The sequence below is a fragment of the Saliniramus fredricksonii genome (assembly GCF_900094735.1).
GTDB lineage: Bacteria > Pseudomonadota > Alphaproteobacteria > Rhizobiales > Beijerinckiaceae > Saliniramus > Saliniramus fredricksonii.
In genome coordinates, this window is sequence record NZ_FMBM01000001.1 from 57,672 (window position 1) to 114,712 (window position 57,041).

Sequence of the window (57,041 nt, forward strand, 5' to 3'; positions counted from 1 at the left end):
GTGAGCGCTCCGCTGCCGCCGCACATGCAGCAGACCTTCAACCTGCTCGGCCTCGATACCGAGCGCTATGATCCGATCATCGAGGCGCCGGAAGAGTAATGCGCCGCCCCGTCATGGCGCGCGCGAGGCGCGCACCATGTAATTCACCGCCGTGTCACGCGAGAGCGACCAGTTATCGGCAAGCGGGTTGTAGACGACGCCCGTCGTTTTTTCCGGCTGCAGGCCACCCGCCCGGATGGCGTCTTCCAGTTCGCGCGGCGTGACGAATTTCTGCCATTGATGGGTGCCCTTCGGCAGCCAGCCCAGAATGTATTCCGCGCCGACAATGGCCAGCGCGTAGGAGCGCAGGGTGCGGTTGAGGGTCGCCATGAAGAGAAGACCGCCCGGCTTCACCGCGGTGCAGCAGGTTGCGACGAAGGCGCGCACGTCGCTGACGTGCTCGACCACTTCCATCGCCGTGACGATGTCGAAGCGCGCCCCGCCCGCAACCACATCCTCGATGCGCTCTTCGCGGTAATCGATGACGATTCCCGACTGCTGCGCATGCTGACGCGCCACGGCGATGTTGGTGGGAGCCGGGTCGAGCCCGGTAACCTGTGCGCCCAGCCGCGCCAGGGGCTCGGAGAGCACGCCCCCGCCGCAGCCGACATCGACCAGTGACAGGCCTTCGAGCGGCGCACCGGCCAGCGGATCACGCCCGAAATGCCGGGCGGCCTCGTCGCGGATATGGGAAAGCCGCACGGGGTTGAACTTGTGCAGCGTGCGCATCGGCCCGGTCGGATCCCACCAGGTGCGGGCGATCTTCTCGAATCGCGCCACCTCCGCCGGATCGACGCTGTCCGTTGCGCGTTCGCTTCTTCGCCCGGCGCTCGTCATGCTGGTTTCCTTCCGCTACTGCCAATTGACCATGCGTCGCCGCGTTGACATGGACCGACGCCCTCGTCATGTATACGCGCGGCTGCGGGTCGCGGTCACGTCCCTGCGGCGACGCGTCCCGGTTTTCTTGTCGAGGTTTTCTTGTCGAGGGTTCCTTGCGCGGCCCTCTTGCGCGATCCTTCCTGCGCGGTTCTTCCCGCGCCGGATTTCCCGCGTCCTTGCCGCCAACTTGTTACGAGGCTTTCGGTATGCCACGGCTGGTCATGAAATTCGGCGGCACCTCCGTTGCCGATCTGGAGCGGATTCGCAATGTCGCGCGCCATGTCAAGCGCGAGGTGGATGCCGGCTACCAGGTCGCCGTCGTGGTCTCCGCCATGGCGGGCAAGACCAACGAACTGGTCGGCTGGTGCCGCGAAGCCTCGACGATCCACGATGCGCGCGAATACGATGCCGTGGTCGCCTCCGGCGAACAGGTAACCTCGGGGCTGCTCGCCATCGTCCTGCAGGGCATGGGCTTGCCGGCGCGCTCCTGGCAGGGCTGGCAGATCCCGATCGAGACCTCCGGCGCCCATGGCGCGGCGCGGATCGAGGCGATCGACGGCGCGCGTATCGCGAAGCATTTCGACGAGCGCAACGAGGTCGCCGTCATCGCCGGTTTCCAGGGCGTGCATGCACCGACCGGGCGAATCGCGACTCTGGGGCGCGGTGGCTCGGATACCAGCGCGGTGGCGCTGGCCGGCGCGCTCGGCGCGGAACGCTGCGACATCTATACTGATGTGGACGGGGTCTATACGACCGATCCGCGCATCGTGGCGAAGGCCCGCCGACTCGACCGTGTCTCCTATGAGGAGATGCTTGAAATGGCGAGCCTTGGCGCCAAGGTGCTGCAGGTGCGCTCGGTCGAGGTGGCGATGGTCCACAACGTCCCGACCTATGTGCGTTCGAGTTTCGATGATCCCGCGGCCCCCAATCCCGGGACGCTGATTTGCGGCGAGGAGGAAATCGTGGAACAGCAGACCGTCACCGGCATCGCCTATTCCCGGGACGAAGCGCAGATCACCCTGCGCCGCGTCGCCGACAAGCCGGGCGTGGCCGCCTCGATCTTCGTGCCGCTGGCCGAAGCGAATATCAACGTGGACATGATCATCCAGGTGGTCTCGCGCGATTCATCGACGACCGACATCACCTTCACGGTCCCCGCCGGAGACTATGAGCGCGCGAAGGGCCTGCTCGAAGAACACCGCAGCGTCATCGAATACGAATCGCTTCAGGGCGAGACGGATGTCGTGAAAGTCTCGGCCATCGGTGTGGGCATGCGCTCCCATGCCGGCGTCGCGGCGAAGGCGTTCAAGGCCTTGTCGGACAAGGGGATCAACATCCGCGCCATCACCACATCCGAGATCAAGTTCTCGGTCCTGATCGAGGAAGCCTATACGGAGCTCGCCGTGCGCACACTTCATGCGCTCTACGGACTCGACAAAGCCTGACGGTTTCGGCCACCCTTGCAACCCGGACGCGGCATGGCGCCGTGGCAGTCGCCCCATGGCGGGCGGCACCAGTGAACAGGCACCGAGATGAGAAACCCATCCGGCGGTCCGCGCGTATTGCTTCGCCGTCTTCGCGAAATCATGGCGGAGCCGATCAGCGCGCAGGATCGTCTTGACAGGATCGTGGTCCTGATCGCGGCCAACATGGTCGCGGAGGTCTGCTCCGTCTACGTGCTGCGGGCTGACGGCACGCTCGAGCTCTATGCCACCGAGGGGCTCAACCGCGAAGCCGTGCATCTGACCACGATGCGCTCCGGAGAGGGGCTCGTCGGCCAGATTGCCGATGCGGCCCAGCCGCTCGCTCTGTCCGATGCACAGACCCATCCGGCCTTCGCCTACAAGCCGGAGACCGGCGAGGAGATCTATCACGGCTTCCTCGGCGTGCCGATCCTGCGTGCGGGCAATACGCTCGGCGTGCTGGTGGTGCAGAACCGTGCCCATCGCAGCTATAGCGAGGAGGAGATCGAGGCGGCCCAGACCACCGCCATGGTGGTCGCCGAGATGATCGCCTCCGGCGAATTGCAGGCGATCGCGCAGGAAGGCGCGGATATCGCGCTGAAGAAGCCACTCTATCTGCAGGGGGTCTCGCTCACCGAGGGTGTCGGGCTCGGCCATGTGGTGCTGCACGAGCCGCGCGTCGTGGTGAAGAACCTCATCGCCGAGAATCTCGACGAAGAAGTCGAGCGCCTCGAAGCAGCCATCAGGAAGGTGCGGGCATCGATCGACGAGCTGATCGAACGTGGCGACGTCGCCGATCACGGCGAGCATCGGGAGGTGCTCGAAACCTTCCGCATGTTCGCCCATGACCAAGGCTGGCTGCGGCGCATGCGCGAGGCGGTGATGACCGGCCTCACGGCGGAAGCCGCCGTCGAGCGCGTGCAATCGGACAACCGCGCCCGGATGATGCGCCAGACCGATCCCTATCTGCGCGAGCGGCTGCACGATCTCGACGATCTCGCCAACCGTCTGCTGCACCAGCTCGTCGGGCAGGATTTCGTCTCGGACGGGGCGGATCTGCCTGAAAACGCCATCATCGTGGCGCGCTCGATGGGCCCGGCCGCCCTGCTCGATTACGATCGCGGCAGATTGCGTGGTATCGTGCTCGAGGAAGGCGGGCCGGCCAGCCATGTCGCCATCGTCGCGCGCGCCCTCGGCATTCCCGCCGTCGGACGCGTGGAGAACGCCACGGCACTGGTCGAGCCCGGCGATGCCATCATCGCCGACGGCGTGGCCGGCGAGGTGCAGATCAGGCCGCGACCGGATGTCGAGGCGGCCTATGCGGAAAAGGCACGCCTGCGCGCCAAGCGGCAGGAGCAGTACCGCGCCCTGCGCGACGTCGCCCCCGTTACCAGGGACGGCATCGCCATCGATCTGCAGCTGAATGCCGGGCTGCTGGCCGATCTGCCGCATCTGGAAGAGACCGGGGCGCACGGGATCGGGCTGTTTCGCACCGAGATCCAGTTCATGGTCGCGCAACAGATGCCCTCGACCAGTGAGCAGCAGAAGCTCTACCGGGCCGTTCTCGATGCCGTGGACGGCGCCCCTGTCGTCTTCCGCACGCTCGATATCGGCGGCGACAAGATTCTGCCCTACATGTCGGCGATCGAAGAGGAGAATCCGGCGCTGGGCTGGCGCGCGATCCGCATCGGCCTCGATCGCCCCGGCCTTCTGCGCAGCCAGGTCCGTGCCCTGCTCAAGGCGGGATCGGGGCGCGATATCGCCATCATGCTGCCGATGGTCGCCACGGTGGAGGAATTCACCCGCGGCCGCGAGATCGTCGCACGTGAAATCGCCTATCTGCGCCGTCATGGCCATGCGATGCCCACCGATATCGCCATTGGCGTGATGATCGAGGTGCCCGCCCTGCTCTTCCAGATCCGGGAAATCTGCGCTTTGGCGGATTTCATCTCGGTGGGATCGAACGACCTCCTGCAATTCCTCTTCGCCGCCGATCGTGAGAACCGGCAGGTCGCACAACGCTATGATCCTTTGGGGGTGGCCTCCCTGCGCGCCCTTCGCCTGATTGCTGATACCGCACGCGAAAGCGATTGCCGGGTCTCCATCTGCGGCGAGATCGCCGGACGCCCGCTCGAGGCGATGGCGCTGCTCGGTCTCGGCTTTCGGACGCTGTCGATGGCCCCGTCATCAGTGGGCCCGGTCAAGGCCATGCTGCTCGCCCTCGACGCACAGGAAGTCGGCGCGGTGATCCGCGAGAAGCTCGACGATCCCGAGACCGGCCCGACCCTGCGCAGCACGCTGGCGCAATTCGCCGAGCGGCGGCGCATCCCGGTCTGAGGCCGCGAAAGGATCGCCTTACAGCCCCAGCGCGCGTGCCAGTGCGATACCGACCAGCCCTGCGGCGATGGCTGCGATCTCCATGCGGGTGGCGATCATCACGGCAATCGCCGCACCGATCCCGATGAAGGCCGGAGACCCGGCCTGGGCGGCGATCGGCAGGATCGTGGCGATCACGATGGAGCCCGGCAGGGCGCGCAGGGCGCGCGCGAGGCGCGGGCCGATCGTGATCCGGTTCATGAAGATCACGCCGGAAGCGCGGCAGAGATAGGTCACCCCGGCCATGGCGACGAGGGCGAGGAGCGTGCCGTAGGGCGTGGCGAGCGTGAATTCAGGCATCATCGATCATTGCCCCCGCGATCGCGCCGGCGAGCGCACCGATGATGATGAAGGCGTAACCGGGGATGAGCGCCTGCGCGATCAGCGCCGCGCCGCCCGCGACTGCCCAGGGAATCGCCGGGCGAAACCCCTTCCACATCGGCACCAGCATGGCGGCGAAGAAGATCGGCATGACGAGATCGAGACCGAATCGCTCGGGATCAGGCACCACGGCGCCGGCGAGGTAGCCCGGCAGGGTCGCCGCCAGCCAGCCGCACCAGAGCGCGATGCCGGCACCGAGCACCACCCCGATATCGCGCCCGCCTTCGCCATGATAACGCATGCCGATCAGCCAGTTGGCATCCGCGAGGACGAAGGTCACGGCGGCGACCTGGCCACGGCTGGCGCCGACCATGTAAGGCTGGATCGCCGCGCCCATCAGGATCATGCGGGCATTCACCGTCGCCACAAGTACCGTCACGACGAGGAGCCCGGTCAGCGTCCACGGATCCTGCCACACCTCCAGCGCCACCATCTGCGAGGCGCCGGCAAAGACCGTCGCGGAGAAGGCCATGGTCTGCCACAGTTCAAGCCCCTTCTGCGCCGCTGCGGCGCCGAAGGCCGAGGCGAAGACCATCGCACCTGGCAGGAGCGGCAGGGCGAGGCGGGCACCGAGACGGGCGCCGGCGAGGGTGAAGGCGGGGCGGGTCGGACGGGACATGATATGCGGGACGATCCGTGTTTCCGGGACGATCCACCTATCCTTGCGGCAGGTGTTATTCGCAGCCAGTATTCTTCGCGGCAGATGTTCTTCGTTGAGATGCTTGCACGCAATCGCTTGCCTGATCGGACGGGCCGGGGCAACCCCCCGGATGAGTGCGGCCCCCATCGCGTCTGCCCATGCGGGATCGGCGCGAGACCGCTCACAACGCGCTTTCCCGCCACCCGCCCACCGGCTAGACAGAGTTCATGACACCCACGACCCCGCCCACCAGATCACGCTTCCGGCTTTCTGCCGACACCCTCGCCATGACCGCGACGCTGGCAATGCTGACCTCGCTGGGGCCGCTTTCGACGGATATGTATCTGCCTGCCCTTCCCGCCATTGCCGAGGGGCTGGGCACCACCATTGCCGGGGCGCAACTCACGCTCTCGGCCTTCCTGCTGGGTTTCGCCCTGGGCCAATTCCTCTACGGCCCGCTCTCCGACCGGATCGGGCGCCGCCCCGTGCTCGGTTTCGGGCTGGGGCTTTTTCTCGTGGCGACGCTGGCCTGTATCATTGCGCCGAATATCGAGACGCTGACACTGGCGCGTTTCGTCCAGGCGCTCGGCGCCTCGGCTCCGATCGTGCTGGCCCGGGCCATCGTGCGCGATCTCTACGAGGGGCCACGCGCTGGGCGGGAATTGTCGCGGATGGGGACGATCATGGGGCTGGTGCCGGCGATCGCGCCGGTTCTGGGTGGGGTCATCCATGTCGCCTTCGGCTGGCGCGCGGTCTTCGCGGCGATCCTGATCGCGGGGCTCATGCTCACCATCGTGGTGCTGCGCCATCTCCCCGAGACCCTGCGCAGCCGCGAGACCACACCGCTCTCGCTGAAGGCCATCCTTGCCGGATTCGCGCTGCTTTTGCGTCACCCGACCTACCGGGTCTATGTCGGGCTCTCGGCGCTGACCTATTCCGGTCTGTTCGCCTTCATTTCCGGGTCGAGCTTCGTGCTTCAGGGGGTCTACGGCCTGTCGGAACTCGCCTACGGCTTCTCCTTCGGATTTGTGGTGATCGGCTTCATCGCCGGCACGCTGATCGCGCAGCGAATCGTCGGCAGCAGGGGGCTCGACGGCACGATCGGGCTCGGCGTGCTCTGCCTGGCTGGCGGGGGTGTCGGCATGCTGGCCTTGTCCGTGATCGGCACCGGCTCGGCGCTGGAAGTGGTCCTGCCGATGGCGCTCTACGGAATCGGCGTCGGGCTGACCATGCCGCAATGCATGGCGAGCGCACTCACGCCCTTCCCCGAACGCGCCGGCGCGGCCTCATCCCTGCTCGGCATCATCCAGATGGGCCTCGCCGCCTTTGTCGGGATCGGGCTGGGCGCGGCGCTCATCCATGCAGATATCGCCATGGCGGCGGTTCTGGCGGGGCTGGGTTTGCTGGCGCTGGCGCTGTTTGCGTCAACGCGCGGCGTGCGCCGCGCGGGGGCGGCCTGATCACGCGCGTTTATTTCTCGGTGAGATAACCGATCGGCTCGGCGGGTTTGCGGCCGAGCCAGAGCAGCAGCAGGCCGAGCACGAAGGCGACGAGCGCCGCCGGCCAGAGCAGGATAGTCAGGAGTACCGGGTCCCACAGGGCCGGATGGATATGGCGCGTGACCGCCGGTTCCAGCATGGGGAACAGGCCCGGCATCAGCTGAAACAGGATCTGCCCGAGCGGCGCGTAGGTGATTTCGCCGGCAGCGATGGAGCGCGATCCGTCGACGACGAAGCCGACGAAGCCGGCGGCGATCAGCAGGAACCCGATGAGACGCAGGATGAAACGGAACATGGCGACGTTATTTCGCGTCGGCCTCCCCGTGTCCAGCGCGGGAACGCGGAAACAGGCTCTCGATCCATAGAAAAACCGCCGCTCACGACATCGTGAGCGGCGGTCCGCGCAGAGGCAGGGGAATCCCCCGGTGTCAGTCTTCGTAACCGTAATGCTCGACGAGATAATCCATGACGGTGGCGCGCATGTCATCCGGCAGGGGTGCCATGCCCTGGCTGTCGACCATCCAGTCGAGAATCTCGTCCCAGACGCGCCGGGAGAAATTGGAGCTCTCGACGATGGCGAGCGAATGGCAGCCCTGGCAGGAATAGAATACCAGCTCCTGACCCTCACCCGGTGGCAGACCGCCAAAATCCTCATCCTGGGCCATGGCCGGGCCCGATGCGAAAGCGAAAATGAGCGCCGCCGCAGCGGCGCCCAGGATCCCGTAGCGGGTTTTCTTCATTGACGACTCCAATCAGACCGCAACGACGCCGATGCGGTGGCAGGAATTGTTGAGATAGCCACGCGGATTCCAACCCGGCACGACCATGGGCTGCATGCGACCCTTCTGATCGGTCGCCCGTGCCCAGACTTCGTAATAGCCCACGCTCGGCGCCTTCACATCGGCGCGCCAGCGCTGCCAGGAATACTTGTTCGGGGCGGGCATGACTTCGGCACGCTGCCAGGTGGCGCCGTAATCGATCGACACTTCCATGTCGGTCACCCAGTCGTCACCGGCCCAGGCATGGCCGCGCACCTCGAACGGACGTCCGGCCGGCACTTCCGTCATGGTCTCGGGGAAGCTGATGATCGACTTCACGGGCATCGAGCCCATCACGACCATATCCTCGTCCGGAACATCATCGCCCGGCGCAACCGGGGTTCGGGGCACACGGTAGGACATGCCGGTCATCTTGGAGCCGTCATGCTCCCGGTCGCGCACCCAGATCCGGGTCAGCCATTTCTGCGAGACCGAGCCGGCCCAGCCAGGGGCGACGATGCGTACCGGATAGCCATGAGCTGCCGGGATATCCTCACCATTCATCTTGAAGGCGACGATGGTGTGCGGGTCCATCATCTTGTCGATCGGGCCACCGCGTGAAATCGGATCGAGCTCGGGATTGCCCGAGAGGTGTTCGTCATACGAGTAATGCCCCGTATAGACGGCGCTCTGCGTCAGGCCCGCGCGCCGCAGGATGTCGGACAGGCGCACACCCGTCCATTCGGCATTGCCGATGGCGCCGACGGACCACTGGTTGCCACGCGGCGACGGGTTGAACGCCGAACGCCCGTTACCGCCGCACTCAAGCTGCAGCCTGAGCGTCACATGCTCGAAATCGTTGACGAGATCGTCATAGCTCAGTTCCAGCTCGTTCTCGACCTCGCCGTCGATCTTCAGGCTCCAGTCGGAGAGCGCGATCTTCTCCGGCAGCGTGCCGTTGTTGCGCACGAAGAAACGCTCGGCCGGGGTGACGTCGTCATCCAGCATATGCGCCGGGGTTTCCATATTGACCGGGCGATCGTTGAGCACGGTCATGTCGCCGTCCTTGCCCTCGAGGCGGAAATCCTCGACCGAATCGGCAAGCGCTGCGGGAATCATCCCGGCCGGCATGTTCTGGCTGAAGGGGATGCTCGAGCCGACGGCTGCGCCCATCGCGGCGAGACCGGCGCCCTTGAGAAAGCCGCGGCGATTCGAGTCGGGAACGCGTCCGAAGACGAGCGCATCCGCGCGTTCGGGATCCTGCTCGTAGAGCTCGCGAATTCCCCGTTCTTTTTTGTCCGTCATGAAGATTCCTCCGTTCACATAACTAGAGGTTGTTATACTCGTGATTTGGCATGCGACATATTCGCATCCGCGAATATACTGTAGCGGCGTGAATCGGCACTGCCTAGACAGATTTTCAGGTGTAGCGGATAAATTGTTGCTGCGCTGCGTCAAAGATCATTAAATTATTTCGCAATGCGGAACGAATACGCAGCATTCGCATAAAACGCGCCTATTCTGCCGGCGCGCGCGAAGGTTGCGAAAGCGTCCCGTCATGGGCCTCGTCATGGGCGTCGCGGTCAGCGAACTCCTCTTCCAGCGCCCGCGCATAGGCGAGTTCCCTGTCCAGTCGCTGCTGCTCTGCGGCGCGGGGTCTGGAGAAGCGCGCGAGCATCGCATAGGCGATCGGTGTCAGGAACAGCGTGAACAGCACGGAGAGGATCAGCCCGCCGACCACCACGTAACCCAGCGCCTCGCGGGCTTCCGCACCGGCCCCCTCGGAGAGGATCAGCGGCACACCGCCGAGCGCGGTGGAGAGCAGGGTCATCATCACGGGCCGGAAACGCACGATCGCCGCCTCGCGCGCCGCATCCGCGACAGCCGCCCCGCGATCGCGCAGCTGGTTGGCGAATTCGACGATGAGGATGCCATTCTTGGCCATGAGACCGATCAGGATGACAAGACCGATCTGGCTGTAGATATTCAGCGAGCCCCCGGTCATCGCCATGGCGATCAGCGCCGCGCCGAGGCCGAACGGCACGGTGATCATGATCACCACGGCACTGATGAAACTCTCGAACTGGGCTGCGAGCACCAGCAGCACGATCAGCAGCGCGAAAACGAAGGTGAGCGCGACGCCGCGCGAAGTCTGATCAAGGGTTGCCGCCTCACCGAGAAACTGGATGTTCATCCCCTGTGGCAGGCTTTCCGAGGCCACCGCCCGCACATCCGTCATGGCGCGACGCAGATCATAGCCCGGCTCCAGGCCGGCATTGATCGGCACGGCGCGCATCTGCCCCTCGCGCTGGAGCGTCGGCGCGACCGCAACCTCCTCCAGCGTGACGACCGAAGAGAGCGGCACCAGCCGGTTGTCGCGGGCGCGGATGAACAGGTTTTCCAGATCGCCCGGATCGCGGATGACGTCGTCGGGGCCGCGCATCTGGATCGCGATGCTGCGGTCGGCCACGCTGACATCGCCGACCCGGCGCCCGTCCAGCATGGTCTGCAACGCGAGCGCAACATTTTCCGGCGTGAGACCGAGATCCGCAGCGAGGTCGCGATCAATGCTCACCGACAATTGCGGCTGGGTGACGTCGAAGGAGACGGAGGGATTGGAGAGCTGCGGCACACGGTCTTCGAGCGCGCGGATGAGCTCTTCCGCAGCGACCGTGATCCCTGTGAAATCGGAACCGCGCACGGCGAATTGCAGCCCCTGGCCACCGCCACGGATGCGCAAGGAATTCGGCGTACGCACGAAGGCCTGCACGCCGACGATATCGGCGATGGAACGCCGCACCTCCGCCGTGATCTCGGCCTGGCTGGCCTCGCGGTCGCGCCAATCGCTCAGCGGGGCTATCATGAAGGCCGTGTTGGAACGGCTACCCAGCCCGACGATGGAGAGCAATCCCTGCGCATCGCCGCGATCGACGATCGGCTGGATGCGTTCCTCGATCTCGGCGGCCTTGCGCGATGTATAGTCGAGATCCACGCCCTGGGGCGCACTGACGAAGAGCAGCAGGAAGCCGCGATCTTCCGGCGGGGTCAGCTCTTCCGGCAATTCGCGGAAGGCGACGACGGAGGCGAGCGCGAACACGCCCGCGAACACGAGCACGACCAGCGGCGCCTTCAATGCCATGGTGAGCAGGCGTCCGTAGATTGCGGCAACCCCGCTGCCGAAGCGCCCGAGCAGATCGAACCGGGCGCTGCGCGCTTCCTCTTCGGGCGTACGTTCGCCGGATTTGAGCAGCCGCGAAGAGAGCATCGGCACCAGCGTCAGGGCCACGAAGGAGGACAGCATCACCGCAGCGGCGAGCACGAAACCGAATTCCGAGAACAGGGCCCCCGCCGTCCCGGGCAGGAAGGAGATCGGCACGAACACGGCGGCGAGCGTGACCGTTGTCGCGATCACGGCGAAGAAGACCTGGCGCGCGCCGAGCACGGCAGCCGCAAGCGGGCCCATCCCCTCCTTGCGCCGGCGCTCGATATTCTCCAGCACCACGATCGCGTCATCGACCACGATCCCCGTCGCCAGAACCAGGGCGAGCAGGGTGAGCACGTTGATGGAGAAACCCATCAGCCAGATGGCGGCGAGCGTGCCGATCAGGGCCACCGGGACGGTGACGGCGGGGATGGCTGTGGCGCGCACGGAGCGGAAGAAAAGCAGGATGATGGCGATGACGAGAAGCGTGGCGATCACCAGCGTGAAGGCAACCTCGGCAATGGCGCCACGAATGAACACGGCCTCGTCGGAGCGGATCTGGAGCGTCACCCCGTCGGGCAGGACCAGTGACAGCTCATCGACAGCGGCCTGGATCCCGTCCGATATCTGGATGGTGTTGGATTGCGCCTGGCGCAGGATGCCCAGCGCGATGCCGCTCTCACCATTGGCGCGCAGCACCGTATCGCGATCGGCCGGAGCAAGGCGCACATCCGCGACATCGCCGATGCGTGTCTGCGGGTTGATGAAGGTATCGGCGATCGCTTCCACCGTCCGCGCGCTCGCCGCCGCCTCGACGAGCAATTCCTGTCCACCGGAGCGAAAGGTCCCCGCCGGCTGATCGACGAGGATGTCGCGCAGGGTGCTCTGCACATCGTTCACGGCAAGCCCGCGTGCGGCGAGGGCGGCGGGATCGAGCGTCACCTGGAACTGTGGCGCGCGCAGCCCCCAGATCTGGACATCGGCGACACCTTCGACGGCTGCGAGCCGGTCCGCGATCTGGTTTTCAGTGATCGCGGTGAGTTCCTCGATGGGCAATGTCTCGGAGATCACCGAGAGGCGGATGATCGCCTGACCGTCGGAATCAGCCTTCACCACGGCCGGCTCCTCGGCATCGGCCGGCAAGCGCCGGCGGATCGCGGAAACCGCATCGCGGATATCGGCGGCAGCGACATTCATGTCGACATTGTCGGAGAATTCCGCCGTGACCTGGCTGCGCCCGCGCCGGCTGTTGGAGGAGAGCGAGACGAGACCCGGCACACGGGCCACCGCCCCCTCGACCACACTCGTCACCTGGCTGTCGACGGCCTCCGGCGTTGCGCCGGGGAATTCGGTACGCACCGTGACCACGGGCCGGTCGACATCCGGCAATTCGCGGATCTGGATGCCAAGATAGGCTGCCATTCCGGCAATCACGATGAGCAGGCTCATCACCGTGGCGAGAACCGGCCGGCGCACGCACAAAGCCGCGAGATCACCGCTGCGTTCGCTCATCGAAGCCATGGCGCCCATCCTTCTGCTCAGCTGCGACCGGGATCGGCCTCGTGATGCTCGGCAATCGTCACCGGCGCGCCGTCACGCAGGCGCTGGACACCTTCGAGCACGACGCGATCACCGGGCGTGAGATCGCCGTTGACCAGCGCCCGCGTTTCGCCACGCTCCAGGATTTCGACATCGACACGCTGCGCACGATCATCGACGACGCGCCACAGATAGGAACCGTCACGATCCCATTGCAGCGAAAGCAGCGGCACGGCAGTTTGGAGCGCGCCCTCGAAAACCGTCTCGACCAGGAAGGAGAGTCCGGGCCGCAGGCGATCGTCGCTGTTGTCGATGGCGGCGCGGATGGTCAGCGTGCGTACCTGCGGGTCGATGCGTGAATCGATCTCGGCGATGACGCCTTCGAACCGCTCGACCCCGAAGGCGATGCTCGTCGCCTCCACCCGGGCACCGGGCTGCGCCTGCGCCGCGAAGCGCTCCGGCAGGGCATAGCGGATCAGGATCTCGGATCGATCATCAATATTGGCGACTTCGGTCGTCGCGGTGACGCGATCACCGATCGTGACCTTGGGGATGCCCATATAGCCGTCGAAGGGCGCGCGCAGCGTGCGCCGGTCGAGATCAAGCTCGGCGCCGCGCAATTCGGCTTCCGCAGAAGCAACGCGGGCCCGTGCCTCCTCGACCTGCACGGTGGAAACGGCCTGGTTCTGCGAAAGGCGCTCGAAACGCCCGAGCTGGTCGCGGGCCTGTTGCAGGGCGATCCCGGCCTTCTCGACGGCGATCGTCTCCTCGCGCGCATCAAGACGCAGAAGCGGCTGATCCTCCGCGACGCGGTCGCCGGTGGTGAAAAGCATCTCGGTGACAAGACCTGCCGTCGGCGCGAACAGCGAAACCGAGCGCAGGGCCTCCGCCGTGCCGACGGACTGCACCCGCCGGCTCGACACTTCCTCGCCGACGCTCGCCGTGATCACCTGCTGCGGCCCGCCCCCGCCACGCCCCGGCGGTCCGCCCCCGGGAGCCCCGCCGCGCGCTTCCTGCTGGTCATCGGCTTCAGGCAGGAGACCGGCCCGCTCGGCAAGAGGCCGCAGCGGCGCCGGAAAACTCGCCGGCGCAAGCCAGGCCCAGCTTGCGAAGGCCATCGCCAGCGCAGCACAGGCCGCGATCAACTGCTTCCAAATCGCCATGCACGATCTCTGCCTTGCCCGATTCGCGAGAGCCGGATCGGAAAATCATCAAGCCGCCTTGACCACAGGACATCCGGGCCGATGAGGCGCTGCCTCGTCATACGCGCCTTATGTAACGCTGCGATACCGGCAAGACCAGAGCAGGCGATGCAAGCTGCGTTTGCAAACGCGTTGACACGCCGCCTTCGCAAGGGACCAGGCCGAAGCCTCTCACGCAACATGCGCTCAAACGGGCAGGCGCCGGGCCGGTCGCCGTCAGCGAGGCGCATCCCCCTGGCGCACCACCAGCACCGAACAATCGGCATGGCGCACGACCCGCGCCGCATTGGGACCCAGCAGATAATCCTCCAGCCCCAGCCGATGCGCGCTCATCACGATCAGATCCGCCTTCACGACCCCGGCATAATGCAGGATCTCCTTGTAGATCACGCCGTGGCCGACGATGTGCCGACGCGTGATCTCGTCCGGGAATTTCTCCTGCGCATAGGCGTGCAGCTGCTTGTCGGCCTCGGCCAGCGCGCCCTGCTCGAATCCCTTGGGAAAGAAGCTGCCGACGAGCGACATGCCGAAATCCGGAACGACCGTGATGATATGCACCCGCGATTTGAAGGCGCGCGCATATTCCACCACGGTCCGCACGGCATCTTCCTCGTCTTCCGGGTGACCGAGATCGACCGCGAGAAGGATATCCTTGTACATCAGTTCGTCCTCCGGTTCGCCCTCAGGCCGTGGCGGCCTCGCCGGCATCAGCCTGTGTCGCGTGCGCTTTCCTTGCCGCCTCCTTGCGTTTCAAACGGCGGTTCTGCAGCAGATAGACCAGCCCGAAGAGCCCGATGGCGGGAATGTAGAACCATTCGTCCATCGGCTGATCCGCTGCGGTCTCCACCGCCGTCAGAACCACCGGATTGTCGGGATCGTAGAAATCGACATTCTCCAGCGTGCGACCGGCGAAGCTGCGCGGGTCAAAGGGCTCTTCGAGCACGACGCGATCCTCCTCGATCATGGCCGGCAGATCCGTCGCCTGACGATAGCGCATCTGCGGATCGTCGATGGCCGGCCCCAGATCGAAGGCCAACAGCTGCTCCTGCATCGATCCGTCGCGGAAGGAGGGGCCTTCCACGCGCAGACGGATGACGGCGTCATCGGGCAGATCGCCGACCACTTCATAGAGCTGCGCCGGTTCGACCTCCTGCCAGGGCGGCACGACCTGATCCATGAAGAAGCCCGGTCGCAGCAACAGGAAGGTGACCAGCAAAAGCGCCGCCGTTTCCCACAGGCGGGATTTCACCAGGAAGAAGCCCTGCGTCGCGGCGGCGAAGACCAGCATGGCGAGCGTGGCCTTGATGAAGATCCAGATTCCGCCGATCCAGTCGACGCCGATCAGGAGAAGATCGGTGTTGAAGACGAAGATGAAGGGCAAAAGCACCGTGCGCAGGCTGTAGAAGAAGGCGGTGAAGCCGGTCTTCAGCGGGTCGCCGCGCGACACCGCCGCTGCGGCAAAGGAGGCGAGCCCCACAGGGGGCGTCACATCCGCCATGATTCCGAAATAGAAGACAAAGAGATGCGCGGCGATCAGCGGGATCAGGATCCCGTTGGCCTGGCCGAGCTCGACGATGATCGGCGCCATCAGCGTGGCGACGACGATGTAGTTCGCCGTGGTGGGCAGGCCCATGCCGAGGATCAGGCTGATCAGCGCGGTGAAGACCAGGATCAGGAAGATGTTGCCGCCCGAGAGCGTCTCCACCACCTCGCCCATGACCTGGCCGAGCCCGGTCAGCGTCACCGTGCCGACAACGATGCCGGCCGCGGCGACGGCGCAGGCAATGCCGATCATGTTGCGCGCGCCGCCGATCAGGCCCTGGACCAGTTCGTCGAAACCGACCCGCGCCTGCGCGCTGATCTCGCCGGAATGCAGACCCCGGAACAGCGCCTTGATCGGGCGCTGGGTGAGCAGGATCAGGATCAGGATCGCAACCGCATAAAAGGCCGAAAGACCCGGCGAAAGCTGCTCGATCATGATGAACCAGACCAGCACCACGATCGGCAGGATGTAATGCAGCCCCGTCACCGCGACTTCGCTGGCGATGGGCAGCCTCACCACCGGCGCGTTGGGATCGTCGATCTCGAGATCGGGCTTCGTCGCGGCGAGCCAGAGCATGGCGAGATAGGCGAACGCCATCAGGACGAGCACCACCGGCGCCGAGATACCGGGTATCGCCGTCTGCACGAAACGGATGCCGAAATAGACCACGCCGGCGAGAATCACGATCGAGGAAACCACGATACCCATGCGCAGCAATGCGACCTGGAAGCTGCGGATCACCGGCTTGGGCAGGGTCTGCATGTCCGCCTTCACCGCCTCGAGATGCACGAGGTAGAGAAGCGCGATGTAGGAGATCACCGCCGGCAGGAAGGCGTGCCGGATCACGTCCGTATAGGGGATGCCGACATATTCCACCATCAGGAAGGCGGCAGCGCCCATGACCGGCGGCATGATCTGGCCGTTGACCGAGGAAGCGACCTCGACCGAACCGGCTTTTTCGGAGGTGAAGCCGACGCGCTTCATCAACGGGATGGTGAAGGTGCCCGTGGTCACGACATTGGCGATCGACGAACCCGAGATCACGCCCGTCATCATCGAGGCGAGCACCGCCGCCTTGGCCGGCCCGCCACGCAGATGGCCGAGCAGGGCGAAGGCGAGCTTGATGAAATAGTTGCCCGCCCCCGCTTTCTCGAGCAGGGAACCGAACAGGACGAAGAGGAAGACGAAGGCGGAGGAGACGCCGAGACCGACGCCGAAGACACCGCCCGGCGAGAGCCAGAACTGGTCCATCGCTCGCTGGAACGAGGCGCCGCGCCATTGGATCAATTCCGGAATCCACGAAGACGAACCGAAGAAGACATAGGTCATGAAGACGATGCCGACGATCATCAAAGGCGGACCGAGCGCCCGACGCGTGGCTTCGAGCAGGACGAGCAGGCCGATCCCCGCCGCAACGAGATCCTGTGTGATCGGCAGGCCCGGGCGGCGCGACAACTCGCGATAGTTGAAATAGATGTACAACGCCGCGCCGGCGGCGACGATGGCGAGGATCCAGTCGATCAGCGGCACCCGGTCGCGGTCGCTCGAAGCGAAGGCGGGATAGGCGAGAAAGGCAAGAAACAGTGCAAAGGCAAGGTGGATGGACCGGATTTCGGCGGAATTCAGCGTGAACTGAACCCCGGTCCATGTGGACAGCGTGAAAGGCAACGGCGAAGCGATATAGAGCTGGAACAGCGACCAGGCCAGCGCGACGCCGGCAATCACATAGGCCGTGAAGCCCTGCGGTGCCCGCGCGCCGCTGTCGTTCGAGGCGACGAGATCCTGCAGATCCTTGTCATTCAGGCCTGAACCGACCTGCGCGGGTTGATCCTGCCCGGTCGCGCCACCGGCAGCCTGCCCCTGAGCCCCGTTGCTCATGCCGAAATTCCCCTCACCTCTCGTTGCGGACGCCGCCACGGAGCCCGCATTCCCCCGAATGATTATTCTGCTGTCGGATTATACGAATGACATGTGCCATTCACACGGGAAAAAGCGTGCATGAAAAGGTTTCGCACTGAAAACCGGCGCTGGCCGGAACCGGGGCGGCGCGCACGCCGCCCCGTTTGTCACAATCGCGGACGCGGCAAACGCCCCGCCTGCTGCCGATCGATACCTGATCAGTCGATCAGGCCCTGCTCGCGGAAATAACGCTCGGCGCCCGGATGCATCGGCGCGGACATGCCCTGCGTGGCCATGCTCTCGGCGTCGAGATTGGCGAAGGCCGGATGCAACGAACGGAAATCGTCGAGATTGTCGAAGACCGACGCGACGAGCGTGTAGACCACGTCGTCATCGACATCGGCCGAGCTGACGAAGGTTGCGCCGACACCGAAGGTCTGCACGTCTTCATCCGTGCCGCGATACATGCCGGCGGGGATCGTCGCCGGGAAGTAGAACGGAATCTCGTCCACCAGCGCCATCAGCTCGTCGTCATCGGCATTGACGATGCGAACGTCACAGGTCGAGGTGACTTCCTGAATCGCGCCGGAGGGGTGGCCCACGGTGAAGACGAAGGCGTCGATGTTGTTGTCGCACAGGGCTTGCCCCATTTCGGCCGGTGCGAGTTCCGATGCGAGCGCGAAATCGTCCGTGCTCCAGCCCTTGTGCTCCATCACGACTTCCATCAGCGCACGCTGGCCGGAACCGGGATTGCCGATATTGACGCGGTTGCCGAGCAGGTCGTCGAATTCATTGATATCGCTGTCGGCACGCGCCACGATCGTGGCGGGCTCCGGATGCAGCGAGAAGACCGCGCGCAGGTCCTCATGCGCACCACCTTCTTCGAATTGCGCCTCACCATTGAAGGCATTGTACTGGACGTCCGACTGGGCGACACCGAATTCGAGATCCCCGCCACGAATGGCGTTGATGTTGAAGACCGAGCCACCAGTGGATTCCACCGAGCAGCGGATGCCATGCTCGCTGCGGGTCTGGTTCATCAGGCGGCAGATCGCGCCGCCGGCCGGGTAATACACGCCGGTCACAGCGCCGGTGCCGATCGAAATGAATTGCTGCTGGGCGAGCGCGCCGGAAGGCGCTGCACCGAGGGCCAGGGTGAGGCCGGCTGCAGCGACACCGAACTTGAGTGTGGATTTCAAGGACAACATTTTTATTTCCTCCACGTTGATTTCATCTGGCGGCAGGCACGAGCACACCGCCGGGGCGCCGGCGACGCGGGAAATCCCGCCTGTTGGCAAGCGCCTCAGGTTGCGACTTTGGCGCGTGGAAGGCTTCTTGTCCAGCCTTGTGAATGTCGCGCCCAGGATGCATTCAATATATTTTAAGTTGTGTTTTATGCAATAAAACATCGGAGATTCTTCACATCCACTCAACTCCCAAGAAATCTTTGACGGCAATACAGATAATATTTGAAATAAATAATCATTTATATTCCACATTAAAAAGCAAAATTGCGCGAATAAGTGGAATCTTAATGTTTTGGCCGTTGAATCGCAACCGTCAAGTTGCCGTTGCAGCGGCATCGGCACGTTCTGAATCGGCTGCTTCCGATGCGGCCACGCAAAACAAGCAGCAATACGATCGTATTCACGTAGAGGAGCTTTCACATGCAGCAAATCATCAAGACCACGCTGGGCGTCTGCTTTGCCGCCGGCCTCGCTTTCTCGGCCCATGCCGGAGAAGCTCCGATGGAAATTTCCGGCGCCACCACGGTCGATGCCGAAGGCGTCATCACCCTGATCGAATCCACCCCGGACCTCGTCATCCTCGATAACCGTTCGGTGGCCGATTACGATGCGGGCCATATCGAAGGTGCCATCCGCCTGATCGATACCGACATCACCGGCGCCGCTGATCTCGCCGCCCACGTCCCGGCAATGGATAGCCCGGTCCTGTTCTACTGCAACGGCCTGAGTTGCGGGCGCGCGGCCAATGCCGCCGAGATGGCGGTCGATTACGGCTACACCAATGTCAGCTATTACGCGCTCGGCATGACCGAATGGCGCGATCTCGGCCTGCCGCTGGTGACGAACTGAGCATCACGATGCGATGACGGCCCGCCGGCCATGACGGCGGGCCCCTTTTGCGTGTTCCCTTGAACGGAGTCTCCCAGCATGTCTTCGCGCCGGCTTTTCAGGCAAGGTATGTTCGCGCGCATGCTGTCCGACCATGGACGGCTGCTCTCCATCCTCGTCATCGGCGCGCTGCTCAACGGCATTGCGGCGCTCGCTGTGATGCAATATGTGACGGATCGCTACGAGAGCGCCGTCAGCGCGGCCAATGCCGAACAGATCGGGGCGCTCTTCAACCGCTATGTCGATGATGCGGTCTGGACCGAGCACGCGGCCACGCTCGAGTCGCTGGCCGCCGAGATCGCCCAGGAACAGAGCCTTCGCGAAGGCGTGAGTGGTGGTGACGGCACAGCGCTGGCCGCGACCCTGCCGCAGATGCTGCGCCGCGATGCGGTGACCTCCGGGGCCGTGGCCATACGCGGCCTCGCAACCCTCGACGCCGATCTCACGGCTTTGGCCACGCATGACGCAGCCGGCGAGACCGGGATCCCGTCAGCATTGATGACGAAACTCGCCGAGCGCGAAGGCGCGGCGCGTCTGGCCCGGATCGCGCATATCTGGTCTGATGACGGTGAACCGCGCATGAGTGTGGTCGCACCCGTGGGCGGTCTGCGTCTGGCCGGCTACCTCGTCATCCATGCCGACCCGCTTCATGCCCTCGCCGAGGCCGATCGGCGCATGGGCATGGCGATCACCTTTGAAAATCGCGAGACCGGCGCGGTTCTGGCCCGCCCGGAGAATCTCGCCATGCCGACCGACGCCGCGGCCGACAGCGCGATCATCGAGATCCGCGCCCCCGATGGCAATCCGCTCTTCGCCGCCCGGACGACCTGGGATGTCAGCAGCACGGCGCAGACCATGGCGCAGACGCGCAGCCTTTCCTTCACGCTGCTTGTCGGCGCGGTGCTCATGATCGGCGCCGGCATGATCGGGCTCGTCTTCCGCCTCATCCGCCGCATAGCCCGCAAGGAGGCGGCAGCCGCCGAGCAGGCGGCCCAGGCGGCCATGCGCGAGGACGAGGCGCGGCGGGAGGCGCAGGCGCAGATCCAGGCGCGCGCCGAGGAGGAGCGCCGCGACACGATGCTGCGCCTCGCCGATTCCCTGGAGAGCTCGGTTGCAGCGATCGTCCAGTCCCTGAGCGGCGCCGCAACGCAGATCGAGAGCAATGCCGATGGCATGGTCGCCCTTTCGGGCCGCACCGCTGCGCGCGGGAGCGAAGCCGGCGAGGCATCGCAACGGGCCGGCGCCGACGTCAATGCCGTCGCCTCCGCCACCGAGGAGCTCAGCGCCTCCATCAGCGAGATCGGCGAGCAGGTCTCGCAGGCCGCCGAGATCGCGGGCAGCGCCGTCGAGGAAGCCGGCAGCGTCTCCGGCAAGGTCGAGGCTCTCGGCGAAGCCACCAGCCGCATCGGCGAGGTTGTCGGATTGATCAACGAGATCGCCGCCCAGACCAATCTGCTCGCCCTCAATGCCACCATCGAGGCCGCGCGCGCCGGCGAAGCCGGCAAGGGGTTTGCCGTAGTGGCGCAGGAGGTGAAGAATCTCGCGTCCCAGACCGCGAAGGCGACGGAGGACATCAGCGCACAGATTGCCTCGGTGCAAGGCGCTTCCGTCGATGTCGTGGATGCCATACAGGGCATCACGAAAACCATCCGCGAGATCTCGGGGATCTCGACGACCGTCTCCGCCGCCGTCGAGCAGCAGCGCGCCGCAACCTCCGAAATCGCCCGCTCGGTATCGACGGCAGCAACCGGTGCGCAGAGCATTTCCGCGAGCGTCGCCGAGGTGACCCAGGCGGCCGGTGAGACCAATGCCAAGGCCGATGAATTGCGCGCGGCCTCGGGCGAACTCACCAGCCAGGCTGAGCGTCTGCGCAATGAGATGCATGCCTTCCTCGGCCATTTGCGGGCCGCATGACCAGCACCGGTCCGCAGGCCGATCCGCGCATGGACAAGCTTCCGGTCGAAAAATGGCCCGAAGCTTGCTTTCATCGACGCCATGGCACACCATATGAAAGGTATGATCGATTCTTCGCGCACACCTGCTTCCGGTTCCGCCATGTCCTTCGTGCGTCTGCTCAAATCTGCGGCGATCTTCTTCGGCTTCCGGTCCGCCCGGCAGGGGCCCTGGCCCGACCCGGCGCATCTGGGCGCAACCACGCTGCTGGTTCACGTGGCGCGGGTCGACGGGCGCTTCAGCGATGCAGAGCGCCGGCGGCTGGAAGCGGCGGCACACGCGCATTTCTGCCGATCGGCGCGTGAGGCGACGCATCTTGTCAGGCACGCACAAGCCCTTGATGATGAAATCAATGACGTATCGGAAATCCTCGAGATGATCGGTCGCGGTGAAGATGATCGCCGCCGCGCCCTGACGCTGGCCTTCGCCGTCGCCTCTGCGGACGGGGCGATACGCGAGATCGAGGAAAATCTCGTCTGGCGTGTCGGGCGCCTGCTCGGCTTCGACGACGACGCCATCACCGCCATCAGGGAGACGCAGACGGCTCAGCCATGATCGCACCAGACCCGGACAAATTCCCCGTTCTCATCGTCCTCCATCAGGAGACCTCGACGCCCGGTCGCGTCGGGAGGCTGCTCATGGAGCGCGGCTATCCCCTGGATATCCGCCGCCCCCGCTATGGCGACCCGCTGCCCGACACGCTCGCCGGTCATGCCGGCGCCGTGATCTTCGGCGGGCCGATGAGCGCCAATGACGAGGAGGATTTCATCCGGCGCGAGACCGACTGGATCGCGGTGCCCCTGAAGGAGCGCAAGCCCTATCTCGGCCTGTGCCTCGGCGCGCAGATCATGGCCCGGCATCTGGGAGCGCGGGTCTATGCGCATGAGGAAGGGCGCGCCGAAATCGGCTATTATCCGCTGACGCCAACCCATGCCGGGCTCAGCGTGGAGAAGCGCCTCGGCACGCCCTGGCCGGATCATGTCTATCACTGGCACCGCGAGGGATTCGACTGTCCGCCGGGCGCGGTGACGCTGGCCACCGGCGACGATTTCCCCGTCCAGGCGGTGCGTTACGGACCCGCCGCCTATGCTTTCCAGTTCCATCCGGAAGTCACCTATGCCATGACCTGCCGCTGGACCACGCGGGCGCATGAGCGCATGAAGCTGCCTGGCGCCAAACCGCGCAAGGAGCATCTCGAAGGACGCCTGATCCACGATCCCGCCGTGAATGTCTGGATCAACAATTTTTTGGATTACTGGCTTGCCGGCGGCTGTGACGACGAGGCCGGCCGGCATGGCGCGCCGGCCCTCATCGATCGCGCCGCCGCGCAATCGTTGTAAAGCCTCATTCCGCGATCAGGGTTCCGATATCCTGATTGATCGGCACGACGCAGTCGCAGACGCGCAGATTGACCCGTGCTCCGACTTCGATCTGCTCGGCCGGGCCGCTGATCACCAGCAGCCGGCGCTCGCCTTTCCTGACCCAGTAGAGCTGGTCATGGCCGCGATATTCGCGCCCGATCACCTCGGCTTCGCCTTTTTCGTGTGGCTCGAGCAGGATCTGTTCGGGGCGCACGGCGAGATCGACCGTGCCGTTCACCGCCTTCGACAGTTCCACCCGCCCGAACGGCGTCTCGGCGCCGAGGCCCTCGGCCTTGCCGGTGACGATGTTCGAGCGCCCTATGAAGCTCGCGACGAACGAGCTGACCGGATGGCGGTAGATCTCGTCCGGCGTGCCGATCTGGCAGACCTTGCCCGCTTCCATCACCACGATGCGGTCGGCCAGCGCCAGCGCTTCCTCCTGATCATGGGTGACGAGGATGCCGGCGGAGCCCGCTTCCTTCAACAATGCGCGCACTTCCTGGCGGGTCTCGACCCGCATGGCGGCATCGAGATTGGAAAACGGTTCGTCCATCAGGACGAGGGACGGCGCCAGCGCGAGGGTGCGCGCAAGCGCCACGCGCTGCTGCTGGCCGCCGGAAAGTTCATGCGGCCTGCGCTTCGCCAGTTCCGAGAGCCCGACGAGTTCGAGCATCTCGCGCACGCGGGCTTCCGCCTGCCTGCGCGGCAGCCTGTTGAGGCCGAAGCGGACATTCTCGAACACGTCGAGATGCGGAAACAGGGCGTAATCCTGAAAGACGAAACCGATACCGCGCTTCTCCGGGGGCAGATCCGTGATGTCGTGGCCACGCATGAAGATGCGACCGGCATCGGGCTGTTCGAAACCGCCGATCATGCGCAGGGTGGTGGTCTTGCCGCAGCCTGAAGGGCCGAGCAGAGCCAGCAGCTCGCCCTCATAGACATCGAGCGTGACGCCATCCACGGCGGGGCGCTCGCCCGTGCGGAAAATGCGTTCGAGCCCCTCGATGATCATCAGAGGCGGACCGCTGGCACCGGCATAGGCCGCACCGCCGATCAGTCCCGCCGGGCAGGTCGGAGCAGCGGGGCGGATGACATCGTCATCAAGCATCGGCGGCTGCGGACCCGTCACAGCCGGGACCCGCACCGCAGCGGCATCACGCGTTGCACCGGCATTCGCAACCGTTTGTCCCACCGGGGATCCGGAGGTCAGCGCGCGCAAGCCGTTCATTGTCACTCTCCTGCTTTCGCATCCCCGCGCAGCGTCCAGCCGGCGAAACGGCGGGTCAGCGGCGCTATCGGCGCAGCCGATCGGCTGAAACGTGCGTTGCCGTGAAAAACGGCGGGCACCGCAAAATATCCCGGAACACACGACATCTTATGAGCTAGAGCTTTGCGAAGACAGCGTCAATGAGAATTGACAAGGAAAATCAATACTTTAGAAACATTCCAATTTAGCACGGCCATGGTTCGCCGGCCCGGCGCCTCCCGCCAGCGCGCGGGCGGAAATCCGGTCTTCGACCATTTGCGCACGAACCACGCCATTGCCCTGTGGAACTGAACGCTTAATTCCTGTATGTTGTGCTGCAACATTGCGGTGCCGGATATCCCGGCGAAGCCGCTGGAGGTTATGATTCATGGATCTCGCGTATTTCTATTACGAGGCCGGGCACATCCTGCTCTCGCCGGCCCGTGCCGCAAACGACGCGACCCGTCTGTTCTTCAAGAATCCCGCCAATCCGCTGAGCTATACGCCCTATGGCAAGGCGATGGCGGCCGGGTGTGAGCTTTTCGAACGCACCACACGCCGCTACGGCAAGCCATCATTCGATCTCGACACCACGCAGATCGGCGATCGCGAGGTCACGGTGCGTGAGCGCGTGGTCTGGCACAAGCCCTTCTGCAATCTTCTGCATTTTGACAGGATGTTGCCGCGTGGTGTCGACCCGCAGCCCAAGCTGCTGATCGTCGCCCCGATGTCGGGCCACTATGCCACGCTGTTGCGCGGCACGGTCGAGACCTTCCTGCCAACGCATGAAGTCTATATTACCGACTGGGTCGATGCCCGCGAAGTACCCCTGAGCGACGGCAGCTTCGATCTCGACGATTACATCGACTATATCATCGATATCTGCCATCTGCTCGGTCCGGACGTCCATGTCATGGCCGTCTGCCAGCCGGCCGTGCCCGTTCTCGCCGCCGTGGCGCAGATGGAAGCGATGGAGGATGATTGCGTCCCCGCCTCGATGATCCTGATGGGCGGCCCGATCGATACCCGCAAATCCCCAACCGCCGTCAACAAGGGCGCACAGGAACGCGGCACCGAATGGTTCCGCCGCAACTGCATCGTCAAGGTACCGCCCCCCAATCCCGGCCTGTGGCGCGACGTCTATCCCGGTTTCTTCCAGCTTTCGGGCTTCATGGCGATGAATCTCGATCGTCATATCTCGGCGCATTGGAACATGTTCAACCATCTCGTCGAGAATGACGGTGATTCCGCCGAGAAGCACCGCGAGTTCTATGACGAATACCTCGCCGTGATGGATCTCACCGCCGAGTTCTATCTGCAGACGGTCGAAACCGTTTTCGTGCAGCATGCCCTGCCCAAGGGAGAGATGATGCATCGCGACGAGAAGGTCGATCTCGGCGCCATCCGCCATTGCGCCATCATGGCGATCGAGGGCGAGAACGACGATATTTCCGGCATCGGCCAGACCAGGGCGGCGCTGGAACTCACGCCCAATCTGCCGGAAGAGAAGAAGACCTACCACCTGCAGGAGCGCGTCGGCCATTACGGCGTCTTCAATGGCGGGCGCTTCCGCCGCGAGATCGCCCCGCGCATCTGCGATTTCATTGATGCGCATGAAAGCGATGCCGGCGCCGCCCGTCCGGCACCGCGCAGCAAGAAGCCGCAACTGCGTGCCGTACGCTGATTCGGGTGTGTGATTCCTGTAAGCACGGCCTCCCCATTTTCCAGCTTACCGCTAATGGGACGCATCCGAATAATTTATCGGATGCGTTTTTCTTGTTCAGCATGAGAGGGCATTGTCGGCTGCCATTTTGCCTCAAGGACGATTTTTGGAGCAGCTACTCAATAAGCACCTTTAGCAGATGATTTTTCAGGAGCTGCCTTGATTGGGGATTGTCATACACATTCAATGATAGTTAAATTCTGTGTCCGAAAAAACACGACACTAGGGGATCAGCAAATGTCCGAAACCGTCGAGAGAGCCGTCGCTGGTATAAAAAATCTATATTACAATGGATTTGAAAGAAGAGCAAGGGCATTTAGGATTACAAGAGATACAATACGCTCTCTTGCAGACGTAAGACGCTTAGAAGGGTCAACCCTTGAAAAGATTCAGGAAAGGCTTGAAGAAGAAGAATTCGTATTTTACCCGCTCGGAACATATGATCTTGGCTCGAATAAAGAATGGTATGTCACAAGCTATGTAAAAATAAACAAGCTTTCGATAATAGACGAAGAGCACCTTAAGAGAGCCGAGCAAGCATCTCATGATGACGATGAGGATTTCTTATAAATCATGACCCGTCCTCGCAATAATTTGGACTGAGACAGATAATCAATGCGCCTCGTCCCAGTTATCCGCCGCACGGGCTTCGACTTCGAGCGGCACCTTCAGCGTCAGGGCGGGATGCGGCGCCTCGCGCATGATCCTGGTGATCAGCGGGATGGTCTGATCAACCTCGTCCTCCGGCACCTCGAAGATCAGTTCGTCATGTACCTGCAACAGCATCTGCGCATGCAGCTTCGAGCCTGACAGCGCGTCTTCCATGCGGATCATGGCGCGGCGGATGATGTCGGCGGCGGAGCCCTGGATCGGGGCGTTGATCGCCTGACGCTCCACCGCCATGCGCTCATTGGCATTGCCGGCGCGGATCGCGGGATAATGGCAGGCGCGCCCGAAAATGGTGGAGACGTAGCCGTACTCGCGGCAATAAGTCTTGGTCTCCTCCATGTAATCCCTGATGCCGGGAAACCGCTCGAAATACTGCTTGATGTAGGCGCCCGCCTCCTCGCGCCCGATCCCGAGCCGGTTGGCGAGGCCGAAAGCGGAAATGCCGTAGATGATGCCGAAATTGATGGTCTTGGCGCGCCGGCGATATTCGCTGGTCATCTCGGCAAGCGGGATGTCGAACATTTCCGAGGCGGTGGCGGCGTGGATGTCGATGCCGTCGGCGAAGGCTTTGCGCAATTGCGGGATATCCGCGATATGCGCGAGAATCCGCAATTCGATCTGGCTGTAATCGGCCGAGATCAGCTTCATCCCCTTCTCGGGCACGAAAGCCGCGCGGATCTTGCGGCCCGCCGGGGTGCGCACCGGGATGTTCTGGAGATTGGGCTCCGATGATGACAGCCGCCCCGTCGTGGTGGCAGCCAGCGAGAAGGAGGTGTGCACCCGGCCCTTCTCGTCCATATAGTTGGGCAGCGCGTCGCTATAGGTGGATTTCAGCTTGGCCTGCTGGCGCCATTCCAGAATCTTCGCCGGCAAGGGATGCCCCTGTTCGGCGAGTTCCTCCAGCGCGGAGGCCGGCGTCGCCCATTGGCCGGAGGGCGTCTTCTTGCCGCCGGGCAGCCCCAGCTTGCCGAAGAGAATTTCGCCAATCTGGCGCGGGCTCGAGACCGAGAAGCGCTCGCCCGCATCCTCCTGGATCTCCTCCTCGAGACGCGTGAGCGTCTGGGCGAAATCAGACGATAGCCGGCTTAATATCTGCCGATCGACCTTGATGCCGCGCCGCTCCATACACGCGATCACCGGCACGAGGGGGCGCTCCAGGGTCTGGTAGACGCTCATCTTCGCTTCTGCGGCCAGCCGCGGCTGGAGCACGCGCCACAGCCGCATGGTGACATCGGCATCCTCCGCAGCGTAACTGGTGGCTTCCTCGATGCCCACACGGTCGAAGCTGACGGCCTTCTTGCCGCTCCCGGCCACCTCCGCGAACTTGATGGTGGTGTGCCCCAGATGCCGTTCGGCGAGATCATCCATGCCGTGGCCGCCGCGCCCGGCATCAAGCACGTAGGAGATCAGCATGGTATCGTCGACCGGCGCCGTCTCGATGCCGTAGCGGGCGAGCACCAGCCAGTCATATTTGAAATTATGCCCGATCTTGAGCGTGCCGGGCTCTTCCAGCAGCGGTTTGAGCGCGGCGAGCGCGTCATCAAGGGGAATCTGCCCCTTGACCAGCCCGGTCTCGTCGAACAGATCGCTGCCGCCGCGATGTTGCAGCGGGATATAGCAGGCCCGCCCGTCCGGGAGCCCGAGCGAGATGCCGACGAGTTCGGCAGAATGCGCGCTCAGCGAATCGGTCTCGGTATCGAGCGCGACGATCCCCGCTTCGCGGGCATCCGCGATCCATTTGTCGAGGGAGTCGCGATCGCGCAGGCATTCGTAGGCCTCGCGATCGATCTTCAACCCCTGCGCTTCCTCGCGACGCTGCTTGACGAGGCGCTCGGGGCTCGCCTGCGGATCGCCCTCGGCGAGACCCACTTCGCCGGCAGCGCCCGACTCGCCCGCAGAATCGCCCCCCCGCGCCAGTTCTGGATCGGCCTCGACGGCGTTGAGATCGATATCGTATTCGGTGGCGACGCGTTTGGTGATGGTGGTGAATTCCATCGCCTTGAAAAAGGCGATCAGCTTCTGCGCATCGATCTCGGCGAGGGTGAGATCGGCGAGCGGCACCGGCACCGGGGCCTTCTCGTCGAGCAGGACGAGTTTCCTGGACAGCCGCGCCTTGTCGGCATTCTCGATCAGGGTCTCGCGGCGCTTGGGCTGCCTGATCTCGCCGGCGCGCTCCAGCAGCGTTTCGAGATCGCCGAACTGTTCGAGGAGTTGCACCGCCGTTTTCGGCCCGATCCCGGGCACACCGGGCACGTTATCGGAGGTGTCGCCGGTGAGTGCGAGCACATCCGCGATCTTCTCCGGCGGCACGCCCCAGCGCTCGATCACCCCCTCGACATCGAGATTGCGCTCGGGCCGGTAGCCGTTCTTGCCCTTGATGCCCGATTCGAAATCGTAGAAGCGGACATGGGGGCCGACCAGCTGCATCAGATCCTTGTCGGCGGAGACGATCACCACCTCCGCTCCGGCTGCTGCCGCCTCGCGGGCATAGGCCGCGATCAGGTCATCGGCCTCGTAGCGCTCCAGTTCGACGGGGATCAACCCGAAGGCGCGCACGGCATCGCGCATCAGCGGCATCTGGCGCTTGAGATCCTCCGGCGCATCCGGGCGATGGCCCTTGTATTCCGGGTAGATCTCGCGGCGAAACGAGCCTTCCGACTTGTCGAGCACGATGGCGAGATGGGTGGGTTTTACCCCCGCCGCGCCCTCGCGGATGAACTGCCAGAGCTTGACGCAGAACATCCGCAACGCCCCGGTCGGCAGCCCGTCGGAACGATAATTGTATTTCGCATCCTGGTTCATCGACTGGAAGAAGGCGCGGAACACGAAGGACGAGCCATCGACGAGGATCAGGCGGTCGCCTTTCCCGATGGCGGAGCTTTTGCCGGACATGGAATCTGGACTTCCCGGTAAGAGTGACTGCTCCCGGTTTTAATGCATCCTTGCGCCGGGTGGATACCGGCTTCGGGAAAAATGATCTGTGGCGGATGATTCGCGCGCGCCCACGCACACGTGCCCGCGCGTGACGGCGCGATCCGTCAGGCAGCGCGCCCGAGCCATTTCGTGGAGAGGCGGCACGATGATGTCTGCGGTGCCCCACCGGCCCGTCGGATTTGACTTCCCTCCCCGGCTCTGTTTTCTCCCACCGATGCCATGTGTCCGGAGCCCGTCCATGCCACCGTCAGCCAGCAACGCGCCGACAGCCCGCGATCCGCGTGATTCGATCATCGTCGCCCTCGATCTGCCTGATGTGGCGCAGGCCCGCGCACTGGTGACGCGAATCGGTGATGGGGCCCGTTTCTACAAGATCGGCTATCGGCTCGGCTTTGCCGGCGGCCTCACCTTCGCCCGTGAACTGGTCGATCAGGGCTGCAAGGTTTTTCTCGATTTCAAGCTGCATGATATCGGCAACACCGTCAGCGAAGGCGTCGCGGCGATCAGCGCACTCGGCGTCGATCTCGCCACGGTGCATGCTTATCCACAGACCATGCAGGCCGCCGTGGCCGGGCGCGGTGAGGATGCCTTGAAGCTCCTGGCCGTCACGGTGCTGACTTCCTACGACGATGCCGATCTCGCCGAAGCCGGCTATGGGACAAGCGTTGCCGATCTCGTCGCCCGTCGCGCAGAGCAGGCGCGCGAAGCGGGGATCGACGGCATCGTCTGCGCGCCACAGGAAATCACGACGGTGCGTGCCGCGCTCGGCCCCGACCGGCTGATCGTCACCCCCGGCATTCGCCCCGCCGGCGCCGATGCGGGCGATCAGAAACGGGTCATGACCCCGGGCGAGGCCGTGCGGGCCGGAGCCGATCACCTCGTTATCGGGCGCCCGATTACCCGCGCCGCCGATCCGCGCGCCGCCGCGATGGCGGTTGCCGAGGACATTGCCGGGAATGCGTAAGGGGATGGCGCCTTTCAGCGCATGGTCTAACCGAATTCCCATGCGGCAAGCGTGCATCCGCACGGCGTTGCGGACTTGTCAGTGACGCAGTGCGCGGCCACTCTTCGCGGGATTCCGCTGGGAGAATATCCATGCCCAAAGGTTACGTGATCGCGCGCATCACGGTGCATGACGAGGAAGCCTACAAGGCGTATGTCCCCGTCGCTACGGCGGCGATGGAGCGTTTCGGCGGGCGCCCGCTGGTGCGTGGCGGGCGGATGGAGACGCTGGAGGGCGAAGGCCGCAAGCGCAATGTGGTCATCGCCTTCGAGAGCTTCGAACAGGCGCGCGCTTTCTATCATTCGCCGGATTATCAGGCGGCCGTGGCCCTGCGCGCGCCGGTGGCGGAGGCGGATGTGGTCGTGGTCGAGGGACTCGATTGAGGGCATTGGCGCCGGACGAACCGGCGCCTGCAACGGGAGGACAAGAACATGCCGAAGGGCTATTGGGTCGCGCGGGTCGATGTCTACGACCAGGACGCCTACAAGAACTACGTCGCCACGAACGGCGAGGCCTTCGCCAAATACGGCGGGCGTTTCATCGTGCGCGGCGGGCGTTTCGAGCGCCTCATCGGCTCGAGCCGCTCGCGCAACGTCGTGATCGAATTCCCCAGCTACGAGGATGCGCTGGCCTGCTGGAACTCGCCGGAATACCAGGCGGCACGCGCACGCCAGGAAGGCGGTGCGGAGATGGATGCGATCGTCATCGAGGGATACGAGGGGCCACAGCCGGGTGAGGGCTGAGCTGCTGTTACGAACCGGCAAGATAGCGGCAGAGCTCAGGCCTGCCATCCGCCCCGGAACAAGAGCAGAAATGGCGTGATCCAGGTTACACGCGCCGTTCCGGCGCGGCTTGCATGGAGGGATATTTCCCTAAGCAGAGGGTACGGGCCGGGGTAACAAACGAGCAGCGGCAATCTTCGTCATCGCGCGCGATGCGGCCTCAGGCGCGCGAATCGGATCGAACAGCAGGCGCAATCCGTTGGCGACAACGATCAGCGTGCCCCCCTCATGGCCGATCACGGCGAGCGGCAGCGACAGATCGAAGAACAGCGTCAGAATCACGAGGGCGAGCATCGCACCGACGGCGAAGAACAGGTTCTGGCGGATGATGCGGTTGGTGCGCCGGGCCAGATGCCAGGCCTTTTCCAGGCGGCGCAGATCATCGGAGAGCAGGGCCACATCGGCAGCCTGCAGCGCCACTTCGCTCCCCGCCGTGCCCATGGCGACGCCGATATCGGCGCTCGCGAGCGCAGCTGCGTCGTTCACACCGTCACCGACGAAGGCGACCGGGCCCCGCGCACGCATGGCGGATATCCGCGCGACCTTCTCCTGAGGCATCAGCTCGGCCTCGATATCCTCCGCGCGCAGGCCGATCGCCGCACCGATACGATGCGCGACGGCGGCGCGGTCGCCAGTAAACATGGTGATTCGCTTGATGCCCGCCGCCCGCAGCCGCGCCAGAGCCTCGATGGCGCTCGTACGCGGCTGGTCGGCAATGCTGATCGCGCCGAGAATGCGGCTGCCGCGCCCGATCACGATCACCGAATGACCGCTCGCGGCAAGCCGCGCCAAAGCCTCCTCGACACGCGCATCCGCGCTCACCGCCAGATGCGCGAGAAGACGCGGATTACCGGCGAAAACCGCTTCGCCATCACCATTGCGCGCCACGATGCCCTCACCGGGATGATTCTGCGCGCCCGTGACCGGGGCCGGCGCGATCGCGACACGCTGCGCCTCACGGCGGATGGCGGCGGCGACATGGTGCTCCGACTCGGCTTCGAGCCCTGCGGCGAGCGCGAGCAATTCGTCCTGCGGGCAGCCGAATGGCAGGATCTCGACCACACGCGCACGGCCTTCGGTCAGCGTCCCGGTCTTGTCGAAGGCGAACTGACGCACGGCGCCGAAACTCTCCAGCGCCGCCCCGCCCTTGAACAGGACGCCGCCGCGCGCGGAGGCCGAGAGCGCCGAGAGTATCGCCGCCGGCACGCTGATCACGATGGCGCAGGGACTGGCTGCCACCAGCAGCGTCGCGGCGCGATAAAGCGCATCGCCGAATTCGCGCCCGATCAGCAGCAAGACAACGAAAGCCAGGATCGATCCGGCCAGCACGGCCACCGTATAGCGCTGGCCGAACCAGGCGCTGAAGCGCTCGCTTGGCGCCTTTTGCGCCTTGGCCTGGGTTACCATCTCGATCATCCGCGCGACGGTGCTCTCCGCCGCCGCCCTCACGACCTCGATCTCGAGAATGCCCTGGCCGTTGACGGTGGCTTCGAAGACCTTGTCGCCGGCGCCCTTGCTCACGGGCATGGCTTCGCCGGTGACGCTGGCCTCGTCGAGATTGCTGTGGCCGCCGCGAATCACCGCGTCGACGGGGATGCGCTCGCCGGGGCGCACCATCACCCGGTCGCCCCGCTCCAGTGACGCGGCTGGAACCTCCGTGACCCGACCCTCGGCGTCACGCCGATGCGCGGTTTCCGGGCGCATCGCCATCAGCGCCTCGACCTCGCGCTCGGCCCGCCCCATGGCGTATTCCTCGAGCGTGCCGGCGAGCGAGAACAGGAACAGGAGAATCGCCCCGTCGCGCATTTCGTCGACGGCGGCGGCAGCCAGAGCCGCCGTCACCATCAGCAGGTCGATGTCGAGCCGGCGATTACGCAGCAGATTGGCGAGCGCCTTGCGCCCCGCCGGCAGCCCTCCGGCGAGATAGGCAAGGATATAGGCTCCGAGCACCCATGAACCGGGCGCGCCGGCGATTTCGCCCGCGATGCCGAAAGCGAGGCCGAGCCCGGTCGCGAGGGTGAGGATGGCAGCGAGGATGATGGGCGATGGCATGCGATGTGACCGATGGATCAGAGGGCTTCCACAGTGGAATAATTCCAAACTGGTGCGGAAGCCGCTCCGCTTCAATCGGGAGAATTACGCGTGAGGGCTCGCTGACGGGCGGGAACGATCGATGGCGGCCTCCGTTGAGGAGGCAAGTGAGGCGGGCGCTGATTGCCCGCTACCGTCAGAAACGGAGTAACACCATGCTGGGCTGGGCCCTGACTTTCCTCATCATCGCGCTGATCGCCGCCGTGCTCGGGTTCGGCGGGATCGCCGGCGCGGCCGTCGAGATCGCGAAGATCATCTTCTTTGTCGCGATCGTGCTGTTCGTGATCGCCGCAATCGTCGGCCTGGTACGCGGACGCTCACCGCCCCTGTGACGCGCTGCGCATCCGGAAGCGGGCGCGCCGGCTCAGTCGGCGATCGCCCATTCCATCCGCACGCTGGCCTCGTAGCCGAGGCTGGCGGGCGGAACGATCGGCACGGCTGACGCAGCGTCCATCCGCGCCATCATCATGCCCTCTCTGCGTGGCGATATCGCGCTCGCCGCCGCATCGCCGACCAGCATCAGCCGCCCAAGGCTCACACCGGCCGCCTCTGCCAGCACCTGTGCCTGACGTGTGGCATCCGCGACGGCCCGGCGTCGTGCCTCGTCCTGCGCCTGCGCGTCATCATCGAGGGCAAAATCGAGCCCCTGGAACGTCATCCCCTCCAGACCCAGAATATCGCCGGCGAGCGCGCCGACATCATCGATATCGCGGGTCTTGATGCGCAGCTGGTGCGTGGCCGTGAAGCCGGGCGGTTCGCGCAGGGTATCATCATTGCGCCGGTGCTCCGGGGTCTCGAACACCCGGAAACCCGAGGTCTCGATATCGTCACGGGCGATTCCCCTGGCTTCGAGCCGCGCCAGCGCCGCCTCCACCGCGTCGTTATTGGCGTCGACCGCAGCGACGACCGTCTCCGCCCGCGTCATCACGGAGACGTGGATATTCGCATAATCGGGCGTGCGCTCGACCGTGCCGGAACCGCTCACCACGATACGCCCCGCGCCCTCCGTCTCGCTCGCCTGCACGGGCGCGGCGAGCATCAGGAAGGCGAGGAGGATCGCCCCGACGGCGAGGGATTCGCGAATCAGCCGGGTGCGTGGCTGCGGCGCAGGCATGGCGAGACAGCGGCTGCGCGAACCGTTGCGCTGCGGGGCGATGCGGTTGGTCATGGGCTGATCCTCGTTGCTTCAAGCGAAATCCGGCGAAGGCGAAGCCGTATCCAAGGCGCAGATTGCGGCATCAGCGCGGCGCCTCACGCCCCACCACCGCCGTCGCCTCGATCTCGACGAGGGCTTCGTCCTCGACGAGGCCGGCCACCTGGACCAGCGCCATGGCCGGGTAATGCGCGCCGATCACGTCGCGATAGGCGCGTCCGAGATCGCGCAGGCCGGATTTGTAGGCCCCGAGATCGGTGACGTACCAGGTCAGGCGGACCAGGTGCTGCGGGCCCGCTCCGCCTTCCGCGAGGATGGCCACGATATTCTCCAGTGTCAGGCGCACCTGCGGGATGAAGCCCGCGGCGAAGGTGCCTTGCGTATCCCAGCCCACGACCCCGCCCGTCACGATGAGCCTGCCCTGCGCCATCATGCCGTTGGCATAGCCGCGCGGCACGGGCCAATCCGCCGGCTGGAGCACCTGCGGGCGCTCGACACAGGCGGCAATCAGATCCTCACGCATCCCCACGCTTTCTCTCCCTCGTCTTTTCTCGTTACGCCTCGCGCGCCATTTCGCGCAATGCGAAGCGTTGCAGTTTGCCGGTCTGTGTCTTGGGCAGGGCCTCGACGAAATCGATCCGGCGTGGATACTTGTAAGGTGCGATCTCGGCCTTGACGTGCTCCTGCAATGCCTTCGCCAGATCAGGACCCGGCTCCCAGCCCGCGCGCAGCACGATATAGGCCCTGACCACCATGCCGCGCTCTTCGTCTGGAGCGCCGACAACGCCCGCCTCCGCGACGGCCTCGTGGGTCAGAAGCGCCGCCTCGACCTCCGGGCCGGCGATGTTGTAGCCGGAGGAGACGATCATGTCGTCGTTGCGGGCCTGATACCAGAAATACCCGTCTTCATCGATCAGATAGGAATCACCCGTCACGTTCCAGCCGTCGATGACGTATTGCGCCTGGCGCGGATCGTCGAGATAGCGGCAGCCCGTCGGCCCGCGCACGGCGAGGCGCCCGACCGTACCGGGCGGCAGATCGGCGCCGTCGGGCCCGATCACCTTTGCCTCGTAGCCGGGAACGGGCTTGCCGGTGGCGCCGGGGCGGATCTCGTCTTCGCGTGCGGCGATGAAGATATGCAGCATCTCGGTTGCGCCGATCCCGTCCATCAGGCTGATCCCGGTCGCCGCCTTCCACGCATCGAAGGTCGCCCTGGGCAGCGGCTCGCCGGCGGAGACGCATTTGCGCAGGCTGGAGAGATCGAAATCCGCGCGCTTGTCGAGCATGGCGCGATAGGCGGTGGGCGCGGTGAAGCAGACGCTGGCGCGGTATTTCTCGATCGCGGGTGCGAGCTCGTGCGGCCCGGCTTTCTCGAGCAGCACCGCCGAGGCGCCGATATGCAGCGGAAACAGCACGATCCCGCCCAGACCGAAGGTGAAGGCGAGCGGCGGCGAGCCGATGAAGCGGTCTTCAGGTGTCGCGCACAGGACGTTGCGCGCATAGGCGTCGCAGATGGCGAGCATGTCGCGGTGGAAATGCATCGTGCCCTTGGGCACGCCCGTCGTCCCCGAGGTGAAAGCGATCAGGCAGACATCGTCCGCTGCCGTGTCGCAGGCTTCGAATTCCGGGCTCTCCCCCGCCATCATGGCTTCGAGCCCGTCATCCGCATCCTCGCCCCAAAAGACGCAATGGCGCAGATGCGCGGCGCCCGAAGCGGCCAAAACGGCGCCCTTGTCCATCTCCTCGCGCAGCCTGGCATCGCACAGGGCGATGGCGATGCGCGCCTTTTCCAGCGGATAGGCGATCTCCCGGGCACGCAGCATCGGCATCGTCGCCACCACGATGCCGCCGGCCTTGATGACGGCGAAATAAGCCGCGACCATCATCGCATTGTTGAACGAGCGCAACAGAACCCGCTCCCCCGGCACCAGACCGAGACGGTTTACCAGCACATTCGCGATGCGGTTCACCCGCTCATGCAGATCGGCATAGCGCCATTGCGCCTGCGGCGTGATCAGGCACGGTCTGTCGCCGCGCCCGGCGCGGATATGGCTGTCGAGGAAGGCGTCGATGCAGTTGAGCCGCTGGGGATATTCGAGCTCGGGCCGCGTGAAGATGAAATCCGGCCATTCCTCGCGCGGCGGCAGGTGGTCTCGTGCAAAACCGTCACGATGCGCAGAATGGGTCATGGCGCGATCTCCTGATGATTTGCGTGTGTGTGGTGGAAATTCAGGCGTTCCCCTCTCCCTTGTGGAGAGGGGAGATTGCCCTGCATCACCCATCATCCACCTCCCGCCGCTTTGAGCGTCTCGCGGGCGATGACAAGTTTCTGGACCTCGCTGGCGCCCTCATAGATCCGCAGCGCGCGGACCTCGCGGTACAGTTCCTCGACCTTGACGCCGGAGGTGACGCCGAGGCCGCCGAAGATCTGGACCGCCTTGTCGATCACTTTCTGCGCCGATTCGGTGGCGTGGAGCTTGGCCATGGAGGCCTCGCGGGTGACGCGGGGCGCGCCCTGGTCCCTGGTCCAGGCGGCGCGGTAGACGAGCAGGGCCGAGGCATCGACGTCGAGCGCCATCTCGGCGAGCGCGGCCTGGGTCAGCGGCAGATCGCTCATCGGTGCGCCGAACAGATGCCGCCCGCTCGCCCGTCCGAGCGCCTCGTGGAGGGCACGACGCGCCATGCCGAGCGCGGCGGCGCCGACGCTGGCACGGAACACGTCAAGCGTTGCCATCGCGACCTTGAACCCCGCGCCCGGATCGCCGATCAGGCTGCTCGCCGGTACGCGGCAATTCTCGAAACGGACCCGCGCCAGGGGATGCGGTGCGATCACATCGATGCGTCCGGCAATCTCGAGGCCGGGCGTATCCGCATCGACCATGAAAGCCGAGATTCCCTTCGCGCCGGGCGCCTCGCCGGTGCGGGCGAAGACCACGTAGTGATCGGCGATACCGCCATTGGAGATCCAGGTCTTCTCGCCGTCGATGACATAGTGATCATGACCGTCTGCCCGCGCCGTCGTCGCCATCGCCGCGACATCGGATCCGGCTTCGGCTTCGGAGAGCGCGAAGGCGGCGATGCGCTTGCCGGCCACCACCGGGGGCAGGTACTCCGCCTTTTGCTGCTTCGTGCCGAACAGGCTGATCGGCCCGGTCCCGAGCCCCTGCATGGCGAAGGCGAAATCGGCAAGTCCCGCATGCCAGGCCAGCCGCTCACGCGCCAGACACAGGCTGCGCACGTCGAAAGCCTGATCGGCGGGCGGTGCGGCGATATCGAGAAACCCCGCTTCGCCCAAAGCCGCGACGAGCTTGCGGCAGGAGCCGTCGATATCGTGGTGATCGACGAGCCCCGCGACATTGGCCTGCGCCCAGCCATCAAGCCGGTCGAGCAGTTCGCCATGATCCGGCGCGAAGAACGGCCAGGTGATGAAGCTGCGATCAGACATGGGGGCTTCCCCGGACGCTTGACGCTTCGGGCGTACGCTTGATGCAGGTATCTCCCCTCTCCCTCGGTGGAGAGGGGGTGGGGGTGAGGGGCGTTGATGAAGGGTTGGTCGTTATCGTGAAAGGGCTCTTTTCCATCCTCACCCCCGCCCCCTCTCCGCAAGGGAGAGGGGAGAAAGCCGGCCCGGCGTGATGATGCATCCCCATATCAATCCCCCTCGAAATTGGGCTGGCGCTTCTCGGCGAAGGCCTCGAAGGCGCGGCGGAAATCGTTGGTGGTCATGCACAGAGCCTGGGCGATGGCCTCGGCCTCGATCGCTTCCTCGACCGACATGGCCCATTCCATGGCGAGCATGCGCTTGGTCATGGTGTTGGCGTAGTTGGGGCCGGAGACGATCTCGGCGGCAAGGTCGGCGGCTTCCTTCAGCAGGATGTCGGCGGCGACGATGCGTGAGAAAAAGCCCCAGGAAACGCCCTCCTCGGCGCGCATGAAGCGGCCCGTATAGAGCAGCTCGCTGGCGCGTCCCTGGCCGATGATCCTGGGCAGGATGGCGCAGGCGCCCATATCGCAGCCGGCGAGGCCGACCTTGTTGAACAGGAAGGCGACTTTCGCCTTCTCACCGGCGAGCCGGATGTCGCTCGCCATCGCCATGATCGCCCCGGCCCCGGCGCAGATACCGTCCACGGCGGCGATGACGGGCTGGGGCGCGGCGCGCATCGCCTTGACGAGTTCGCCGGTCATGCGGGTGAAGGAAGTGAGGTCGCGGGTGTTCATCCGCGTGAGCGGGCCGATGATCTCGAACACGTCGCCGCCGGAGGAAAAATTGCCGCCGGCGCCGGTAAGGATCACCGCCCCGATGGAATCGTCATGCCCCAGCGCATGGAAGAAATCGGTGAGCTCGCGATAGCTGCCGAAGGTGAGCGGATTCTTCTTCTCGGGCCGCTCAAGGGTCACCGTCGCGATGCCGGCCTCGACGCAGAGACGGAAATGCTGTGGCTTGTAGCCCGCGACCGGCAGGGTCACAGGATTGGCGTAACGGGTCATGGATTGTCCTCCCGGTCTTCTTCTTCCGGTCGTGCGATACCGGCCGCGACGGCTCGGCGGGTCGAGGCCTTGGCCTTGCCGAGCAGCGCCATCAATCCGTCGATCTCGCCCTGATCGAGATCGCCGAAGAAATCGGCGATCCAGGCTTCGTGCTCGACGGCCATGGCGCGAAACGCTTCGCGCCCCTGCGGCGTCAGCGCCACCAGATGCGAGCGCCGGTCATGCGCCGCCTTGCGCCGGCTCAGATGCCCCGATTCGACAAGGCGCTCGACGAGGCCGGTAACATTGCCGTTCGAGACCATCATGCGCTGGGACAGTTCCGACAGGGTGAGCCCCTCCGGTGTCCGGTCGAGCTGTGCCATAAGATCGAAACGCGGCAAGGTCACGTCGAAACGCTCGCGTAGACGCCGGCGGATCTCGCCCTCGATCATGGTCGAGCAGGTGAGCAGACGCAGCCACAGGCGCAACTCCGCCGCATGTTCCGCCGGCGCCATGGCCGCGCCCGTCTCGTAATCGAGCACCGGGGGCGCCTCCGCCCGTGCAGGATTGCGGCTCATGATGAAACTCCGCGCGTCATGCTTCTCCCCCCGCGATCGCAATCGCCTGCCCGGTCACCGCCCCCGCCGCATCCCCCGCGAGCCAGAGCGCGGCATCGGCCACCTCGCGCGGATCGACGAGGCGGCCCTGCGGATTGTGTGCGACGAAATCCGCAAGCGCTTCTTCATGCGAGCGCCCGGTCGTCGCCATCACCTTCTCGATGCCGCTTGCGACCATGTCTGTATCGGTGAAGCCGGGGCAGAGCGCGTTGACGGTGATGCCCTTGCGCGCCGTCTCCAGCGCCAGCGCCCGCACCAGACCGAGCGCCGCATGCTTGGCGGCGCAATAGGCGCTCACATACGCATAGCCCTTGAGTGCGGCGGTGGAGGCGACGACGATGATGCGCCCGAAGCCGCGCGCGGTCATTCCCGGCAGGACCGGGTGGATCGCATTGACCACGCCGATCAGATTGACCTCGGTCATGGCGCGAAACTGCGCGGCATCACTACGCACGAACGGCGCCGTCGTGGCCGCACCGGCATTGGCGACGAGGCAATCGATCGCTCCCCCCGCCGCGCCCGCAGCGCCGATCGCCTCGGCCATGGCAGCTTCATCCGTGACGTCGGCGCTCATCGCGAAATCGGCCACGCCGGCGGCGAGCGCCGCGTCGAGGGCGGCGCGGTCGCGGCCCAGAATGCTCACGCGCATACCCCGCTCACGGAAGGCGCCGGCGATGGCGCGACCGATGCCGCGCGCACCGCCCGTCACCAGAACGTGCCGGACGCCTGCCGTCTCCTCCCCCCGCTGCTCCCCGCCCTGTGCCGCCTTCCCGGCCTCCATCGCGATCCCCTCCTTTGCGCAAGATCGGCAATCCCTCTGGAAAGCCTCTTGCGGGATTTCGCCGATTTGTTTTAAGCTTCAAATATTCAGGTTGCGAGGGGAGCCGTCAAGCCGCGTCGGAAGCCTTCTTCAAAGGCGAAGCCGGATCAGGAAAAAAAGCAGACACAGCGCCGCCCATCGGGTGCCCGCGACAAGCGGGCCGAGAGAGGATAAGCCGCGACAGACGGCGGGCAAAGGCGCATCATCCCGGCAAAAATGCGCCACGGGGCTTTTCCGACGCGGCGGCAGCGGTCAAACTGAGGGGAACGGGGCGCAACGACGCCACCGGCATAACTGGGAGATCGGGAGAATGAAGACCATCAAAGTGCTCGCCGGCGCGACGCTCGCGCTCGGCATGGTGGCAGGCGCCGCCAAGGCCGATGAAGTGCGCATCGGGCTGATGTATACATTGTCGGGGCCGCCTGCTGCGCTCGGCGAACAGGCCCGTGACGGGTTTCTGCTTGCGGTGGAGCAACTCGGCGGCCAGCTCGGCGGGCTCGATGCCGAAATCATCGTCGTCGATGACGAGCTGAAACCCGATGTCGCCGTGACCCGCGCACGCGGCCTGATCGAACGCGATGACGTGCATTTCGTCGTCGGGCCGATCTTCTCGAACGTGGCACAGGCGATCCAGCGCCCGATCGTCGAGGCCGACCGGATCCTGATCAGTTCGAATGCCGGCCCGTCGGACCTGGCCGGTGAGCAATGCCATCCGAACTATTTCAACACCTCGTATCAAAACGACCAGGTACACGAGGTGATGGGTGCGGTGGCCGAGCAGCGCGATTATGACCGCGTCTTTCTGATGGCGCCGAACTACCAGGCGGGTCGCGATTCCATCTCCGGCTTCAAGCGCCATTTTACCGGCGAGGTCGTCGACGAGGTCTATGTGCCGCTCGGCCAGCTCGATTTCCAGGGCGAGCTGGCGCGCATCTCGGCGATGCAGCCCGATGCCGTGTTCACCTTCATGCCCGGCGGCATGGGCATCAATCTGGTGCGCCAGTATTCGCAGGCCGGCCTGACCGATCGCGTGCCCTTCCTCTCCGCCTTCACCGTGGACGAGACCAATCTGCCCGCGCAGCAGGCCGATGCGCTCGGCATGTATTCCAGCGCCACCTGGACGCCGGACATGGACACGCCCGGCAATGCGGAATTCGTCGCGGCCTTCGAGGAAGCCTATGAAATGGTGCCGGCCATGTATGCCATGCAGGCCTATGACACGGCCATGCTGCTGGATGCGGCGATCGCCTCGCTCGACGGGGATCTCTCCGATCTCGACGCGGTTCGCGAAGCCCTGCGCAATGCCGACTTTTCCTCGTTGCGCGGTGAATTCAGCTTCAACACCAACCAGCACCCGATCCAGAACTTCATTCTGGCGCAGGTCAACGAGCGCGAGGACGGTCTGTTCCAGACGGAATACGTCGAGACCGTCTTCGAGGATTACGGCGACGTCTATGCCGAGCTCTGCTCCATGGAGTGAGCGCGAACGGGTGGCGGCTGCGCCCTGGGGCCCAGCCGCCGCCGGCCTTGGCGAGATGCGTGCGGCTTCGATGATTTGCGACGCACGCACCCCGCCTCCCCCGAAAGCGTGACGGGCCACCCCCATGTATACGACGCTGATCGCCGTGCAGACCCTGAACGGGCTGCAACTGGGCATCATCCTCTTTCTGATCGCCGCCGGGCTGACGCTCGTCTTCGGGGTGATGGATTTCATCAATCTTGCCCATGGCGTGCAGTACATGGTCGGCGCCTATTTCGCCTTCACCTTCACGGTGCTGACGGGCTCGTTCACGCTGGGGCTGTTGCTCGCCCTGCCGGCTGCGCTGCTTGTCGGCCTGATCCTGGAAGTGCTGGTTTTTCGACACCTCTATGATCGCGACCATCTCGAGCAGGTGCTCGCCACTTTCGGAATCATCCTCTTCCTCAACCAGGGGGTGAAGGTGATCTGGGGGGCGAGCCCGCTCTACGTGCCGGTGCCTGAGCTTTTGCAGGGCTCGATCGAGATCTTCGAGGGTTTCTTCTATCCGGTCTACCGCCTCGCGATCATCGGGGCGGGGCTCGGCGTCGCGGCGCTGCTCTACTTTCTCGTGAGCTATACCCGCGCCGGCATGCTGGTGCGCGCGGGCGCCACCAATGCGCGGATGGTCTCGGCGCTGGGCATCGATATCCGCCGGCTGTTCATGGTGGTGTTCGGCTTCGGCGCGATGCTCGCGGGCTTTGCCGGGGCGATGGTCGCGCCGATTCTCTCGGTCGAGCCGGGGATGGGCGACAACCTGCTGATTCTCGCCTTCGTGGTGATCGTGATCGGCGGCATCGGCTCGATCCGCGGCGCCTTCATCGCGGCGCTTCTGATCGGCCTCGTCGATACGCTCGGGCGGGGTTTCGCCGGCGATATCCTGCGCCTCGTGATGGATCCCAGCGCCGCCAGTCAGACCGGGCGGGCGATCGCGCCGATGCTGATCTACATCCTGATGGCGCTGGTCCTGATCTTCCGCCCCTCGGGGCTGTTCCCGGTCAAGCGGTGAGGCGCCCCATGCAAGAGACCGCCCCCGTAAAACCGGCCAGCGAGACCGCACCCGCCGCGCCGGCAACGCCTCCCGTCACGCGTTTTCGCGCGGCGCATATGGTGGTGCCGTTCCTGCTCTTCAGCTTGTTCGCCATCCTGCCCGCCTTTGCCCAGTTCGGAGCCGAAGGCTATATCCTGTCGCTGGTGATGCGGGTGATGATCTTCGCCATTGCCGCGATGTCGCTCGATCTGATTCTCGGCTATGGCGCCATGGTCTCCTTCGGCCATGCTGCCTTCATCGGAATCGGCGCCTATGGTGCGGGCATCCTGATGCAGCATACGGTGGATGACTTCTTCATCCAGCTCGCTACCGCGCTCGGCGGCTCGGCCGTTTTCGCACTGGTGACGGGCGCGTTGTCGCTGCGTACGAAGGGCGTGTATTTCATCATGATCACGCTGGCTTTCGGCCAGATGGCGTTCTTCTTCTTCGTCTCGCTGGCCGCCTATGGCGGCGATGACGGGATGACCTTGCGGACCACCCCGCAGATCTTCGGCCAGGACTGGCTCGCGCACCGGCATGTCCTGTATTATCTGATCTTTGCCTGCATGCTCGGCGTCTATCTGTTCCTGCGTGCCATCGTGCGCTCGCGCTTCGGACGGGTCTTGCGCGGGGCGAAGGAGAATCCGGTGCGCATGGCGGCAATCGGGTTCAACCCCTATCGCTTCCAGCTCGCCGCCTATGTCATTGCCGGCACGATCTGCGGCCTTTCGGGCTTCCTGCTCGCGCATCAGACCGAGTTCATCGCCCCCGCTTTCATGACATGGCAGCGCTCGGGCGAATTGATCGTGATGGTCGTGCTCGGTGGCATGGGCACGCTGCACGGCGCCATTATCGGCGCCGCCGCCTTCCTCATCCTCGAGGAGATGCTCTCGCGCATCACCCAGGACTGGAAGCTGATCTTCGGGCCCTTCCTCGTGCTCGTGGCGCTGTTTGCGCGCGGCGGCATCATGGGCTTCCTGCGCAGATGGGGGCTGAAATGAGCCCGGTCCTGCAATTGCGCAACCTGCGCAAATCCTACGGCGCGCTGAAGGTCACTGACGATGTCTCGCTCGACGTCGCGCGCGGCGAATTGCACGCGATCATCGGCCCCAACGGTGCCGGCAAGACCACGCTGATCCACCAGATCAGCGGCATCGCTGCGGCTGATGACGGGCGGATTCTCTTCGATGGAGAGGACGTCACCGCCCTGGCGATGCATCAGCGCGTGGCGCGCGGGCTGGCGCGCTCGTTTCAGATCACCTCGATCCTGCCCGGCTTCACCGCGCTTGAGAACGTCGCCATGGCCGTGCAGGCACGAACGGGCACGAGTTTCAGCTTTTTCGGCGATCCCGCGCGCGAGGACCCACTCACCAGACCCGCCATGGAAGCCCTGGCAATCGTCGATCTGACGGCGCGCGCCGATATTGTCGCCGGCGAACTCTCGCATGGCGAGAAGCGCCAGCTCGAACTCGCCATCGCGCTCGCCACGCAGCCGAAGATGCTGCTCCTCGACGAGCCGCTGGCCGGGACGGGGCGCGAGGAATCCGAGCGTGTCGTGGCGACGCTTGAGAGCCTGAAAGGGCATTACACGATCCTGTTGATCGAGCATGACATGGAAGCGGTGTTCGCGCTGGCCGACCGGGTGAGCGTGCTGGTCTATGGCCGCATCATCGCATCGGGGCCGCCGGATCAGGTGCGCGCCGATCCGGAAGTGCGCAAGGCCTATCTCGGGGAGGAGGCGTGATGCTCAAAAGCTCTCCGATGCTCGAAGTCTCCGGCCTCCAGGCCTCCTACGGTCCGGCGCAGGTCCTTTTCGATATCGGCTTTTCGATCGGTGCAGGCGAAGTCGTCACCCTGCTGGGGCGCAACGGCATGGGCAAGACCACGACGGTCAACACCATCCTGGGCATGGTGCGGCCCCAGGGCGGGACGATCCGTTTCGAGGGCAGGCCAATCCAAGGATTGCCCTCCTACAAGGTGGCGCAATGCGGCATCGGGCTGGTGCCGGAGGGGCGCCAGATCTTCCCCACGCTTACGGTGGAGGAAAATCTGATCGCCACGGCCGCTGCACGTTTCGGCAAGCCGCGCTGGACGCTCGGCGCAGTCTACGAGCTCTTCCCGCGCCTGGCCGAACGCCGCCGCAATCTCGGTTCGCAGCTCTCGGGCGGCGAGCAGCAGATGCTCGCCATCGGGCGTGCGCTGATGACCAATCCCAGGCTCCTCGTGCTCGACGAGGCGACGGAGGGGCTCGCGCCGCTGATCCGGACCGAGATCTGGGCGGTGCTGACGCGGCTCAAGGCCGAGCATCAGGCGATTCTCGTCATCGACAAGAACGTCGATGCCCTGTTGAAATTCGCCGACCGGCATGTCGTCGTCGAGAAAGGGCGCGTCGCCTGGAGCGGGACGAGCGCGCAGCTCGCCGCCGATGACAGCGTCAAGGATCGCTTCCTGAACGTGTGAGCGCCACCCGGCCCCACAGCCTGCAACTGCCGGCGCATTAACGAAAACCCCCGCTTCATAAGAAGCGGGGGTCTGATCGAGCCGCATCGGATGACGCGCATCAGCGCGGATAGCAAAGACCGTCACGAGCGAGGTAGTACCCGTCCGGGCAACCGTCATTGGTCGGCGCCGTCGCCGCACCGACCACGGCGCCGCTGGCCGCACCGATCGCACCGCCGATCAGGGCGCCGCGACCGCCGCCAGCTGCTGCGCCGACCGCCGCGCCGCCGGCACCGCCGATCAGGGCACCACCCGCCGCCCGTTCACCGGGGGTGTTACAGGCCGCGACCGAAAGCGCGAGCCCAACAGCCGCTGCTAATGCAAAAATCTTTTTCATGACTCCATCCCTGACCGTTCGAGAGTTCACAGCCTCCAGAGGGCTGCGTCATTTGTAGCGCGAGCAAGCACAGGATGAAACCCGGTGATCTCAGTTAAGTTCCCGCACGCACTCCACTTATCGAGCTTGCCACGCGAAGCCGGTCAATGGAAGCCCCGATTCGCGAACGGGGGCGGCGCATGCATCGGGATGCCTTGCGACGGATGCATCCGATTTCGCGCCAGCTTCGCATTTTCGCTTGACGCATGCTCACCCCCGGCCCCACATCGCAACCCGGTCAGTCGGCCGGGCGGCCGCTCCCGTTCGCGGGGGAGGAAAGTCCGGGCTCCATGGAAAGACGGTGCCGGATAACGTCCGGCGGGGGCGACCCCAGGGAAAGTGCCACAGAAAGCAGACCGCCATCGCGCGCGATGGCAAGGGTGAAAGGGTGCGGTAAGAGCGCACCGCGGACGCGGTAACGCGGACGGCACGGCAAACCCCACCGGGAGCAAAACCGAATAGGGACGACAAGCGGCGCGCCCGGCGTGTCGCGGAGCACTTTCCGGCTCGTCGTCCGGGTTGGTTGCAGGAGGCGGTCGGCGACGATCGTCCCAGATGAATGGCCGCCACGTTCGCGGACCTGCGGGTCGGCGGGCCATACAGAACCCGGCTTACAGGCCGGCTGACCGGCTCAACCCATGCGATGGCTTTCTGCGCGAGCCGCTTCGCGCCTTACAGGAAGTTCACCAGCGAGAGCTGTGAAAGCAGCGAGGTCGTCTGGTAGCTCGCCTGCAGGCGCGTCTGCAGCGTCATCAGCTTGGTCACAGTTTCTTCCGTATTGGTATCCTCGATCTCGCCGAGCTCGTTTTGAACCATCACCTGCGTCGCCTTGTGACGCTCCGCGGCCTCCGACATCGTGCTGGCGGCGACGCCGAGTTCCATGCCGATCTGGGCAATGCTCTGTTCACCGCCCTGCGGCGTGAGATTGTCGCGCACGCGGCTCATCATCGCTTCGAGCCGCGGCGTGCTGCCATCGCTGAAATCGGTGGCGGAGAGCGCCGCGAGTTGCGAGAGCAATTCCCGGAAACCGTCTTCATTGGCCTGCGCCCCGATCCCCACCGTCTGGGTCTCGTCGATGCGCAAGGTCGCGGTGCTGCGCGCCTGATCGGGATCCGCCGGGTCCGAGCCGTTGTACCAGTTATCGGGATCGTCGAAATATTCCTGCGAGGCAAGGAGTGCGGAAGCCGCCGTCAGCGCGGTCGAGGCCTCGCTTTCGAGCGCATCCTGCATGGCGGTCTCGATATTCTCGGCAACCTGCGCGAGCGAGCCGCCAGTGACGAACTGCCCCGGCCCCGCCGTGGTTTCGGCGATCAGCGAGACTTCCCGGCTGGTGCCATCAGGCAGGTCGAGGGTCAGGTTGATCCGCTCCCCGACGGCCGGCGACTGGGTCACGGTGAAGCTTGCCGGCGGACCGTCGGCGGGGGTGATCGATCCGCCGCTCGAGGAGGCGCCGGCAATCGTGAAACCGGCAGGATCCGTATCAGCGATCTCGACCGTCGCCCCCGTACGGCTCACGGCGAGATGCCCCGTCCCGGCAACGTCGTCAGCCGCCGCGCGGGTGGCGATCCTGGCAGTCACCCCCTCCATGATCGCATTGTAATTCGCCACCGGCTTCTCGTCATGCGCCCGCCCGGCAAAGAGCGAGCGGCCACCGAATTCCGCGTTGAGAAAATCGATCGCGCCCTGGAGATTGGCCTGGGCCAGCATCTGCTCCTGGGGATTGGCGCCGGGGATGACCCTGGACGCGGGCAATGCGGAAATCGCTTTCGTATCATTGGCGATCTTGTCGAGCCCTTCGATACTCTTGAGCATCATCTTCAGGCGCGTATCGGCGCTGTTGATGCCCTGCTGCCAGGATTCCAGCCCGGAAACACGGCCGCGCAGATCCAGCGCCTGACCACGCTTGATGCCGAGCTCGCCATAACTGTCGGCACGGCGACCGGTCGTAAGCTGGCGCTCCAGATCGGCGCCCTGCTTGCGCATCTGCACGAACATGTCGGCATTGCGGCGGCTGTCGACGGCGCCGGGGGCGAAAGGTGTCATGGCCATGATCGGTCACTCCTCACATGCGCATCAACGTGTCCATCATCTCGCGCACGGCGGTGAGGACACGGGCATTGGCGCCGTAGGCGGTCTGCAATTGCACGAGCTGCGACATTTCCTCGTCGATATTCACCCCGGAAACATCCCCGAATCGGCTCTCGATCGCGGCGAGCGCGACGTTCTGGCCTTCATTGAGGCGTTGCGCCGTCTGCGCATTGGCGCCCTGCGTCTCGACCACCCTGCGCGAGAAATCCATCACGTTCGAGCTATAGGGCGTTGCCATGCCGCCGATTCCGGCTTGCGGCGCGAATGACTGTCGCTGACCCTCGAGATTGTCACGAATGGTCTGAATACGCGTCTGATCCCCCGACGGTGTTCCCGGCTCCATGCGGATCAGCTGCGCGGGATCGGCCTTGATGGCGCCGTTGACACCCATACGCTGGGCAAAACCCTCCAGCTGATCATTCACGCCGGTGAAGGCATTGCCGGCATTGCCGCGATCAACGAAGAAGGGCAGTTCGGGCACGCCGTCGCCGGCGGCGCGCTGCGTATCCTCGACCGTATAGCGCGCGCCGAGCAGATTGGCGCCGGCGGGCAGGCCGTTGATCTCCCAATCGCCGCCGCCCAGATCGTTGACCGTGACACCGGTAAAGCCGGCGGCGGCGAATTCGGCTTCGAGATCGGCGGCGCCGGCCGGGTTGGGGATGGACAGACGGTTGAAGGCGCCGTCATTCATCAGTTCGACGGTCACCGCCTCATCCGAGAAATCCGCGCCGAAAGCGATCGTGTTGCCGGTGATCTCCGCCGGGCGATCGCTGAAGGCACGGGCGAAGCCGGCGGCCATCTCGTCGAGCTGGCGCTGGGCCTGCGGGAGGATCTCGTCACGCATTTCGAGCGCCGCAGCGATCTCCCCGGACTGGAAGGCCCCACCGGCAATCAGATCGAAGCGCGCTCCCGAGCCGGTTTCCGCCCTGATCACGCCGACATCGGAATTCACCGGATCATAAGACATGCTCGGATCAAGCGCCGGGCGGCGGTCGAAGCTCAGCGTCGTGGGATCGACACCGTCGAACAGCGTCTGCCCGCTGGGTGTGCGGATGATGACGGCGCCGTTGTCGCCTTTCTGGACCTCGATACCCATGAGGCCGGAGAGTTCGTTGATCATCCGGTCGCGCTCGTCTTCCAGCTCCGCCGATCCGCCACGAAAACTCTCGGCCGTGATCTGACTGTTGGTGTCGGCGATACCCTTCAGGAGTTCATTGGCGCGGGTCACGGCAGTATCGATGCGCCCTTCGGCCTGGCTGCGCAGCCCCTGCACGCCGGTCGCCACGCTCGCCATGCGACCCGCGAGCGTCTCACCGGCGCTGAGAACACCCGCGCGCAGGGCAAAGCTCGACGGATCATCGGCCAGCGCGCCGAGCTTTTCGTTGAAGGTGTTGACCGCGTGATCGAGGGAGGACGCCTCGCCCGGCGTACCGAACAGACCATCGAGCGCCGAGGCGAATTCCGCGCGGGTCTTGGCATAGCCGGCGCCGGATGTCTCCGTGCGCAATTGCTTGCTGAGCAGATCGTCCATCACGCGCTGGACCGGTCCGGCCTGAACACCGGCGCCGCGCGGCCCGTTCAGGGTCTGCACCGGCTGGATCGTCTTGCGGGTATAGCCGGCGGAATCGACATTGGCGACGTTCTGCGCAACGAGATTCATGCCGGTCTGCGTGGTGCGCAAACCGGACACAGCCGTACTGAGTGCCGACATCAACGACATGGCCCATACCTCCTGGGGGCTCGCCCGGTCCGTCTTCGGCTGTCGGATCGGGCTGAACCGGATTTCTTCCGGCAACCTTCATGCCAGCTTGGAAAGCTTGCGAAATCCTTGCATGGATTGACGACAGACCTGCTCTACCCGGCAGGAATCGCCGGGCCGGGGCGCAACGGGCGGCAAATTCTGCCGGGCCGGTTAATCGAGTATGAACGCCACGGCTCAGTCGCGCGGCTGCGGCGCAGCATCTTCCGGGCCGTTCTCCCCGGCGGACTCCCGCGCTCCACCGCCGCGACCGACCAGATCACCGGCAACATCGGAAAAGCGCGGCGGACGGGCGCCGATGAAGGGCATGGGGCGGCATACGGCAATGGCGGCGAGGCCGAAACGCGCAGTCATCGCCCCGTTGACCACCCCCTCCCCGAGCCGGGTCGAGAGCCGCGCAGCCAGACCATGCCCGACGATCTGCTGGACCATGTCGTCACCCATGGCGACGCCGCCCGTCACCGCGAGATGGTCGATCGCGGCGCGCGCCAGATGCAGGCCTCCAAGGAACCCCGGACGTCCGCCATAGATCCCGGCAATCCGGCGCAGCAGGCGGATCGCCGCATAGACCACGAAAGCGATGTCGATCAGCGCACGCGGGCTTACCGCCGTCACCACCGACACCCGGCGCGCGGCCTGCGCGACGGCCTGCCGTGCCGCCCGGTCCGCCTCGGTGAGCAGGGCGCGCTCGGTGATGACGAGCCGGTCCTGCGCTTCGAGTATCGTATCGGATAGCCGCGCCACCTCCTCGCGCCCCCGCGCCGTCGACGGGCGCTTCGCATGAAAGGCGACGAGGGCATCAGCGAGTACCCGCGCGCCCGCAGCATCATCCTCCGCGAGCACGCGCGCGGCTTCGCTGCGCAGATGCGCGATCCGGCGCGCGCGCAGCACGCCGATCACCTCACGCAGGCAGATCGCCGCGAGCGCGAGACCGGCGAGCGCGGCGATCCCAGCCGCCATCCAGCCGAGCCAGGGCGTGCGGGCGAACAATGCGCGGATCAGCCCCTCGACCCCGATCCCCACCCCCAGCATGACCAGCGCGAGCAGACTGCCGCTGAGGAGGCTGCCCCAGGCTATGTGCCGTCGCGGAGCGGCCTCGGGTTCGCGCGCCTCGACCCTATCGTCAATCGTGTCGGGCTCGCGGGTGATCTGCACGCCGCCTCGTCCGTCGCGACCGGGCTTGGAACCCGTATCCGCCGACGCCTCACCCTCGTCGATCGCGACCTTCGGATCATCGAAGCGCCAGGCCTTCGGGCCCTTTGTTGCCTGCGGTCCTTGGGGTGCTTTCGGCCCTTTGGGTGATTGCCCGCTCATCGCAGATGATCTCCGATCAGGAATTCCAGCGCGCGATCGAGGCGGATATGCGGCAGGCGCGGTTTGCGCCCGGGCAGATGGCCCGGCGCGGCGGGCGGGCGAAAACGCGGGAAACGCAGGCTGCCTGGGGCGATCCCGCCATGTTTTTCGTCGGCAAAGACGCGCGTGGGATCCTCGGGCAGGTCACCGGGAAAAACCGCCGCCTCGGCTGTACCGTCGAACAGCGTGTCGGCGATGCGCTCGCCTGCCTCGGGCGTCCCGGCGACGGCGCGCACAATATCCGCGCCGTCGCGCACCGTCGTCTCGTGCGTGGCGCGAAGCGCGGCGATCGCGATGGCGCCGACTTCGCCGCCCGCCGCACGCATCCGCCGGATCGCGCGCTCCACGAGATGGCGCAGGATCGCCTCCAGCCGGCGGTGCTGCGTCTGATGCAGATGGTCGGCCTTGGTCGCGGCGAAGAGAATGCGCTCCGTGCGTGGCGCGAAGAGCCGCGTCAGCCAGCTGTTGCGCCCCGCGCGCATGGCGAGCAGGACCCGGTCGAGGGCGTGCTCCAGCTCCGCGAGCGCCCGGGCACCGCCATCGAGGGCGCTGAGTACGTCGACCAGCACGATCTGCCGGTCGAGATTGCGGAAATGATCGCGGAAGAACGGTTCGACCACATGGCGCTTATAGGCCTCGAAGCGTCGTTGCATCAATTCAGCGATGCTGCCGCGCACGAGCGCCGTGCCTGCATCGAGGATCAGCGGCGCAAAGGTCAGAGCCGGCGATCCCGCCAGATCGCCCGGCATCAGGAAGCGCCCGGGCGGCGTCGTCGCGATCGCTTCCGGCCCCTGTCGCAGGGCCTGCAGATAAGCCTTGAAGACATCGGAAAGCCGGGCGATTCGCTGCTCGTCCGCCGGCGCTGCGGGATCGAGCACGTCAATCTGTGCGAGGAAGTCGCCGGCGATCGCAGCGCGTTCGGGCTGGCGCGCCTGTGCCACCACCTCACGCGACCAATCCGCGAAGCTTTCATCCATCAGGGTGAGGTCGAGCAGCCATTCGCCCGGATAGTCGACGATGTCGAGGGCGAGGCGCGCAGACCCGCTCACCCAGCGTCCCGCGCCCCGTTCGTAATCGATGGCCAGCCGCAACTGGCTGATGCGCGATGTGGATTGCGGCCATTGCCGGGCCTGTGTGAGCCGGGCCAGATGGTCCTCATAGGCGAAACGCGCCACCGCGTCGTCGGGCTGCGGCACCAGCCGCGCGCGCCGCAGCCGCCCCTCCCCGCTCACCCGCAGGGCCGGCAGATCGCCCGGCGTGATCAGGTGATGCACGAGCGCGGTGGTGAAGACCGTCTTGCCCGAACGCGCGAGCCCCGTCACGCCGATGCGCAGGACGGGGTCATAGGTATTGCGCGCGGCCCGGCCGAAATGCTGGAGCGCGTCGATGGCGGGGCGGATCGGGGATGGCGGCAGCAAGGATCAACTCGGTTGGAAACGGTTGCCGGGAATGTAGACCAGTTTGACGCAAAACGCATCGCCAACGGGCGCGCTGCACTCCGTTCGCGATCATGTCACACGCCGCAAGCGCTCCTCACGCGCGCCCTGCAAGGTAATGGCGATGCCGCTGAAGACGATCGCGCCAGCGCCGAGAAAGACCCAGAGATCGGGGATCTCGCCGAAGAAAACCATGCCGTAGAGGAACGCGAAGAGCAGCGTCGCATAATAGAACGGCGCCACGAAACTCGTTTCGCGCACGCGGATCGCGGCCATGAACAGCAACTGGCCGATCACCATCAGCATCCCCGTCATCGCCATGGCGAAGAGCTGCCAGCCATCGGGCAGAATCATCACCGGGGCTGCGATCAGCAAGGTCGCGAGACTGCCCCCGGCATTGGCGATGGCGAGCACGGTCAGCGCGCCATCGCGACCGGCAAGCGCGCGGATCGCCGCGACTTCGGCGCCGATGAACAGGGCCGCGCCGAGCGCGAACAGCCCCTCCCAGCCGAAGGCGGCCCCGCTCGGGCGCATCATCACGAGCACGCCGGAAAAGCCGATCGCCGCAAAAAGCCAACGCCTCCCTGATATGCGATCACCCAGAAAAAGGGCCGCAAGCAGCATCGCCACCAGCGGATTGGCCCAGGCAATCGCCGTGACGTCCGCGAGCGGCAGATGGGCAAGCGCGGCGAACATGCAGATGACACCGCTCATGCCGAAGATCACCCGAATCGCATGGATATGCGGCACGGCGGTGCGAAAGACCGGACCGCGCGCCAGCAGGATCCAGGGCAGCAGGGTGAGGAAGCCGAAGAGGAAGCGAAAGAACGTCACCTGCTGCGGCGGCATGGCATCATCGACCTGGGCCCCTTTCGCGAAGGCGTTGGCGGCGGCGAAGAAGGCACAGGCGATCAGCGTCAGTACCGCAGCGCGCAGGGCACTTGCCGGCGCCGCGACAGTGCTGTCGCCTGACGCAGCGATAGGCGTTTTCGCATCGGAGATTCGCATGCCGGGCCGTTCCCTGCTTCACGAGGCGGATGCTAGAACGCATCAGCGCGCTGCGATAGCGCTTTTGCGGCATCCACCCGGTCACGGCGGTGAGCGCCTGCGCTCGGCTGCGCTGATTGATCCCGCCACATTGTCGCTGCAACCATGCTGCTCCATCTGCCGCAACCACGACGCAAACCTGCATGGTCCGGGAAACGACCAGAGAAGGATCGCACATGCCTGCCGCCACCGCCGACACCGCCATGCCCCAGCCTGATCGCTCACGATGCCGGGGCGGGCCGGTGCTGCCAGGCCACCTCAGCCGCATCCTCGTGCTCTGCGCTGCGCTCATGCTCGCGATGCCGCTCGCCGCCCAGGATAACGGCGATACGAACGGCGCCGCCAATGGGCCGGCGCAGCAGATTTCCCAGGCGGCGGGCCTGCCGGCGGCGTCCGTCACGCGCCACAGCATCGAGACCGATGAGGGCCCGCTGCATTTCGAGGCCCGGGCCGGCGCGCTGACGCTGCGCACGGATCGCGGGGAAGCGCGCGCCGACATCGCCTATGTCGCCTATATGCGCACCGATGACGAAGGCGAGCCCGATCGCAACCGCCCGGTGACCTTCGCCGTCAATGGCGGGCCGGGCGCGGCTTCGGCCTATCTGCATATCGGGGTGCTCGGACCCTGGCGTCTGCCGATGGGCACCGACACCATCAGCCCGTCGCAGGATATTAGCCTTGTCGACAATGCCGAGACCTGGCTCGCCTTTACCGATCTTGTCTTCGTCGATCCGGTCGGGACCGGGTTCAGCCGGCTCGCGGAGAATGATCGCGGTTCACGCGAAGAGTTCCTCTCCGTCGATGGTGATATCGAGGCGCTCGCCGATTTCGTCGCCGACTGGCTGCGCGAGCGCGGGCGCACCGCATCGCCGGTCTATTTCATCGGTGAGAGCTATGGTGGCTTTCGCGGGCCACTTCTGGCCGACAGGCTGCAGAGCGAGACGGGCATCGCGCTCTCGGGCATGACGCTCGTCTCCCCCGTGCTCGATTTCGGCTGGCGCGAGCAGCCCGCCCACGCACCCTTGCCGCATGTCGCGCTGCTGCCTTCCCTCGCCGCCGCCGCGATGGAACGCAAAGGCGGGATCGACATGGCGCGCTTGCGTGAGGCGCAAGATTACGCCGCAGGCGAATTCCTCGCCGATCTGCTGCGCGGCCCCGGCGACGATGCGGCGCTGGCGCGGATCGTCGACAATGTGCGTGAATTCACCGGGCTCGATCCGGATTTCGTGGCCCGCCATGGCGGGCGTCTCGACATGCAGGTCTTCGCCCGTGAATTCGCCCGTGAGGACCAGCGCATCGCCAGCATTTACGATACCGGCGTGACGAGCGACGATCCGTTTCCGCGGGCCGCATTCTCGCGCGCCGGCGAGCCGGTGCTCGACGCCATGACGGCGCCGCTGACCCGCGCCATGCTCGACCTTTATGCCGAGCGTCTCGACTGGCTGCCGCAACGGCGTTACATCCTGCTGAACAATGGCGTGAACCGGGCCTGGGATTTCGGCTCCGGGCGGCGCCAGCCCGAGGCGCTCACGGCGCTGGCGCGTTCCATGGCGCTCGATCCGGCCTTCGACGTACTGGTGGTGCACGGGCTGACCGATCTCGTCACGCCCTATTTCGAGACGCATCTGGTGCTGCGCCAGCTGCGCCCGTTCGGGCCGGGCGAGCGGCTGCGCGAGGCGCAGTATCCGGGCGGTCACATGTTCTACAATCGCGATGATTCGCGCGCGGCGTTCCTCGCGGATGCACGCTGGCTCTACGGCGGCGAATGACGGCGCTCAGGCGCCGGCGGCGCGCTGCACCCGGGCGATGACGTCCTTCGGATGCTCGCCCGAGCGGGCTGCAGGTGCGACACGCCATTGCTGGCCGCGCGCAAATCCTGCCAGCGTCTCCGCCGTCATCGGGCGGGCGAAGGCATAGCCTTGCAGCACGTCGCATCCCATACGCTGCAGGGCCTTGGCGTGATCCATCGTCTCGACACCCTCGGCGACGATCCCGATGCCGAGCGAGGCGCCGATATCGACGATGGAGCGTACCAGCTTGCGCTGTCGGGTCGAATCGAGGATCGGCGCGATGAATTGCCGGTCGATCTTGAGACGCGCCGGCTGCAGCTTCATCAGGCTGACGATGGAGGCGTAGCCGGTGCCGAAATCATCGATCTCGATATCAATGCCCAGTCTCTTGATGGCTTCGATATTGGCCATCGCCACCTCGTCCTCCTCATCGAGAAAGATCGATTCGACCAGTTCGAAGGCGACCACGCCCGGCGCGATATCCATTCCGCCGAGCTGCGCGATCAGCTCCTCGTCATGCAGCCGCCGGGCCGAGACATTGACCGAGAGTTTGGGAATGACGAGACCCGCCTCACGCCAGGCGGCATGATCACGCAGCCCCTGTTCGAGCACGAGGCGATCGATCGCGGTGACGACGTTGAGCTCCTCGGCCACCCGCATGAAGCGATCCGGCGCCAGCAGGCCGAGCGTGGGATGGCGCCAGCGCACCAGCGCCTCGACGCCAACGATATCGCGGCTGCGCGCATCGAATTGCGGCTGATAGAACGCCTCGAATTCGTGATTTTCCATACCGCGCAGGATGTCGTCGGCGAGTTTCTTGGTCTCGACGATTTCCGCCTGCAGTGCCTGCGTGAAGAATTCATAGCGATCACGCCCGCGCTTCTTGGCCCGGTAGAGCGCGATATCGGCATTGACGAGCAGCCGCTTGCCGATGGATTCGTCGCCGCTGACACAGCGCGCCCCGTGTGCGATGCCGATACTGACGCCGAAGCGACATTCATGCCCCTCGAAGACGACCGGGCGACGCATGGCCTCGACGATCCGCCCGGCGAGCGCCGACAGGGCAGCCTCGTCGCGATTGGTGCAAAAGACGACGAATTCGTCGCCGCCGACGCGGGCCACGAACATGTCCGCATCCGTCCGGGAACGCAGCACCTCTGCCGCATGGACCAGCATGGCATCACCGGCTGCATGGCCGAGCGTGTCGTTGATCTGCTTGAACCGGTCGAGATCGACATGGAGCAGGGCCAGCCGGGTTTCGCCGTCATTCTCGGCGCCCGCCTCCCCGGCATCGATGATCTGCGCGACCCCCGGCCCGGCCTTGCCGAGCAGGACCCGGTCGAGATAGCGGCGATTGGGCAGACCCGTCAGCGAGTCATGCAGGGCATTGTATTCGATGCGCCCCTTGGCCTGTTCAAGAGCACGAGAGCGCGCTCCGGCGAGTTCCTTGGCACGGGTGATGTCCTCGGTCAGCGCATGGTCGCGCGAGACGTTCCAGTTGACGCCCACCAGCCTGCGCAGCCCGTCGGCATCGGTCTGCATCGTCGCGATGGCGCGGATCCAGCGGACCTCACCGCTTCGCGTGATGATGCGGAATTCGGTCTCGTAGCGTCCCGTTTCCTCGATGCATTCGCGCAATTCCTCTTCGGCCCGCGCCAGATCATCGGGATGCAGGCGCTCGCGCCAGATATCGACATGGCGCGCTGCGCCCGGCACGACATCGTAGAGCTCGTGCATGCGCGCATCCCAGATCAGCTCGCCGGTGTGCAGATC

The 57,041-nt window shown here is 65.3% G+C and carries 48 protein-coding genes and 1 other RNA gene (2 of these 49 cut by a window edge); 21 read left to right on the forward strand and 28 right to left on the reverse strand.

What is annotated here, in order from left to right:
• A protein-coding gene (locus GA0071312_RS00265) for an RluA family pseudouridine synthase (RefSeq protein ID WP_083204162.1) crosses the window boundary here: on the forward strand, positions 1-99 show its end. Its footprint begins 1,146 nt before the window's first position; 99 of the gene's 1,245 nt are visible here — the last part of the coding sequence; its start codon lies beyond the left edge, outside the window; it ends in the stop codon at positions 97-99.
• Positions 100-111: 12 nt separating this feature from the next.
• On the opposite strand, the gene ubiG is transcribed toward GA0071312_RS00265, so the two are convergent.
• A complete protein-coding gene (ubiG, locus tag GA0071312_RS00270; RefSeq protein WP_074443144.1) occupies positions 112-876 on the reverse strand; it encodes a bifunctional 2-polyprenyl-6-hydroxyphenol methylase/3-demethylubiquinol 3-O-methyltransferase UbiG in 765 nt (254 codons plus the stop codon).
• Positions 877-1,124: 248 nt separating this feature from the next.
• On the opposite strand from ubiG, the gene GA0071312_RS00275 reads away from it, so the two are divergent.
• Positions 1,125-2,363, forward strand: coding sequence for an aspartate kinase (locus tag GA0071312_RS00275; RefSeq protein ID WP_074443145.1), 1,239 nt, complete (start codon positions 1,125-1,127; stop codon positions 2,361-2,363).
• Positions 2,364-2,450: 87 nt separating this feature from the next.
• Positions 2,451-4,718 carry a phosphoenolpyruvate--protein phosphotransferase gene (gene ptsP, locus GA0071312_RS00280; RefSeq protein ID WP_074443146.1) on the forward strand — a complete coding sequence of 756 codons (2,268 nt, stop codon included), beginning with the start codon at positions 2,451-2,453 and terminating at the stop codon, positions 4,716-4,718.
• Between the two features lie 18 nt (positions 4,719-4,736).
• Here ptsP and GA0071312_RS00285 read toward each other — a convergent pair whose 3' ends face one another.
• A complete protein-coding gene (locus GA0071312_RS00285) occupies positions 4,737-5,057 on the reverse strand; it encodes an AzlD family protein (protein WP_074444063.1) in 321 nt (106 codons plus the stop codon).
• Positions 5,050-5,757 (reverse strand): AzlC family ABC transporter permease, encoded by a 708-nt coding sequence (locus GA0071312_RS00290; RefSeq protein ID WP_074443147.1) that lies wholly within the window; start codon positions 5,755-5,757, stop codon positions 5,050-5,052. The genes GA0071312_RS00285 and GA0071312_RS00290 overlap by 8 nt, the downstream gene beginning before the upstream one ends.
• Positions 5,758-6,005: 248 nt before the next feature.
• On the opposite strand from GA0071312_RS00290, the gene GA0071312_RS00295 reads away from it, so the two are divergent.
• Complete coding sequence (locus GA0071312_RS00295) at positions 6,006-7,238, forward strand: multidrug effflux MFS transporter (protein WP_083204163.1); 1,233 nt, start codon at positions 6,006-6,008, stop codon at positions 7,236-7,238.
• Between the two features lie 10 nt (positions 7,239-7,248).
• On the opposite strand, the gene GA0071312_RS00300 is transcribed toward GA0071312_RS00295, so the two are convergent.
• From GA0071312_RS00300 to GA0071312_RS00335, 8 genes are all read right to left on the reverse strand, one after another.
• The gene (locus tag GA0071312_RS00300) at positions 7,249-7,572 is read right to left on the reverse strand and encodes a hypothetical protein (protein WP_074443149.1); all 324 of its coding nucleotides are present in this window, start codon (positions 7,570-7,572) and stop codon (positions 7,249-7,251) included.
• A 133-nt stretch (positions 7,573-7,705) separates the two neighbouring features.
• Positions 7,706-8,017 (reverse strand): hypothetical protein, encoded by a 312-nt coding sequence (locus GA0071312_RS00305; RefSeq protein WP_074443150.1) that lies wholly within the window; start codon positions 8,015-8,017, stop codon positions 7,706-7,708.
• Between the two features lie 12 nt (positions 8,018-8,029).
• Complete coding sequence (locus GA0071312_RS00310) at positions 8,030-9,340, reverse strand: sulfite oxidase (protein WP_074443151.1); 1,311 nt, start codon at positions 9,338-9,340, stop codon at positions 8,030-8,032.
• A gap of 211 nt (positions 9,341-9,551) precedes the next feature.
• Positions 9,552-12,758, reverse strand: a complete 3,207-nt coding sequence (locus GA0071312_RS00315; protein WP_074444064.1) for an efflux RND transporter permease subunit — start codon at positions 12,756-12,758, stop codon at positions 9,552-9,554.
• Positions 12,759-12,775: 17 nt separating this feature from the next.
• Positions 12,776-13,939, reverse strand: a complete 1,164-nt coding sequence (locus GA0071312_RS00320; protein ID WP_074443152.1) for an efflux RND transporter periplasmic adaptor subunit — start codon at positions 13,937-13,939, stop codon at positions 12,776-12,778.
• A 255-nt stretch (positions 13,940-14,194) separates the two neighbouring features.
• Positions 14,195-14,638: a universal stress protein gene (locus GA0071312_RS00325; RefSeq protein ID WP_074444065.1), complete on the reverse strand. Its 444-nt coding sequence runs from the start codon at positions 14,636-14,638 to the stop codon at positions 14,195-14,197.
• A 22-nt stretch (positions 14,639-14,660) separates the two neighbouring features.
• Positions 14,661-17,399, reverse strand: coding sequence for a TRAP transporter permease (locus GA0071312_RS00330; RefSeq protein ID WP_083204165.1), 2,739 nt, complete (start codon positions 17,397-17,399; stop codon positions 14,661-14,663).
• Positions 17,400-17,638: 239 nt separating this feature from the next.
• Positions 17,639-18,628, reverse strand: a complete 990-nt coding sequence (locus tag GA0071312_RS00335) for a TAXI family TRAP transporter solute-binding subunit (RefSeq protein WP_074443153.1) — start codon at positions 18,626-18,628, stop codon at positions 17,639-17,641.
• Between the two features lie 459 nt (positions 18,629-19,087).
• Between GA0071312_RS00335 and GA0071312_RS00340 the strand changes: the two genes are divergently transcribed.
• The 4 genes from GA0071312_RS00340 to GA0071312_RS00355 all read left to right on the forward strand — a co-directional run bounded on the left by GA0071312_RS00340 (position 19,088) and on the right by GA0071312_RS00355 (position 22,848).
• On the forward strand, positions 19,088-19,516 hold the full coding sequence (locus GA0071312_RS00340) for a rhodanese-like domain-containing protein (RefSeq protein WP_074443154.1): 429 nt from the start codon (positions 19,088-19,090) through the stop codon (positions 19,514-19,516).
• 120 nt (positions 19,517-19,636) lie between these two features.
• Positions 19,637-21,469: a methyl-accepting chemotaxis protein gene (locus GA0071312_RS00345; protein WP_131817660.1), complete on the forward strand. Its 1,833-nt coding sequence runs from the start codon at positions 19,637-19,639 to the stop codon at positions 21,467-21,469.
• Between the two features lie 102 nt (positions 21,470-21,571).
• Positions 21,572-22,063 carry a tellurite resistance TerB family protein gene (locus GA0071312_RS00350; RefSeq protein WP_165603926.1) on the forward strand — a complete coding sequence of 164 codons (492 nt, stop codon included), beginning with the start codon at positions 21,572-21,574 and terminating at the stop codon, positions 22,061-22,063.
• Positions 22,060-22,848, forward strand: coding sequence for a glutamine amidotransferase (locus tag GA0071312_RS00355; protein ID WP_083204169.1), 789 nt, complete (start codon positions 22,060-22,062; stop codon positions 22,846-22,848). Before GA0071312_RS00350 ends, GA0071312_RS00355 begins: the two co-directional genes overlap by 4 nt.
• 4 nt (positions 22,849-22,852) lie before the next feature.
• Here GA0071312_RS00355 and GA0071312_RS00360 read toward each other — a convergent pair whose 3' ends face one another.
• A complete protein-coding gene (locus GA0071312_RS00360; protein WP_238947039.1) occupies positions 22,853-24,097 on the reverse strand; it encodes an ABC transporter ATP-binding protein in 1,245 nt (414 codons plus the stop codon).
• A 406-nt stretch (positions 24,098-24,503) separates the two neighbouring features.
• Here GA0071312_RS00360 and GA0071312_RS00365 point away from each other — a divergent pair, with 406 nt between their 5' ends.
• Positions 24,504-25,799 (forward strand): polyhydroxyalkanoate depolymerase, encoded by a 1,296-nt coding sequence (locus GA0071312_RS00365; RefSeq protein WP_074443156.1) that lies wholly within the window; start codon positions 24,504-24,506, stop codon positions 25,797-25,799.
• 276 nt (positions 25,800-26,075) lie between these two features.
• Complete coding sequence (locus tag GA0071312_RS19470; RefSeq protein ID WP_131817661.1) at positions 26,076-26,408, forward strand: hypothetical protein; 333 nt, start codon at positions 26,076-26,078, stop codon at positions 26,406-26,408.
• A gap of 42 nt (positions 26,409-26,450) precedes the next feature.
• Here the strand turns inward: GA0071312_RS19470 and polA are convergent, their stop codons facing one another.
• Positions 26,451-29,399, reverse strand: a complete 2,949-nt coding sequence (gene polA, locus GA0071312_RS00370; RefSeq protein WP_074443157.1) for a DNA polymerase I — start codon at positions 29,397-29,399, stop codon at positions 26,451-26,453.
• A gap of 280 nt (positions 29,400-29,679) precedes the next feature.
• Between polA and pyrF the strand changes: the two genes are divergently transcribed.
• The 3 genes from pyrF (at position 29,680) to GA0071312_RS00385 (ending at position 31,187) form a co-directional block, all read left to right on the forward strand.
• Positions 29,680-30,405, forward strand: coding sequence for an orotidine-5'-phosphate decarboxylase (pyrF, locus tag GA0071312_RS00375; RefSeq protein ID WP_074443158.1), 726 nt, complete (start codon positions 29,680-29,682; stop codon positions 30,403-30,405).
• 131 nt (positions 30,406-30,536) lie between these two features.
• On the forward strand, positions 30,537-30,827 hold the full coding sequence (locus tag GA0071312_RS00380) for a DUF1330 domain-containing protein (protein ID WP_074443159.1): 291 nt from the start codon (positions 30,537-30,539) through the stop codon (positions 30,825-30,827).
• A 48-nt stretch (positions 30,828-30,875) separates the two neighbouring features.
• Positions 30,876-31,187, forward strand: a complete 312-nt coding sequence (locus GA0071312_RS00385) for a DUF1330 domain-containing protein (RefSeq protein WP_074443160.1) — start codon at positions 30,876-30,878, stop codon at positions 31,185-31,187.
• A 129-nt stretch (positions 31,188-31,316) separates the two neighbouring features.
• Here the strand turns inward: GA0071312_RS00385 and GA0071312_RS00390 are convergent, their stop codons facing one another.
• Positions 31,317-33,278, reverse strand: coding sequence for a heavy metal translocating P-type ATPase (locus GA0071312_RS00390; protein WP_074443161.1), 1,962 nt, complete (start codon positions 33,276-33,278; stop codon positions 31,317-31,319).
• A gap of 194 nt (positions 33,279-33,472) precedes the next feature.
• Between GA0071312_RS00390 and GA0071312_RS00395 the strand changes: the two genes are divergently transcribed.
• Entirely contained in the window at positions 33,473-33,649 is a 177-nt protein-coding gene (locus GA0071312_RS00395; RefSeq protein WP_074443162.1) for a DUF1328 domain-containing protein, read from the forward strand.
• Positions 33,650-33,681: 32 nt separating this feature from the next.
• Here GA0071312_RS00395 and GA0071312_RS00400 read toward each other — a convergent pair whose 3' ends face one another.
• The 7 genes from GA0071312_RS00400 to GA0071312_RS00430 form a co-directional block, all read right to left on the reverse strand.
• A complete protein-coding gene (locus GA0071312_RS00400; RefSeq protein WP_074443163.1) occupies positions 33,682-34,485 on the reverse strand; it encodes an SIMPL domain-containing protein in 804 nt (267 codons plus the stop codon).
• Positions 34,486-34,555: 70 nt separating this feature from the next.
• The gene (locus tag GA0071312_RS00405; RefSeq protein ID WP_074443164.1) at positions 34,556-34,993 is read right to left on the reverse strand and encodes a RidA family protein; all 438 of its coding nucleotides are present in this window, start codon (positions 34,991-34,993) and stop codon (positions 34,556-34,558) included.
• 31 nt (positions 34,994-35,024) lie between these two features.
• Positions 35,025-36,659 carry a benzoate-CoA ligase family protein gene (locus GA0071312_RS00410; protein ID WP_074443165.1) on the reverse strand — a complete coding sequence of 545 codons (1,635 nt, stop codon included), beginning with the start codon at positions 36,657-36,659 and terminating at the stop codon, positions 35,025-35,027.
• Positions 36,660-36,751: 92 nt separating this feature from the next.
• Positions 36,752-37,915 carry an acyl-CoA dehydrogenase family protein gene (locus GA0071312_RS00415; protein ID WP_074443166.1) on the reverse strand — a complete coding sequence of 388 codons (1,164 nt, stop codon included), beginning with the start codon at positions 37,913-37,915 and terminating at the stop codon, positions 36,752-36,754.
• Between the two features lie 206 nt (positions 37,916-38,121).
• Positions 38,122-38,958, reverse strand: a complete 837-nt coding sequence (locus tag GA0071312_RS00420; protein WP_074443167.1) for an enoyl-CoA hydratase family protein — start codon at positions 38,956-38,958, stop codon at positions 38,122-38,124.
• Complete coding sequence (locus GA0071312_RS00425) at positions 38,955-39,515, reverse strand: MarR family winged helix-turn-helix transcriptional regulator (RefSeq protein WP_074443168.1); 561 nt, start codon at positions 39,513-39,515, stop codon at positions 38,955-38,957. The genes GA0071312_RS00420 and GA0071312_RS00425 overlap by 4 nt, the downstream gene beginning before the upstream one ends.
• A gap of 16 nt (positions 39,516-39,531) precedes the next feature.
• Positions 39,532-40,335 carry an SDR family NAD(P)-dependent oxidoreductase gene (locus GA0071312_RS00430; protein ID WP_074443169.1) on the reverse strand — a complete coding sequence of 268 codons (804 nt, stop codon included), beginning with the start codon at positions 40,333-40,335 and terminating at the stop codon, positions 39,532-39,534.
• 349 nt (positions 40,336-40,684) lie between these two features.
• On the opposite strand from GA0071312_RS00430, the gene GA0071312_RS00435 reads away from it, so the two are divergent.
• The 5 genes from GA0071312_RS00435 to GA0071312_RS00455 all read left to right on the forward strand — a co-directional run bounded on the left by GA0071312_RS00435 (position 40,685) and on the right by GA0071312_RS00455 (position 45,380).
• Entirely contained in the window at positions 40,685-41,854 is a 1,170-nt protein-coding gene (locus GA0071312_RS00435) for an ABC transporter substrate-binding protein (RefSeq protein WP_074443170.1), read from the forward strand.
• 124 nt (positions 41,855-41,978) lie between these two features.
• Complete coding sequence (locus GA0071312_RS00440; protein ID WP_074443171.1) at positions 41,979-42,899, forward strand: branched-chain amino acid ABC transporter permease; 921 nt, start codon at positions 41,979-41,981, stop codon at positions 42,897-42,899.
• Between the two features lie 8 nt (positions 42,900-42,907).
• Positions 42,908-43,921: a branched-chain amino acid ABC transporter permease gene (locus tag GA0071312_RS00445; RefSeq protein ID WP_083204171.1), complete on the forward strand. Its 1,014-nt coding sequence runs from the start codon at positions 42,908-42,910 to the stop codon at positions 43,919-43,921.
• Positions 43,918-44,664, forward strand: coding sequence for an ABC transporter ATP-binding protein (locus tag GA0071312_RS00450; protein WP_074443172.1), 747 nt, complete (start codon positions 43,918-43,920; stop codon positions 44,662-44,664). The genes GA0071312_RS00445 and GA0071312_RS00450 overlap by 4 nt, the downstream gene beginning before the upstream one ends.
• Before the next feature lie 17 nt (positions 44,665-44,681).
• Positions 44,682-45,380 (forward strand): ABC transporter ATP-binding protein, encoded by a 699-nt coding sequence (locus GA0071312_RS00455; protein WP_074443173.1) that lies wholly within the window; start codon positions 44,682-44,684, stop codon positions 45,378-45,380.
• Positions 45,381-45,480: 100 nt separating this feature from the next.
• Here GA0071312_RS00455 and GA0071312_RS00460 read toward each other — a convergent pair whose 3' ends face one another.
• Complete coding sequence (locus GA0071312_RS00460) at positions 45,481-45,756, reverse strand: hypothetical protein (protein WP_074443174.1); 276 nt, start codon at positions 45,754-45,756, stop codon at positions 45,481-45,483.
• A 277-nt stretch (positions 45,757-46,033) separates the two neighbouring features.
• Between GA0071312_RS00460 and rnpB the strand changes: the two genes are divergently transcribed.
• Positions 46,034-46,425: RNase P RNA component class A (gene rnpB / locus GA0071312_RS00465), an RNA gene on the forward strand.
• Between the two features lie 42 nt (positions 46,426-46,467).
• Here the strand turns inward: rnpB and GA0071312_RS00470 are convergent.
• The 5 genes from GA0071312_RS00470 to GA0071312_RS00490 all read right to left on the reverse strand — a co-directional run bounded on the left by GA0071312_RS00470 (position 46,468) and on the right by GA0071312_RS00490 (position 53,439).
• Positions 46,468-47,844 (reverse strand): flagellin N-terminal helical domain-containing protein, encoded by a 1,377-nt coding sequence (locus GA0071312_RS00470; protein ID WP_074443175.1) that lies wholly within the window; start codon positions 47,842-47,844, stop codon positions 46,468-46,470.
• Positions 47,845-47,857: 13 nt separating this feature from the next.
• The gene (flgK, locus tag GA0071312_RS00475) at positions 47,858-49,603 is read right to left on the reverse strand and encodes a flagellar hook-associated protein FlgK (protein WP_083204172.1); all 1,746 of its coding nucleotides are present in this window, start codon (positions 49,601-49,603) and stop codon (positions 47,858-47,860) included.
• Between the two features lie 216 nt (positions 49,604-49,819).
• Positions 49,820-50,956, reverse strand: a complete 1,137-nt coding sequence (locus tag GA0071312_RS00480; protein WP_074443177.1) for a YcjF family protein — start codon at positions 50,954-50,956, stop codon at positions 49,820-49,822.
• On the reverse strand, positions 50,953-52,410 hold the full coding sequence (locus GA0071312_RS00485) for a YcjX family GTP-binding protein (RefSeq protein ID WP_108721810.1): 1,458 nt from the start codon (positions 52,408-52,410) through the stop codon (positions 50,953-50,955). The genes GA0071312_RS00480 and GA0071312_RS00485 overlap by 4 nt, the downstream gene beginning before the upstream one ends.
• A 93-nt stretch (positions 52,411-52,503) precedes the next feature.
• The gene (locus tag GA0071312_RS00490) at positions 52,504-53,439 is read right to left on the reverse strand and encodes a DMT family transporter (RefSeq protein ID WP_083204174.1); all 936 of its coding nucleotides are present in this window, start codon (positions 53,437-53,439) and stop codon (positions 52,504-52,506) included.
• A gap of 215 nt (positions 53,440-53,654) precedes the next feature.
• On the opposite strand from GA0071312_RS00490, the gene GA0071312_RS00495 reads away from it, so the two are divergent.
• Positions 53,655-55,247 carry a S10 family peptidase gene (locus GA0071312_RS00495; protein ID WP_165603927.1) on the forward strand — a complete coding sequence of 531 codons (1,593 nt, stop codon included), beginning with the start codon at positions 53,655-53,657 and terminating at the stop codon, positions 55,245-55,247.
• 6 nt (positions 55,248-55,253) lie between these two features.
• On the opposite strand, the gene GA0071312_RS00500 is transcribed toward GA0071312_RS00495, so the two are convergent.
• Positions 55,254-57,041, reverse strand: the 3' portion of a protein-coding gene (locus tag GA0071312_RS00500) for a bifunctional diguanylate cyclase/phosphodiesterase (RefSeq protein ID WP_338056779.1). 993 nt of this gene lie beyond the right edge of the window; 1,788 of the gene's 2,781 nt are visible here — the last part of the coding sequence; its start codon lies off the right edge, out of view; the stop codon is at positions 55,254-55,256.

What these genes read in the sequence shown, in the direction of transcription:
- ubiG (WP_074443144.1), bottom strand. Translation starts at nt 876, where the DNA reads ATGACGAGCGCCGGGCGAAGAAGCGAACGCGCAACGGACAGCGTCGAT.
- GA0071312_RS00275 (WP_074443145.1), top strand. Translation starts at nt 1,125, where the DNA reads ATGCCACGGCTGGTCATGAAATTCGGCGGCACCTCCGTTGCCGATCTG.
- ptsP (WP_074443146.1), top strand. Translation starts at nt 2,451, where the DNA reads ATGAGAAACCCATCCGGCGGTCCGCGCGTATTGCTTCGCCGTCTTCGC.
- GA0071312_RS00285 (WP_074444063.1), bottom strand. Translation starts at nt 5,057, where the DNA reads ATGCCTGAATTCACGCTCGCCACGCCCTACGGCACGCTCCTCGCCCTC.
- GA0071312_RS00290 (WP_074443147.1), bottom strand. Translation starts at nt 5,757, where the DNA reads ATGTCCCGTCCGACCCGCCCCGCCTTCACCCTCGCCGGCGCCCGTCTC.
- GA0071312_RS00295 (WP_083204163.1), top strand. Translation starts at nt 6,006, where the DNA reads ATGACACCCACGACCCCGCCCACCAGATCACGCTTCCGGCTTTCTGCC.
- GA0071312_RS00300 (WP_074443149.1), bottom strand. Translation starts at nt 7,572, where the DNA reads ATGTTCCGTTTCATCCTGCGTCTCATCGGGTTCCTGCTGATCGCCGCC.
- GA0071312_RS00305 (WP_074443150.1), bottom strand. Translation starts at nt 8,017, where the DNA reads ATGAAGAAAACCCGCTACGGGATCCTGGGCGCCGCTGCGGCGGCGCTC.
- GA0071312_RS00310 (WP_074443151.1), bottom strand. Translation starts at nt 9,340, where the DNA reads ATGACGGACAAAAAAGAACGGGGAATTCGCGAGCTCTACGAGCAGGAT.
- GA0071312_RS00315 (WP_074444064.1), bottom strand. Translation starts at nt 12,758, where the DNA reads ATGGCTTCGATGAGCGAACGCAGCGGTGATCTCGCGGCTTTGTGCGTG.
- GA0071312_RS00320 (WP_074443152.1), bottom strand. Translation starts at nt 13,939, where the DNA reads ATGGCGATTTGGAAGCAGTTGATCGCGGCCTGTGCTGCGCTGGCGATG.
- GA0071312_RS00325 (WP_074444065.1), bottom strand. Translation starts at nt 14,638, where the DNA reads ATGTACAAGGATATCCTTCTCGCGGTCGATCTCGGTCACCCGGAAGAC.
- GA0071312_RS00330 (WP_083204165.1), bottom strand. Translation starts at nt 17,399, where the DNA reads ATGAGCAACGGGGCTCAGGGGCAGGCTGCCGGTGGCGCGACCGGGCAG.
- GA0071312_RS00335 (WP_074443153.1), bottom strand. Translation starts at nt 18,628, where the DNA reads ATGTTGTCCTTGAAATCCACACTCAAGTTCGGTGTCGCTGCAGCCGGC.
- GA0071312_RS00340 (WP_074443154.1), top strand. Translation starts at nt 19,088, where the DNA reads ATGCAGCAAATCATCAAGACCACGCTGGGCGTCTGCTTTGCCGCCGGC.
- GA0071312_RS00345 (WP_131817660.1), top strand. Translation starts at nt 19,637, where the DNA reads ATGCTGTCCGACCATGGACGGCTGCTCTCCATCCTCGTCATCGGCGCG.
- GA0071312_RS00350 (WP_165603926.1), top strand. Translation starts at nt 21,572, where the DNA reads ATGATCGATTCTTCGCGCACACCTGCTTCCGGTTCCGCCATGTCCTTC.
- GA0071312_RS00355 (WP_083204169.1), top strand. Translation starts at nt 22,060, where the DNA reads ATGATCGCACCAGACCCGGACAAATTCCCCGTTCTCATCGTCCTCCAT.
- GA0071312_RS00360 (WP_238947039.1), bottom strand. Translation starts at nt 24,097, where the DNA reads ATGAACGGCTTGCGCGCGCTGACCTCCGGATCCCCGGTGGGACAAACG.
- GA0071312_RS00365 (WP_074443156.1), top strand. Translation starts at nt 24,504, where the DNA reads ATGGATCTCGCGTATTTCTATTACGAGGCCGGGCACATCCTGCTCTCG.
- GA0071312_RS19470 (WP_131817661.1), top strand. Translation starts at nt 26,076, where the DNA reads ATGTCCGAAACCGTCGAGAGAGCCGTCGCTGGTATAAAAAATCTATAT.
- polA (WP_074443157.1), bottom strand. Translation starts at nt 29,399, where the DNA reads ATGTCCGGCAAAAGCTCCGCCATCGGGAAAGGCGACCGCCTGATCCTC.
- pyrF (WP_074443158.1), top strand. Translation starts at nt 29,680, where the DNA reads ATGCCACCGTCAGCCAGCAACGCGCCGACAGCCCGCGATCCGCGTGAT.
- GA0071312_RS00380 (WP_074443159.1), top strand. Translation starts at nt 30,537, where the DNA reads ATGCCCAAAGGTTACGTGATCGCGCGCATCACGGTGCATGACGAGGAA.
- GA0071312_RS00385 (WP_074443160.1), top strand. Translation starts at nt 30,876, where the DNA reads ATGCCGAAGGGCTATTGGGTCGCGCGGGTCGATGTCTACGACCAGGAC.
- GA0071312_RS00390 (WP_074443161.1), bottom strand. Translation starts at nt 33,278, where the DNA reads ATGCCATCGCCCATCATCCTCGCTGCCATCCTCACCCTCGCGACCGGG.
- GA0071312_RS00395 (WP_074443162.1), top strand. Translation starts at nt 33,473, where the DNA reads ATGCTGGGCTGGGCCCTGACTTTCCTCATCATCGCGCTGATCGCCGCC.
- GA0071312_RS00400 (WP_074443163.1), bottom strand. Translation starts at nt 34,485, where the DNA reads ATGACCAACCGCATCGCCCCGCAGCGCAACGGTTCGCGCAGCCGCTGT.
- GA0071312_RS00405 (WP_074443164.1), bottom strand. Translation starts at nt 34,993, where the DNA reads ATGCGTGAGGATCTGATTGCCGCCTGTGTCGAGCGCCCGCAGGTGCTC.
- GA0071312_RS00410 (WP_074443165.1), bottom strand. Translation starts at nt 36,659, where the DNA reads ATGACCCATTCTGCGCATCGTGACGGTTTTGCACGAGACCACCTGCCG.
- GA0071312_RS00415 (WP_074443166.1), bottom strand. Translation starts at nt 37,915, where the DNA reads ATGTCTGATCGCAGCTTCATCACCTGGCCGTTCTTCGCGCCGGATCAT.
- GA0071312_RS00420 (WP_074443167.1), bottom strand. Translation starts at nt 38,958, where the DNA reads ATGACCCGTTACGCCAATCCTGTGACCCTGCCGGTCGCGGGCTACAAG.
- GA0071312_RS00425 (WP_074443168.1), bottom strand. Translation starts at nt 39,515, where the DNA reads ATGAGCCGCAATCCTGCACGGGCGGAGGCGCCCCCGGTGCTCGATTAC.
- GA0071312_RS00430 (WP_074443169.1), bottom strand. Translation starts at nt 40,335, where the DNA reads ATGGAGGCCGGGAAGGCGGCACAGGGCGGGGAGCAGCGGGGGGAGGAG.
- GA0071312_RS00435 (WP_074443170.1), top strand. Translation starts at nt 40,685, where the DNA reads ATGAAGACCATCAAAGTGCTCGCCGGCGCGACGCTCGCGCTCGGCATG.
- GA0071312_RS00440 (WP_074443171.1), top strand. Translation starts at nt 41,979, where the DNA reads ATGTATACGACGCTGATCGCCGTGCAGACCCTGAACGGGCTGCAACTG.
- GA0071312_RS00445 (WP_083204171.1), top strand. Translation starts at nt 42,908, where the DNA reads ATGCAAGAGACCGCCCCCGTAAAACCGGCCAGCGAGACCGCACCCGCC.
- GA0071312_RS00450 (WP_074443172.1), top strand. Translation starts at nt 43,918, where the DNA reads ATGAGCCCGGTCCTGCAATTGCGCAACCTGCGCAAATCCTACGGCGCG.
- GA0071312_RS00455 (WP_074443173.1), top strand. Translation starts at nt 44,682, where the DNA reads ATGCTCGAAGTCTCCGGCCTCCAGGCCTCCTACGGTCCGGCGCAGGTC.
- GA0071312_RS00460 (WP_074443174.1), bottom strand. Translation starts at nt 45,756, where the DNA reads ATGAAAAAGATTTTTGCATTAGCAGCGGCTGTTGGGCTCGCGCTTTCG.
- GA0071312_RS00470 (WP_074443175.1), bottom strand. Translation starts at nt 47,844, where the DNA reads ATGGCCATGACACCTTTCGCCCCCGGCGCCGTCGACAGCCGCCGCAAT.
- flgK (WP_083204172.1), bottom strand. Translation starts at nt 49,603, where the DNA reads ATGTCGTTGATGTCGGCACTCAGTACGGCTGTGTCCGGTTTGCGCACC.
- GA0071312_RS00480 (WP_074443177.1), bottom strand. Translation starts at nt 50,956, where the DNA reads ATGAGCGGGCAATCACCCAAAGGGCCGAAAGCACCCCAAGGACCGCAG.
- GA0071312_RS00490 (WP_083204174.1), bottom strand. Translation starts at nt 53,439, where the DNA reads ATGCGAATCTCCGATGCGAAAACGCCTATCGCTGCGTCAGGCGACAGC.
- GA0071312_RS00495 (WP_165603927.1), top strand. Translation starts at nt 53,655, where the DNA reads ATGCCTGCCGCCACCGCCGACACCGCCATGCCCCAGCCTGATCGCTCA.